The sequence below is a fragment of the Bacillus sp. AFS029533 genome, assembly GCF_002585125.1.
In the GTDB taxonomy this organism is placed as follows: Bacteria; Bacillota; Bacilli; order Bacillales; family Bacillaceae_G; genus Gottfriedia; species Gottfriedia luciferensis_B.
Genome location: NZ_NUQC01000009.1, coordinates 1 through 42062, shown reverse-complemented (window position 1 = coordinate 42062; position 42062 = coordinate 1). Strand labels below are relative to the sequence as shown.

At 32.2% G+C, this 42062-nt stretch carries 40 protein-coding genes, 1 pseudogene and 1 other annotated feature; of the genes and pseudogenes, 12 read left to right on the top strand and 29 right to left on the bottom strand.

Translation table 11 applies throughout. The features are described 5' to 3' along the window. The 5 genes from COE53_RS04930 to hflX all read right to left on the bottom strand — a co-directional run. Window positions 1–227 (bottom strand): helix-turn-helix domain-containing protein (locus tag COE53_RS04930; protein ID WP_180242388.1); only part of this gene is annotated, 227 nt, incomplete at its 3' end. Window positions 228–514: 287 nt separating this feature from the next. Further along, window positions 515–1216: a hypothetical protein gene (locus COE53_RS04925; protein WP_069034401.1), complete on the bottom strand. Its 702-nt coding sequence runs from the start codon at window positions 1214–1216 to the stop codon at window positions 515–517. Window positions 1217–1393: 177 nt separating this feature from the next. Then, window positions 1394–1732 carry a zinc ribbon domain-containing protein YjdM gene (locus COE53_RS04920; RefSeq protein WP_069034402.1) on the bottom strand — a complete coding sequence of 113 codons (339 nt, stop codon included), beginning with the start codon at window positions 1730–1732 and terminating at the stop codon, window positions 1394–1396. 243 nt (window positions 1733–1975) lie between these two features. Then, window positions 1976–3247, bottom strand: a complete 1272-nt coding sequence (locus tag COE53_RS04915) for a methionine gamma-lyase family protein (RefSeq protein WP_069034403.1) — start codon at window positions 3245–3247, stop codon at window positions 1976–1978. 3 nt (window positions 3248–3250) lie between these two features. After that, a complete protein-coding gene (hflX, locus tag COE53_RS04910) occupies window positions 3251–4507 on the bottom strand; it encodes a GTPase HflX (RefSeq protein WP_098947517.1) in 1257 nt (418 codons plus the stop codon). 135 nt (window positions 4508–4642) lie between these two features. On the opposite strand from hflX, the gene COE53_RS04905 reads away from it, so the two are divergent. The 4 genes from COE53_RS04905 (at window position 4643) to COE53_RS04890 (ending at window position 7676) form a co-directional block, all read left to right on the top strand. Beyond that, the gene (locus tag COE53_RS04905) at window positions 4643–5290 is read left to right on the top strand and encodes a trimeric intracellular cation channel family protein (RefSeq protein WP_069034404.1); all 648 of its coding nucleotides are present in this window, start codon (window positions 4643–4645) and stop codon (window positions 5288–5290) included. A gap of 302 nt (window positions 5291–5592) precedes the next feature. After that, window positions 5593–5847, top strand: a complete 255-nt coding sequence (locus COE53_RS04900) for a hypothetical protein (protein ID WP_175403506.1) — start codon at window positions 5593–5595, stop codon at window positions 5845–5847. A 187-nt stretch (window positions 5848–6034) separates the two neighbouring features. After that, window positions 6035–6457 carry an SRPBCC family protein gene (locus tag COE53_RS04895; protein ID WP_069034405.1) on the top strand — a complete coding sequence of 141 codons (423 nt, stop codon included), beginning with the start codon at window positions 6035–6037 and terminating at the stop codon, window positions 6455–6457. A 262-nt stretch (window positions 6458–6719) separates the two neighbouring features. Then, window positions 6720–7676: a magnesium transporter CorA family protein gene (locus tag COE53_RS04890; RefSeq protein WP_069034406.1), complete on the top strand. Its 957-nt coding sequence runs from the start codon at window positions 6720–6722 to the stop codon at window positions 7674–7676. 8 nt (window positions 7677–7684) lie between these two features. Here COE53_RS04890 and spoVK read toward each other — a convergent pair whose 3' ends face one another. Next, on the bottom strand, window positions 7685–8632 hold the full coding sequence (gene spoVK, locus COE53_RS04885; RefSeq protein WP_069034407.1) for a stage V sporulation protein K: 948 nt from the start codon (window positions 8630–8632) through the stop codon (window positions 7685–7687). Window positions 8633–8891: 259 nt separating this feature from the next. On the opposite strand from spoVK, the gene COE53_RS04880 reads away from it, so the two are divergent. Beyond that, window positions 8892–9881 (top strand): tyrosine-type recombinase/integrase, encoded by a 990-nt coding sequence (locus COE53_RS04880; RefSeq protein ID WP_254664605.1) that lies wholly within the window; start codon window positions 8892–8894, stop codon window positions 9879–9881. Window positions 9882–9928: 47 nt separating this feature from the next. On the opposite strand, the gene COE53_RS04875 is transcribed toward COE53_RS04880, so the two are convergent. From COE53_RS04875 to miaA, 3 genes are all read right to left on the bottom strand, one after another. Further along, window positions 9929–10555 carry an FMN-binding negative transcriptional regulator gene (locus tag COE53_RS04875; RefSeq protein ID WP_069034408.1) on the bottom strand — a complete coding sequence of 209 codons (627 nt, stop codon included), beginning with the start codon at window positions 10553–10555 and terminating at the stop codon, window positions 9929–9931. Between the two features lie 108 nt (window positions 10556–10663). Continuing rightward, a complete protein-coding gene (gene hfq / locus COE53_RS04870; RefSeq protein WP_056470298.1) occupies window positions 10664–10885 on the bottom strand; it encodes an RNA chaperone Hfq in 222 nt (73 codons plus the stop codon). A gap of 23 nt (window positions 10886–10908) precedes the next feature. Then, the gene (gene miaA / locus COE53_RS04865) at window positions 10909–11871 is read right to left on the bottom strand and encodes a tRNA (adenosine(37)-N6)-dimethylallyltransferase MiaA (RefSeq protein WP_483295422.1); all 963 of its coding nucleotides are present in this window, start codon (window positions 11869–11871) and stop codon (window positions 10909–10911) included. 199 nt (window positions 11872–12070) lie between these two features. On the opposite strand from miaA, the gene COE53_RS04860 reads away from it, so the two are divergent. The 3 genes from COE53_RS04860 to COE53_RS04850 all read left to right on the top strand — a co-directional run bounded on the left by COE53_RS04860 (window position 12071) and on the right by COE53_RS04850 (window position 19623). After that, the gene (locus COE53_RS04860) at window positions 12071–13918 is read left to right on the top strand and encodes a dihydroorotate dehydrogenase (protein WP_069034410.1); all 1848 of its coding nucleotides are present in this window, start codon (window positions 12071–12073) and stop codon (window positions 13916–13918) included. Window positions 13919–15041: 1123 nt separating this feature from the next. Then, window positions 15042–18083, top strand: a complete 3042-nt coding sequence (locus COE53_RS04855) for a LamG-like jellyroll fold domain-containing protein (protein ID WP_180242387.1) — start codon at window positions 15042–15044, stop codon at window positions 18081–18083. A gap of 457 nt (window positions 18084–18540) precedes the next feature. Further along, window positions 18541–19623, top strand: coding sequence for a HupE/UreJ family protein (locus COE53_RS04850; RefSeq protein ID WP_025568386.1), 1083 nt, complete (start codon window positions 18541–18543; stop codon window positions 19621–19623). Between the two features lie 81 nt (window positions 19624–19704). Here COE53_RS04850 and COE53_RS04845 read toward each other — a convergent pair whose 3' ends face one another. The 8 genes from COE53_RS04845 to ilvA all read right to left on the bottom strand — a co-directional run bounded on the left by COE53_RS04845 (window position 19705) and on the right by ilvA (window position 29649). Next, a complete protein-coding gene (locus tag COE53_RS04845) occupies window positions 19705–21021 on the bottom strand; it encodes an APC family permease (RefSeq protein ID WP_439097790.1) in 1317 nt (438 codons plus the stop codon). 50 nt (window positions 21022–21071) lie between these two features. Next, window positions 21072–22079, bottom strand: a complete 1008-nt coding sequence (tdcB, locus tag COE53_RS04840; protein WP_025568387.1) for a bifunctional threonine ammonia-lyase/L-serine ammonia-lyase TdcB — start codon at window positions 22077–22079, stop codon at window positions 21072–21074. A gap of 151 nt (window positions 22080–22230) precedes the next feature. Further along, a complete protein-coding gene (locus COE53_RS04835; protein ID WP_025568388.1) occupies window positions 22231–23193 on the bottom strand; it encodes an L-threonine 3-dehydrogenase in 963 nt (320 codons plus the stop codon). A 50-nt stretch (window positions 23194–23243) separates the two neighbouring features. After that, complete coding sequence (locus tag COE53_RS04830; RefSeq protein WP_025568389.1) at window positions 23244–24437, bottom strand: glycine C-acetyltransferase; 1194 nt, start codon at window positions 24435–24437, stop codon at window positions 23244–23246. Window positions 24438–25320: 883 nt separating this feature from the next. Then, complete coding sequence (locus COE53_RS04825) at window positions 25321–26511, bottom strand: MFS transporter (RefSeq protein ID WP_025568390.1); 1191 nt, start codon at window positions 26509–26511, stop codon at window positions 25321–25323. 112 nt (window positions 26512–26623) lie between these two features. Further along, window positions 26624–27724 (bottom strand): alkene reductase, encoded by a 1101-nt coding sequence (locus tag COE53_RS04820; protein ID WP_025568391.1) that lies wholly within the window; start codon window positions 27722–27724, stop codon window positions 26624–26626. A gap of 74 nt (window positions 27725–27798) precedes the next feature. Continuing rightward, a complete protein-coding gene (locus COE53_RS04815) occupies window positions 27799–28062 on the bottom strand; it encodes an ArsR/SmtB family transcription factor (RefSeq protein WP_084006945.1) in 264 nt (87 codons plus the stop codon). A 327-nt stretch (window positions 28063–28389) separates the two neighbouring features. After that, a complete protein-coding gene (ilvA, locus tag COE53_RS04810; protein WP_025568392.1) occupies window positions 28390–29649 on the bottom strand; it encodes a threonine ammonia-lyase IlvA in 1260 nt (419 codons plus the stop codon). 238 nt (window positions 29650–29887) lie between these two features. On the opposite strand from ilvA, the gene COE53_RS04805 reads away from it, so the two are divergent. Then, entirely contained in the window at window positions 29888–30769 is an 882-nt protein-coding gene (locus COE53_RS04805; protein ID WP_025568393.1) for a 5'-3' exonuclease, read from the top strand. A 28-nt stretch (window positions 30770–30797) separates the two neighbouring features. Further along, entirely contained in the window at window positions 30798–31562 is a 765-nt protein-coding gene (locus tag COE53_RS04800; protein ID WP_025568394.1) for a DUF695 domain-containing protein, read from the top strand. Between the two features lie 171 nt (window positions 31563–31733). Here COE53_RS04800 and COE53_RS04795 read toward each other — a convergent pair whose 3' ends face one another. From COE53_RS04795 to COE53_RS04750, 12 genes and pseudogenes are all read right to left on the bottom strand, one after another. Beyond that, window positions 31734–32573 carry a hypothetical protein gene (locus COE53_RS04795; RefSeq protein ID WP_025568395.1) on the bottom strand — a complete coding sequence of 280 codons (840 nt, stop codon included), beginning with the start codon at window positions 32571–32573 and terminating at the stop codon, window positions 31734–31736. A 70-nt stretch (window positions 32574–32643) separates the two neighbouring features. Continuing rightward, the gene (locus tag COE53_RS04790; RefSeq protein WP_175403507.1) at window positions 32644–33249 is read right to left on the bottom strand and encodes a DUF4304 domain-containing protein; all 606 of its coding nucleotides are present in this window, start codon (window positions 33247–33249) and stop codon (window positions 32644–32646) included. A gap of 243 nt (window positions 33250–33492) precedes the next feature. Next, window positions 33493–35079 (bottom strand): HEAT repeat domain-containing protein, encoded by a 1587-nt coding sequence (locus tag COE53_RS04785; protein WP_091022199.1) that lies wholly within the window; start codon window positions 35077–35079, stop codon window positions 33493–33495. A 129-nt stretch (window positions 35080–35208) separates the two neighbouring features. Beyond that, window positions 35209–35376: a hypothetical protein gene (locus COE53_RS24255; RefSeq protein WP_254664606.1), complete on the bottom strand. Its 168-nt coding sequence runs from the start codon at window positions 35374–35376 to the stop codon at window positions 35209–35211. Between the two features lie 120 nt (window positions 35377–35496). Next, on the bottom strand, window positions 35497–35655 hold the full coding sequence (locus tag COE53_RS24250; RefSeq protein ID WP_254664607.1) for a hypothetical protein: 159 nt from the start codon (window positions 35653–35655) through the stop codon (window positions 35497–35499). Between the two features lie 87 nt (window positions 35656–35742). Beyond that, window positions 35743–36087: a hypothetical protein gene (locus COE53_RS04775; protein ID WP_025568398.1), complete on the bottom strand. Its 345-nt coding sequence runs from the start codon at window positions 36085–36087 to the stop codon at window positions 35743–35745. Between the two features lie 173 nt (window positions 36088–36260). Further along, entirely contained in the window at window positions 36261–36839 is a 579-nt protein-coding gene (gene plsY, locus COE53_RS04770) for a glycerol-3-phosphate 1-O-acyltransferase PlsY (protein ID WP_025568399.1), read from the bottom strand. Window positions 36840–37244: 405 nt separating this feature from the next. Beyond that, window positions 37245–37385 carry a hypothetical protein gene (locus tag COE53_RS23845; RefSeq protein ID WP_175495585.1) on the bottom strand — a complete coding sequence of 47 codons (141 nt, stop codon included), beginning with the start codon at window positions 37383–37385 and terminating at the stop codon, window positions 37245–37247. 101 nt (window positions 37386–37486) lie between these two features. Beyond that, window positions 37487–38710: an MFS transporter gene (locus COE53_RS04760; protein ID WP_029715260.1), complete on the bottom strand. Its 1224-nt coding sequence runs from the start codon at window positions 38708–38710 to the stop codon at window positions 37487–37489. 81 nt (window positions 38711–38791) lie between these two features. Beyond that, window positions 38792–39042, bottom strand: a binding site (T-box leader). 51 nt (window positions 39043–39093) lie between these two features. Then, the gene (locus COE53_RS23840) at window positions 39094–39264 is read right to left on the bottom strand and encodes a hypothetical protein (RefSeq protein ID WP_175403508.1); all 171 of its coding nucleotides are present in this window, start codon (window positions 39262–39264) and stop codon (window positions 39094–39096) included. Window positions 39265–39357: 93 nt separating this feature from the next. Further along, window positions 39358–39813, bottom strand: coding sequence for a cell wall hydrolase (locus tag COE53_RS04755; RefSeq protein ID WP_025568400.1), 456 nt, complete (start codon window positions 39811–39813; stop codon window positions 39358–39360). A 407-nt stretch (window positions 39814–40220) separates the two neighbouring features. Continuing rightward, window positions 40221–40679: pseudogene (locus COE53_RS04750) on the bottom strand (DUF6882 domain-containing protein). 510 nt (window positions 40680–41189) lie between these two features. Between COE53_RS04750 and COE53_RS04740 the strand changes: the two are divergent. Further along, entirely contained in the window at window positions 41190–41393 is a 204-nt protein-coding gene (locus COE53_RS04740; RefSeq protein WP_025568402.1) for a helix-turn-helix transcriptional regulator, read from the top strand. Between the two features lie 39 nt (window positions 41394–41432). After that, the gene (locus COE53_RS04735) at window positions 41433–41639 is read left to right on the top strand and encodes a hypothetical protein (protein WP_025568403.1); all 207 of its coding nucleotides are present in this window, start codon (window positions 41433–41435) and stop codon (window positions 41637–41639) included. The last annotated feature ends 423 nt before the right edge of the window (window positions 41640–42062 follow it).

Sequence of the window (42062 nt, the reverse complement as noted above, 5' to 3'; positions counted from 1 at the left end):
ATATTATTCGATACTTCATAAAGCCATGAAAATTCATCTGTTTGTTTTAATATTGTTAATTCTTTTCTTAACAGACCATCAAAAATAAACTTCCCACTGTTTTTATAGCTTTCTTTCTGTTTGGACAATGCCCAGTTATAAGCCCATCTGGCAGTTCCCACTGATTTCCATAATTGTGTTTCTTGTTCTTTAGTTGGTCTTAATCTTACTCTTTTTGCAAGTATCAATGTTTTATTCATATGATTAAGAGTTTGTTCAGTTCCACCGATCGAATCAACTTTCAAATCACTCACCTCATGTATTCTATATAAACACATTGAGGGATTTGCATTTAGAACAAATTGTGATATTTTTATAAATTTAAATTAACTGTTGTTAACCTTCTTCTATGTCGTGCGATTTTAAAAAAATAATTGCAATAATATCAATGAATGTAAACGTTTAATTACATCTCTTTTATTTTAACAAATATCAATTTATATCAAACTATTATTTTTTACTTTATTTAGTAAATTTAAATTAATTCTTCACCAGAAAGAATTGCTTTACTAGACAAATCAGCAGCAAACCATGTTGAACTATCATATTCATCTAGTGCATAATTCCAAGCGATAACAAAATGAATTTGAGTTACTTCGTTTCTTTCAAGTGATGTAAGTGGCACAGAAAGTCCAGTATAGTCTTTCCTGTAATGAATTATATTGTCTGGAAATTCTTGATCCAATCGATTAAATTTATTCGCCATCATGTCTTTTTCATGTACTCGGTTTAATAATGTATTTCCGTCTTGTGTTCCAATCGTCATTTTAAATTCTTTATACTCAAATGTTATGGCATCTAGATTTTGTCCACTATCAGAACTACAAACAGTTTCGTTTAAATTGATTGGTATTAATTTTGTATCGAACTTACATTTTAAATTTTTAACTAATGGTTTAATCCTCCATATTCCAGCGATAACTTTTTCAACTTTCATATGATTAGGGATTTTATAATTAGGGTTGCAAATTACTAATTCGGCAATAAAGAGATGCTGTTTATAACTAAGTAAAGTGCCTCCATTATGGAGCTTAAAGCAATCCGAAATTTTAGTTAAGTTAGTGTAACGTTCGTCATCAATATTTAGTTCTAACATAACTTGACCAAGAGGTGTTAGAATCTCTTGGTAACAGCTGTTTGCATGATCATGAGTATTTTTACTTTGAAAAAGTTTCATAATTCATTCTCCTATATTAATTCTAAAGAATTCACAATAGCCGCTGAATCCAAAACATATTAAAACTTATGACCTTTCAAATAATCATCATATTACTCAAGTTTACATATAAAACAAATGCATCGAGCCTTTTGACTTGATGCATTTTTCTTTTAATAGAAATTTTAAATAACGATACTACGCTTTTTTAACAAACTCAGACTTCAACTTCATGGCACCAAAGCCTTCAATTTTACAATCGATATCGTGATCACCTTCAACTAATCGAATACTTTTCACTTTTGTACCAATTTTAACGACAAGTGATGTGCCCTTTACTTTTAAATCTTTTATAACTGTAACTGAATCCCCATCATTTAAAATATTTCCGTTAGCATCTTTTACTACTATTGTTTCGTCATTCGTATGTTCTGTTTCCATTGTCCATTCATAAGCACATTCCGGACAAATTAAAAGATTTCCATCTTCGTATGTATATGCTGAATTACACTTAGGACAATTAGGTAGATTTTCCATTGTTTTTCCTCCATACATTACTGAATCTATACTGTATACCCAACTTCTATATACTCGTATACTCCTAACCTTAATACAAGATTAGATAAACATTACAAAATTTTAATGATAGTGTTAAGGTTAATTTAAGAATTAACCTGTAAGATAGAAATATAGATAGAACCTTTTTCATTATGAAAGTAAGTCCCCAATTATTTTCATATATAAAATAGCTCATGACTAGAGGTCATGAGCTATTTTATTTTAAATTTCTAATAGATTTTTTTCAATTAAAGAATTAACTGCCGAACAAATTGCGATTTTCACATGAGCATATGTTAAACCACCTTGAACATATGCAACATAAGGAGCTCTTATTGGACCGTCTGCTGTTAACTCAATACTTGCACCTTGGATAAATGTCCCCGCTGCCATGATGACATCGTCTTCGTATCCAGGCATATAGTTTGCTGTTGGCGTAAAATGAGCATTGATTGGTGAAGCCGCTTGAATTGCCTGACAAAATGCTATCATTTTTTCTTTATCATCAAATTGAACAGATTGTATTAAATCAGTTCTTACTGCATCCCATGAAGGATTTGTGTTCATTCCAAGCTTTTCTAAAAATGCAGCAGTAAATAAAGCTCCTTTTAAAGCTTGACCAGTAATATGTGGCGCCATAAAAAAGCCATGATACATATCTTGTAACGCATAAAGAGAAGCACCAGCTTCACGTCCAATTCCAGGAGATGTTAAACGATAGCCACATTTTTCGACTAAATCTTTACGTCCTACAATATAACCACCTGTTTTGGCAAGTCCACCACCAGGATTTTTAATTAATGAACCTGCCATTAAATCTGCTCCTACATGGCATGGCTCTAGTTTTTCAACAAACTCACCATAGCAATTATCTACAAAAACAATGACATTTGGATCAATTTCTTTTACAAAATCAATCATCTCTTTAATTTGTTCAATTGTATATGAAGGTCTTGTTCCGTAACCTTTTGAACGCTGAATACCGATTACTTTCGTATTACTTGTCATTTTATTTGCTACTTTTTCATAATTGATTCGTTCATCATTTACTAATTCGATTGATTCGTATCCAATTCCAAAGTCTTTTAATGAGCCATTTCCACTTTCCCCACGAATCCCTACGATTTCCTCTAATGTATCGTATGGCTTCCCAGTAATGTATAAAAGCTCATCCCCTGGTCTTAGTACGCCAAATAAAGCAGTTGAAATTGCATGAGTTCCAGAAATGATTTGCGGTCTCACTAAACCAGCTTCTCCACCTAAAACATCTGCAAAAATTTCTTCTAATGTATCTCTTCCGATATCATCATAACCATAACCAGTTGTTGGGATAAAATGACTATCACTCACTTTATGTTTTCGAAAGCTTTGTAAAACTTTGAATTGGTTATATTCAATCACTTCGTCAATTTCTTTATGGGCTTCTGAAATTAATTTTTCAACATCTGCCACTAATGGTGCAATTTTTTCCCCGTTTGATAAAAATTCTAGCATTGATTATTGCTCCTTATATATTCTATATCTTTTTACAGTATCATAAATTGAATGTTCTTTGAAAACGTACCCGGTAATTTGATAGATTTCTGATTCTTCATTAAAGTTGATTGATTCAATCATCGTTAGTTTTTTGATTTCATGAATTAATTTGCCCTCGTAAGCTGGTACAAATGCCTCAAAATATTCCATATACTGTTTACATTCAAATTCAATTCTTTGACGTAATTTACTTAAATCATCTTCATTTAAAGCACTCATTTCAATAAAACCTTCGGATGGTGACGGTACAAAGTCCTCATGAACTTGATCTATTTTATTATAGACAGTTAAAATTGGAATATTTTCAACATCTAAATCATTCAATAATTTAGAAACTGTTACTTCATGGCTTTTATAATTTTCATGAGATGCATCGACAACATGAAGAATGAAATCTGCTTCCGTTGCTTCTTCAAGTGTTGAACGGAATGCAGCAATAAGTGAAGTTGGTAAATCCTGAATAAAACCAACCGTATCTGTAAGTAAAGTTGTCATACCATTTGATAAAACAAATTTTCTAGTTGTCGGATCTAATGTCGCAAACAGTAAATCTTGCTCATACACATCAGATTTAGTTAGTCGGTTAAATAATGTTGATTTTCCTGCATTTGTATAACCTACTAATGAAATATGAAACATTTCATTTTTCTTACGTCGCTCACGATAACGTTTACGATGTTCAACGACTATGTTTAATTGCTGTTTAATGTCATCAATACGTTTTCGAATGTGACGACGATCAGATTCTAGCTTTGTTTCACCTGGTCCTCTTGTACCAATACCTCCACCAAGCCTTGATAACTCAGTCCCTTGACCAACTAATCTTGGCATCAAATATTGTAATTGAGCCAGTTCAACCTGTAATTTACCTTCTTTTGTTTTCGCTCGCTGTGCAAATATGTCTAATATTAATTGTGTACGATCAATTACCCTTTTTTCTAATCTTGCAGATAAATTACGTATTTGAGATGGAGTTAGTTCATTATTAAAAATAACAACATCAGGTTCTAACTCTGCAATTGCTGCCTCTAACTCTTCTACTTTACCTGTCCCTATGTATAATGCTGGATGATATTTAGTTCTTTTTTGTGAAGTTATTAAAACTACTTCTCCATTTGCTGTTTTCGTAAGTGATGCTAATTCGTCCAATGAATAATTAAACCGATCATAATCTACATTTTGAAGCTGACATCCAACTAAAATGGCTTTTTCTCTCATTTCATTCGACACAAAATTCCACCTTTTCTTTAACCAATTCTAAGCAATAAATATTCTTTACTCTTAACTGTCTCTTTATTATAATGATATCTGGACTATTTTTCATCTTTTTATTAAGGGCGGGGGAATTGCTTTTTGGAAACATGGGAGTTATTTAGCATTATTGGTACTATTTCCTTTGCATTAAGTGGTGCAGTTGTAGCTATGGAAGAAGACTATGATTTATTTGGTGTCTATATTCTAGGCTTTGCTACAGCCTTTGGTGGCGGTGCATTACGTAATTTATTAATAGGTTATCCAATTAACTATTTATGGAATCAAACAACAAATTTTACAATTGCGTTAGTTGCGATGACAATTATCTTTTTCTTTCCGCAATTATCAAATAAACCATTTAAAAAATTAGATATTTTATTCGATTCAATCGGTTTATCCGCTTTTGCGATTCTTGGAGCAAATTATGCTATGGAATTAAAATTACCAGTTAGCGCTGTTATAGTAGCATCTGTCTTAACTGGAATCGGTGGCGGAATCGTACGAGATTTACTAGCAAAAAGAAAACCAATGGTATTACACTCAGAAGTATACGCTTTTTGGGCAATACTTGTAGGCGTTTTAATTGGAAATAAATTTGTTGATACAAATTTTGAACTATTATTATTATTCATTGTTATTGTTCTACTTAGACTATTATCTGTACATTATAATTGGAGTCTTCCTAAAAGATCATTTAAAGGCTCAACAGTTAGTCTAAACGAATCAAGCACTCAAAAACTAAATTAAATAAGTCCAATAAAAACAAACCTTTTCAAATGATGGTTTGTTTTTTTATTTTAAAATTCTATTACTGTACTTATTCAACTACCTGTCAATTTAGTTAAATAAGAAAGGAGTCTCTGAAGAAAAACCGAATATACTAATTAAGAATAGAATTACTGGAGTATTACTTATAAAAGCCTTCGTTAAAATAATTGAGAAATTTTTAAGGAGTGAAAAACTTGTATAATCCTAAAGTGTTCTTCTATTAGTTGCGGTCGGCACTAATGGCAAATGCCATAATCTAAATCCCCGCAGCAGGGAAGGAAATGTTAGATTTAGAAGTTTCATACTGGAATAATGAACAGAAAAAAAGTCACAAGAAAATTTATAAAGATCCTCGAAAGGAAAAACTTTTTGAATATAGAAAAGGATTAAAATCTGTTCATTATGATAAAGAAGTAAAAGAAGTTCGAAAAGACGATTATCGAAAATATCGAAATCGTATGAACCATTTAATCAGAATTGAAAAATACGACCTAATTCACAAATATATGAAAACTAGTGGCTGGTTGACTTGGTAATAATAAAAGAACAGAAGAATTTCTGTGATTATTAACTCTTTCAATAATAATGTGTAATTGATATTTCTTGTACACCTAACTTATGCTTTAGGTGTACAAGGATTATCTCATTTTTTGAAATCGCTCACAAGAAAGTAAGCTACATATGTTATTATCCAATTTAGTATCAAGAGAGGCGTGAATTAAAATGGAAACAACTAAAAAAGTAACCGTAGAAACGACGATTCAAGCACCAGTAGAAAAAGTATGGGAATTTTGGACAGAACCTACTCATATTAAAAAATGGAACAGTGCTTCAGACGACTGGCACACACCAATTGCTGAGAATGATTTAAGAGTTGGTGGTGAATTCAGATCAAGAATGGAAGCAAAAGATGGCAGTTTTGGGTTCGACTTCGGAGGAATTTATGATGAAGTAAAAAACTATGAAGTAATTGCATATACTCTAGGTGATGGAAGAAAAGTTAAGATCACGTTTAAAGGAAAAGAAGACACTACTGAAGTAATTGAAACATTCGATGCTGAAGAAACGAATCCAGTTGAATTTCAACAACAAGGATGGCAAGCAATTCTAGACAATTTCAAAAAGTATGCAGAAACTAATATTTAAAAAAGAAAAAGAGGGTGAATAAATCATCCTCTTTTTTGTTTTTTTCAGGCTTTAAATATAAATAGGAAAAGGCTTATCCTTCCAGCTTTTGCGATCTAGTAGAATATTGTATTATCATAATTTATAAATAAAATGATTGTGACCGCTATAATACACACCTCTTAATTCGAGGCCCCTTCTTAATCTTAAATTAGTTTTCTTCACATAATTTACCTATTCTTGCCAACACTATTTTAGAAATTTATTTAAAGGAGAATTTCATTTGAAGAGATATAATATAACAAATCAATCTGTCGAAACAATTGATAAATTTATGCTTCCAACGAAAGATGAAATTCTTTGGTATCACTTTAATAATAAATCCTTTGATGAATTAACTACTATTATTGAAAGTTTAACGATTCATCCTTTAGCAAAAAAGAAACTTCTCCATAGTGAACATAAGCCAAGAATAAATGTTTTTAAAAACGAGGCAATACTTTCCCTATATGCTTTAACTAAGTTATTTAAACCAACAAAAATAAATATTCTTGTTTGCAGTAATTTAATTATTTCATATATAGAAGATCATGAAATCGATCTTTTCAAATATGTAACGCAGGAATTCAGTCAAAATTATATTAAAGTAGACCATGCTGGCCATGTTTTATATCAAATATTCCATGAAGTTATTGAGAAGTTCCTTATTTCTATTGATCGTTTTGCAAATGAGATTGAAGAAATTGAACGAGACTTATTTAATGACCCATTTCGAAAGGATTTGGATCAGAAAATTTTCAATTGGAAAGTTCAACTTCAAGATTTAAGACAGCTTGTAGAGCCCCAAGTAAATGTCATTAACCAAATCGTCGAAGCAGATTTTCCTTTCTTAAGTCAGGATGCAGGTTTTTATTTTAATGAATTGAAAGAGAACTATGAACGTATTATTAATGCCCTTGATAATTTTAAAGAAAGTATGGGAGGCATTATAGAACTGCAAATGTCCTTAAAATCTGACCGTACAAATGATATTATGAAAACTTTAACACTCATAAGTGCCATTTTCTTGCCAATGTCTTTTATTGCAGGATTTTATGGCATGAATTTTGTAAATATGCCTGAGTTAAAATGGAAATATGGTTATGTTTATTGTATTGTCCTCAATATTTTATTTGGGGTCATTATTTCAATTTATTTTAACATTAAAGGTTGGTGGGGTAGAAAACACCAAATAAAATAGCTAATCGGTCAATTAATCGAATCGATTTTGTCTGAAGTAAATAAGTCTTTTTCTTCGATTCTCATTAATATTTCTCGATTAAATTCGGTCTCTGATACTAATCTAGTGGCTTGTGTCCTAATCGATTTTTCAACAATATTACGGACAAAACGCCCATTACTAAAATGAGCACGATTTTCAAGTTTTGCCTTTTGGATAAAGTCTCTTAATCGGTATTCCGCTTCACGTGAAAGTATATATTCTCGGTCAACAAACATTTTTTTTGAAATATCTAGAAGTTCCTTTACAGAATAATCCTGGAATTCTAAAATGAAAGGAAATCTTGATTTTAGTCCAGGATTTAAACTTAAGAAATAATCCATTTCGGAAGAATAACCGGCTAGAATCAGTACAAAGTCACCATGTTTATCTTCCATATGTTTAACAAGTGTATCAATTGCTTCTTTTCCGAAATCTTTTTCCCCTCCACGGCCAAGTGAGTATGCCTCATCAATAAAAAGTATCCCACCATTTGCTTTTTTTACTAAATCTCTAGTTTTTTGAGCAGTGTGACCAATGTATTCTCCGACTAAATCAGCTCTTTCTGCTTCGATTAAGTGGCCTTTTGACAATACACCCATTTTCAAAAATAATTGACCAATAATCCTTGCAACAGTCGTTTTTCCAGTTCCTGGATTGCCTTTAAACAACATATGCAATACTTGTTTTTCAGCTTTTAAGCTTAATTCTTCTCTTTTTTTATTAATAAATATCCAAGCATAAATTTCATGAATCATTTTTTTTATTTCTTCCATGCCAATTAAATGCCTTAATTGATCCTCTATTTCAATTAATAACTCATGTTTAGGCTGCTTCACTGTTTCGATAATTGGATTTGGAGAAACCTCTCCCCTTTTCACTGTATTCAGTACAACATTTATTTGGCCGTTATCTTTTAAACGAATTGGTTGCTCCAAACATGACACCTCTCTTATTCTGTCGAACATTTTTTGTGTATCTATAAGTAAGCACTCCACGAGAAATCACATTACAATTCGTTTTATGCGCTTTTGAAAGTATTTTACTAAATAAGTTTTTTACTATTATATGTACGAACAATTAATTTCAAAACTTTTATTCTCCAAACTAACTGTTAAATGGATAAGATTGCTAAATTTTACTAAATTCTATTAACTTATTTGATATAATGAGAGAAAAAGAGAAGAGTTGATAAATTTGACGATCCCAAACTTAACGATTGCTACTTTACCTGATGTCATCTTGCAATTTGCCTCTCACTTAAATAGTAAAGGAAGAAAAGAATCTACTATTAAGCGTTATTGCTATGATTTAGAAGAATGTTTCCGTTACTTTAAAAAAGTTAATGAAAGTTTTAGTACATTACAAGTTCAAGATTTTAATAATTATTTCTATTTTTTAACATCTGAACGTGGATATAATGAGAAAACAATGCATCGAATATATGTCGTACTAAATCAATTTTATAAATTTTTACATTCTAATAATGCTTCAATCGAAAATATTATTCCATTCACTAACTATTTAGCAGCGCCTTCACGAGCCCTTTCAACGGACGATTTTATTTCTGAAGAAGAAGAGAAAAAATTACTATCAATCGTTCAATCCACAACAGATTTGTCAGAAAAACAATTAAAAGCTAGATCATTTTTAATGGATCGTAACGAAATTATGATTCGTTTTATGCTGTTTTATGGACTAACTTTAAAGGAATTAATTGATTTACAAATGAGAGACATTAACTTCGCTTTAAATGAACTTGTTGTCCATAGCAAGGAAGGGACTAAAAGAACAATTATTCTCACAAAAGAAGATCGAGTACTATTATATAATTATTTTGTTACGATACCAGAGCCCGTAAGACCTCACTATCATTCAACTCATCCGCTCTTTGTTGCATTTGATTTTAACCGCATGACATTCCATTGGGTTTACGATACAGATTCACCGAAAGCACTAACTGAAATTGCATTTCAAAAAATGCTTAGGCTGGAAGTTAAAAGAGCTGGACTTAGAAAGGGACTTTGCTCACAACATTTAAGAAATACTTTTATTCTACGGAAAATAAAAGAGGGATTATTAGTGGAAGATATTCAGCAATTAGTTGGGTTGAAGACCTCCGTTTCCTTAAAACGATACTTTCAATTTTATCAAGAAAATGAATACCCAAATAAAAAGGAGTTATGATTTCTAACATCATAACTCCCTGCTTTTACAGTATAGTAAACTTCTTTTTATGCTCTTGTATTTAGTTTTGCTTTCATAAGTTCAGCAATTTCTTTCGAAGAATATTTTTCTTCATTTTGCAAAGCTGCAATCACTTTTTCTCTTCTCTCAATCGAATGATTTTGACTTAATTTCTTTTTACCGATTAACTCTGTTACTTCAATTTTTAAGCAAACAATTCCTGAAAGTAATTTTTCAACATAATCTGTGTGATCTTTGTATTTCCAAGGTTTTGATTGTCCTTTTTCAAAATAGTCAGTTGTTTTTAAAACGATTTCTCTCATTTCATCCTTATTTTCAACTGTTGTTACTTTTCCATAAGCATGGATTGCTGTATAGTTCCAAGTTGAAACTGTATTTTTTTCTTCATACCATGAAGCAGAAACATATGCATGTGGCCCTGAAAAGATTATTAAACATTCCTTTCCATTCATCGTTTTCCATTGAGGATTTGGCTTAGCTAAATGTGTAATTATGATTAAATTCTCTTTAGCTTCTTGTATGATAAATGGTAAATGAGTTGCTTCTATTTTTGCTTCGTCATTATTTGATAATAATATTCCGAAGCTATTTTTCTTCATTTCGGCTATTAATTGATTTAGATCTGTTTCTTTAAATTCTTTTGGAACATACATTTGTTTCTCCTCCTCTAGTTTACATAATATAATTATCTTTATTAATTTATCTATCATAATTAAAAAAGAACATTGACCATAAGATCAATGCTCTTTTTTAAATTTATTTTACATTTCAATTTGTACATTTTTAGATGGTACAAACGTTGAAATTGCATGTTTATATATTAATTGTTGTTTACCTTCAACATCTAACAATACCGTAAAGTTATCAAAGCTTTTTACTTTACCTTTGATTTGAAATCCATTTAGTAAAAATACTGTAACCGCTAGATTGTCTTTACGTAATTGGTTTAAGAACTGATCTTGAATGTTGATTGATGTTTTCATGTCCTTTTCCTCCTCTTCTACCTCTACATATATTTATTCGAGATGAAATAGCCCTTTCCTTCAAGTAGAGCTAAAATTTCCAGTTTTTTTATATCAATATTATGTCCATCCATATCAAACCAATGGATGCTCATTTTATTTCTAAACCACGTCATTTGCCTTTTTGCATACCTTCTTGAACTTTGTTTAATTAAATCGATTGCTTCTTCTTTCGTTAAGCTTCCATCAAAATAATCGTAAAGCTCTTTATAGCCAATCGCTTGTACTGATTGACAATTTCGAATACCTTTGTCGTAGAGCATTTTTGCTTCATCTACTAGTCCTTCTTCCAACATTAGATCAACTCGTAAATTAATTCGATTGTATAGTAGCTCTCGATCCATCGATAATCCGATTATTTCTGCATCATATAAATACTCTGGCTCTTTTTTAAATGCGGTCTCTGAAAATTTTTGTCCCGTTAGTTTGAAAACTTCAATTGCACGGATTACTCTTCTAACATTATTCATATGTATTTGCTTTGCACTTTCTGGATCAATTTCTTTTAATTGATCATGTAATGCTTTATTCCCAAAGGCCATCGCAAAGCCCTCTAATTGGTTTCTTAAAAGCTCATCACCTTCTTGCTCAGCAAATTCATATTTAGTTAATACACTTTGGATATATAATCCAGTTCCACCAACAATAATTGGGATTTTACCTCGATTAGCTATTTCTTTAATTTTTTCTCTAGCTAAAGTTTGAAAATCCGCAACTGTAAACGAATCATTTGGATCAAGAAAATCAATTAAATGATGCGGAATTCCTTCCTTTTCTTCTTCTGTAACTTTAGCTGCTCCAATATTTAATTCTTTATAAACTTGTGTTGCATCACCATTAATGATTTCTCCATCAACAGCTTTTGCAAGTTCAATACTTAGCTTTGTTTTCCCTACTGCTGTAGGACCAACTATGACTATCACTTTTTGCATATTTACCATTGTAATCACATATACGCCTTTCTATACAACCTTTTCCTTACTTGTCTTACTAATTTTGAAAGTAGATAACTCTTTTTATTTATACCATATTTATACAAAAATTCCAATGTGATGTGAATCAATTCACAATTTAGAAAGAAAGTGTTTTCATTTTATATTTGAGAAAGTAAACTATAAGTAATCTTAAAAAAAATGAGGTTATACGATGCCTGATTGGTCTTATCATACAATTTTTAAACCAATGCTCTCAAAGCTTCCTTCTAAAGTTTCAAGAGAATTCATTCATAGTAGCATGAATAAAATCTCTTCTTTTCCATTTGGTCCGAATCTAATCGAATTTCTTGGTCATTTAAACACAGACAGCTCCCTTAAAAATGAGATTCATAATTTGAAACTTAAAAATCAAATTGGATTGGCCTCTAAGATTGACCCCTATCTATCTGGCACAAACGCTTTTATGAATTTAGGATTTGGTGTGATTGAAATCGGTCCTATTTCAATAAACGACTCTTATACAAGCCAAAGTCCGCTCATTGATTTCAAACTTAACCAATTAATCGGAACAGAGGAAAATAAAGTACTAACCGTAGAACAAACAGTTCATAAACTTTCTAAAATACATAAGAAGGTTCCCATTTTTGCTAGAATAGTTGGGAGTTTTGAAGAATTTAAACTGATCGAATCAAGGCTTTCAGATTTTGTTGATTTATTCATCCTAGAGTTTGATTTGGCCATGGATTTAGTAAAAAATAATTGGGCTTCTAGTAAACCTATTTGTCTATCATTTTATTCAAATGAAATTGATATTCTTCTTAAACAAGAAAATTATCCATTCGATTCAATATTGATTGAAGAACCTCCAGTTACTACTGATATAGAGCAAAAAAACAGCTTAATAAATACTATTCAAAAGTTAAAATCAATTCAGTTTGAGAAACCAATTTTTACAAAAGGTGGAGTTGTTGAGCCGTTTGATGCAATAGAAATAATTGATTCTGGATCATCATTAGTATTTTTAACTCATGGATATGTGCTCAGTGGTCCTGGTCTACCAAAACGGATTAATGAAGCGATAATGTATAGAAGTAAAAAAGAGATGACTAGTTTAAGTGACGGATGGAAATGGTACTTTTTATTTGGACTTTTCATGTTTATTGGAGGATTACTTGCTTTATTTATTAGTTTAACTTCCATTGTCCTTCCATATGATGAGCACTTTTTAACGATTAAACGTCATGTAATTTTACAGTTTAATGATCGGCTTCTCCCCTTTATGTCACATGATCGGATGACACTTTCTGGGACGATTATGTCAGGGGGAATATTGTTCATGTCATTAGCCAGAAATGGAATTAAACATCATTATCATTGGGCAAAGAAAGCATCTGATACTAGTGCGTTCGTAGGTTTTTTAGCGATATTTTTATTTATAGGATATGGGTATTTTGATTGGTTACACGCTTTATTTTGGGTAGTTTTATTAATACCATTCTTACTTGGTTTTTTTAAAACTAGAGGCTTAAATAGAAGTCCGGAATCTGAAAATCTAACAAATAATAGAGATTGGAAGTTTAGTTTAATAGGTCAATTATTTTTTATTATATTAGGATTTTCGATCATACTCGGAGGATGTATTATTTCATTTGTAGGTGTCACTACTACCTTTGTGAAAACAGATTTAAATTATCTATGTATAACACCTTCTGAGTTGAATGCATTTAATCAACACTTAATACCTGTTATCTCACATGATCGCGCCGGATTTGGAGGTGGGTTAGTAAGTGTTGGCTTACTAGTACTCATGATTTCATTATGGGGATTCAGACATAATCAAAAATGGATCTGGTGGACATTATTGTTCGGGAGTTTACCCGCGTTTATAACTGCGTTTGGAGTCCATTTTATGATTGGGTACACTGATTTTTATCATCTTTTACCGCCAATCATTGCAAGTTTGTTTTTATTGATTGGAGTCATTACATCTTTTAGATTTTTAAATTTTACCACGACTAATTCAAATGAAAACACATTTCATGAAATAAGTAATTCTTAAAATTTGTCTAGAGATGGAATATAAAAAAAGGAGCAATCCCATAACGATTGCTCCTTTTTCGTGTGAAATAACATTTACTATCTAATCATCCTAATGTGATTCACATTCATTTTTTAATCCGAAATCGGTAGGAGTATCTGGTTTTTCATAAGTTTTCTTTTCAGGTTGTGCCTATAATGTAAATCATTATTAAGAATATCTTTATACGATTAATTGGTTAACTTAAAATTCAAGTTTACTTTACATATGGTCAATAATTAAGATGTATAATTATTGGCTAATTTTATCAATTATATCCAGATTATTTTAATCTAGAAGGATCGACGATCGATAGGAACACGAAAAATAATGATAGCAGACATGATTTCAAATTCATCTATTTAAGTTCAAGAATGTAGTTTTTCTTGAACTCTTTTGCATTTATTTAAATGTTAAAGATCAATTCTAGCTTAATGATAGAGGAATGAGGAGTATATAGTTTTAGGTCTTTGGTATTTCTATTTGATTACTTTTTGCAGGAAAACATTTAAGTTTAATCGTTTTTATCATTAAGTATTACTTAACACAAATCGTTTAATTAATAATAGATAATTTAGAATTAATATTTAATTTACATAGTGCTTATATAATTGTCCATGTGATAATTTTTCACCATCTTACTGAAAAAAAATCAGAATTTCTAAATTGAGGCTGTCTTCGCTTTGAGAAGAAGTCTTAAGAAAGGTTCATTTGAAAAAGGAGGAGTAATAATTTATTGATATTTAACTATTTTTCACAGCTTATTAATTGTTGTAAAAAGCTTTACTACGTCGAATTCACCTAATATTTTCGGAATATGTTCAGTGAGTTGAAATGTTAAATTGGGTGGAATCATGTACCGATAGTTGTAAAAGATCAAAGCATACGAATTTTGCTCAATTCTGTCCATCAAGTGAGGGACAACAAAATTCGATATTAACGGGGCCCCCCTCCGTTATTATACGAATTTTTCCATCTAATCAAGACGACAAACGGCTATTTCAGATAAGTGATATTCATTTAAAAGTCAAAAGAAAAGTTTGTCTCTTATTTAGAACAATTCGCGGTAATCGTAGAAAATTAGAATTACTGGAGGTTTTCTGTAATGAAAAAATATTTATCTATTTCTCTCGTATTAACGATGATATTCGTTATATTATCAAACACCACAGACGCACTTGCAAACGATTCGGGTGCCAAACTCGTTAAAATCGACAATATGCAGCCGGTTAGCGGACAAACGATCACCGCCAATGTAACCATGGGTCATGGTTCAATGGGCAAAAATCTAACATTTCAATGGCAAGTACAGGAATCACGTATCAGCGATCAATATATTAATGTAAAATCTGGTGGTACATCAAAAAGCTACACCGTAACGTTAAATGATATTGGTAAAAAATTGCGCGTTGTAGTTAGTTTACCATCAAATGGTGACAGAAAAACTTCATTGCCAACGAACGCAGTATTAAATGCCACCCCACTTATTGCATCGATGAAATTCGATTATAATTTAAAGGACGATGCAAATCAAGAAAATTTGGAAGGGAAAGGAAATTATAGTTATGTAGACGGTGTATTACCCGGGACCAAAGCCCTTCACTTAAAAAGCGGTGACGGGAATTATGTTGGTACGAAGCATAGCTTGAATTTTGGTAATGACAGTTTTACAACATCCTTCTGGTATAAGGGTGACACTAACAATAATCAGGTAATATTATCAAACAAGGATTTTACTAAGAGCTCTAACGAAGGTTGGGCTATATTTACATCAGCCAATTCGGCCAATATGAATTTAGGATTCCCTACATCATCAGTAAAATTTGGGCGTGATACGTTTAATGCTTCTAATTGGCGTTACGTGACATTTGTTGTAGATAGGGATAAAATGCTCGGATCGTTGTATATTGATGGTTACAAAATGACCGAAACTTCACTCGGGGTAGGAAGTTTAGATACATCGAACCCATTAAATATAGGTAGCGACGGAATAGGCAAAAATGGCGGAAATTCATTCGATATAGCTGATTTGAATGTTTGGAAAGGTGCATTTAGCAGTGAAATGGTTCAAGCTAATTATAATAGTTACGCTGTAAATAAAGTAGATTTGAAAGCACTTAACGACACAATTTCAAAAGCTAATAAAATAGTAACGGACGGTCTCGGTAACGACTACAGCCAAACCGATTTTGATTATTTGAAAAAGGTTTTGAATACGGCAACTAAGGTTGCAACCACTCAAAAAGTAAATTTATATACACAGGAAACCATTAATTATTACGAACGGGAACTAAACAATGCCATATTCATCTACCAAAAAAGTAATAAAAAGCTAACCCCTGCAGGTTTAAATATGATTGTGGACAGCGACCCGGAAGTAAGTGCTAATCCCGCAACAATTGCGCGCATTGAAAAAGATTACAGAACAGAACTAAGGTTATTCCCACAGGCCGACGTACTCTTTATTCCTGGCGACGTTACTGGCGGTAACAACGCCAATGAATATGTGTGGATGAAAAATATGACAGACATTTACAATAAACTGAAAGGTGAAGGTCTGTTTGACAATACAAAGCTTTATATGGTACGAGGCAACCATGATATGGGCGGCGCTGAAAAATTTATTCCTGTCGGTTCGGCAGGCGCGTGGAACGCCTCAACGAATTCATACGATAACAACTTCTTTAATAGTGCCTATAGGGTAAAGGTAAAAGGATATAATATTGTTGGATTTGACGGAAATTATAACAACGACAATACCGTTGGGAAAACCAAAGAATTACTCAACCAAATTAAAACAGAAGCAGATTACGATCCAAAAAAACCTATATTTTTATCTTCTCACTACCCTATAAGCGGAACAGTATGGTCAGGTAGATGGAGCAGCGCAGCAAGTAATAATGTAGGTCAGTATATTGCCGACAATGACTTGTCGCAGGTAGTCTATATGTCAGGGCATACGCAATACGACCCGACCGACGAACGTTCTCATTATCAAGGTTCGGCTACGTTTCTCGACAGCGGTGCGAGTTCATATTCAAGTTATATTGATGACGGTCCGTACGGCGGATATTTAGAAGGTGCGTATATCAACTATAAAACTACGCCTCGCATCGTGAATTTCTTAGAGGTTTACGGTTCAAAAATTATCATCAAACAATATAATTTAAGCACAGATGAATATGTAGGCATACCTTCTGTAAAAATCGTCGGTGAAGGCAAAAAGGCCTTTACCTATAGCAGAAGCGATATAAGAGAACTCATAGCTCCACAGTTTGAAGAAGGTATTACGGTAGATTCCTACAAAAACAACGAACTTGCTTTTACAATAAAGCAAGCAAATGACAATGTGCGCGTTTTGGAATATAATATTCAGCTTATCAACAAGCTCAACGGTAAAGTTGAAAAATCGTTTAACAGTCTTTCGCTTCCGCTAGACAAGCCATTCGATGAATACAGGCATTATAAATTTACAGATTTGTCGCCGACTACTCCATATATACTCAGGGTATTTGCCGACGATTCCATGTATAACCGTTCTTCTCAGGACATTGACATTGAGGGTAAAAATGTTAATTTAAACAGCATACCTGCGCCTGCATCGGTATCTGCGAACAACGGAACGGCCAAGACAGCGGAAGCTCTTGGATTGCCCACAAAAGTAATTCTTGCAACCGATGGAGGAAATGTGGACGCAAGTGTGACTTGGGAATTAAGCGGCGTTAGCTACGATCCGGCTATCAAGACGGAGCAGACCTTCTCGGTGCCAGGGACCGTAACCCTGCCTTCCGGAGTTGAAAACCCGAACAGCGTTCCATTGACAACAAGCATTAATGTAACTGTTCAAGCAGTTGGAGTATCTACAGGCCCAATAACACTAGACAAATCCCAGTACATCCAAGGGGAAGCTATTACCTTATCCTATACTGGGGCAGCGTTAAACGGGAAAGATTGGGTCGGCATATACAAAACCGGAGCTGTTCCTCCAGACGCCGGTGCATCTTTGCGATGGAGTTATTTAACGCCTGGATCTGGAAGAGTTAGTTTAAACAATGGACTGGCCCCTGGGACTTATGATGTACTCTTTTTACTCAATGACGGTTATACGGTAGTGGATCGCAAGACATTCCAAGTCGTTCAACCGTGACGTTAAAGAGCATAACAGTAGGGATTGCCAAAGGAACAGTATTACCGATAGTCTGCTGGAAAAATTGGCAGACAACGATTTGATCAGCTTTGTAAATGAATTGAAGGCTCAAAGCGGGAGCAAATCTCAAGCAAAGCAGCTGAATATTGCTGCTAGACTCTCAATATGTATTGACTCAAAAGTAGAGCAATTCAAGTGTTTGAAACCAAAAGTATTCACGCAGGTGTCATCACATTAGCAAAATTTAGGATGGATCAGTAATGAAACTGGGGGAGATCACCTTTCTCCCCCTCATCCATTTGGAATATTAATAGTTTCAAAGACGTACTAAAGCTGCATTTCCTTGCTCTGCAACGGGATATTGGCTCAACATGTTCAGATTGCAGATTGAACGTTCGTAACAGGAATAACTATTTGCAGATTGTAATACTAACATTTCATGAAAAGAGGATCTACTATGAAGCAGCGTTCATTTCTGTCCATATTCGTCATCATGTTCCTATTAATTTTGGGGCCAACCAAAACTTCACATGCTCATTCCATAGATATGAGCTACTCAGATTTAAACATTGAAGGGAACGAGATTCTCTATGATCTTTTTATTGAACAAAAGGACTTGTTTCCACATTTCGGTACTGACTTAGATAATCTGGTGAATGATGAATCGGCCACGCAAAAAATCGAATCCTATCTACAGAAAGGCCTTCGCATAGATGTGGATTCAAAGCCCTTAACAATGGAATTGGTTTCGATGAACATGGCGCAAAAGGGTGTTATAAGAGGCATGGAATATCAAATGAGGTTTATCGCCGATGAAAACATCAAACAATTTAATCTTCATTACGATCTTGTGTTTGACGATGTGCCTGCTCATACAAGTGTACTCATGGTCCATGTAGGGGATTATTTTCAGCAGAATATGATTGATAGCACTAATAGAGATATTATGATCAACCTTCCTAAGGATCCTCCTAATGATCTTCCCCAGCCTAATATTAGCGCTGTTTTGTGGAAATACTTTAAGCTTGGAATCGAACACATTTTGTCAGGTTATGATCATTTGCTATTTTTATTATCCTTAGTATTAATCGCAACTAGACTCAAGGATGCGTTGAAGATTGTTACTGCTTTTACAATCGCCCACAGCGTTACACTATTCCTAGTGGCGACCGGTCGCATTCACGTCATCCCGTACTGGGTCGAATCCTTGATAGCCCTGACAATTTGTTATGTGGCAGTAGAAAACATATTTGTTCAAAAGGCAAAATGGCGATGGCTATTGACGGCCATATTTGGTTTGATTCATGGTATGGGTTTTGCCGGAGCCTTGGCTGAAACTGGACTTCCAAAGAGTAATCAACTTGGCTCTCTCCTGACGTTTAATTTAGGTGTGGAAGTTGGCCAGCTCATGGTCCTCTGCCTTTTACTTCCTTTTTTGCTTTTGCTACGACGTTTCCCATGGTATCGTAAAATGGTGGTCTCAATGTCTTGCCTTATTTTTGTGTTGGCATTTTATTGGTTTATTCAAAGACTCCAATGAGGCAGCCATAATTGTTATCCATAAAAATTAATAACTAGTGTATGGTTACATTCAAAAAGGTAGGAAAAATTCCTACCTTTTTCACTCATCATCTACGACAACATGATTTTTCCCTAACATGTAATAAACAGGAAGTCCAATTAACGTTAAACCAATTCCCCAAAAAGCTAAAATAGTTTGCGTCATTAGTGTATTAACGACTATAAAGATCCCCCCAATTATTGCGATTGAGAGAACTAAAGGTAAAAAAGGTACTTTATATGGTCTTTTTAGATCTGGTTCCCGTTTTCGTAAAATATAAACCGCAATAAATGTTAATGTATAGAAAATCCAAATGACAAATACTAACATATCAGTTAATAAGTCAAATCCACCTATAAACATCATAAATATGGCAACTATTAGGATAAATAGACCAGCATTATATGGAACACCAGTTTTAGATAATTTACCAAACCAACTACTAAAAGGAAGTTTTTGTTCTCTAGCCATTACATATGGAACCCTCATACCTGTCATTGTATAGCCATTAATTGTGCCAAATACAGATATCAAAATTCCGATTGAGACGAGTTTTCCTCCAAAGTTACCGAATAAGACTTTCGAAACTTCAGTGGCAGGTGTAGATGTACTAGCTAATTGTTCTGCGGTTAATACAAATAAAAAGGATATGTTAATTAAAAGGTACACAGCCATTACAGCTGCTAAGCCAAATACGATTGCTTTTGGCAAATCATTTTTAGGGTTTTTCATTTCTCCGGCTATATTTCCTACGAGTATCCAACCATCGTATGCAAACATCGTAGCAAGTAAAGCTGATCCAAGTGCTGGTAAAAAACTTCGATCACTTCCTACTTCAACTGGAAAAAGTTGAAAAGTTACATTTCCTTCATGTAATAATCCAAATATAATCAAAATCGCCAACGGTATTAGTTTACAAAACGTAAAAAGTGATTGAATACTACCAGCAGTTTTTGCTCCCAAAAAATTCATTAAAGTGATAAAAATTGCAGTAACTACAGCAATAATACTTACAGTGAATTGATTAGAATTGGCAGGGACACCAAAGATGGAAACTGCTTGCGTACCAAATATGATCGAGAGAGCGGCAATATTAGCTGGAAAATAGATAATCGTTTGTGCCCATCCGAGTAAATAGGCAGTCAGATCTCCATATGTGTGCTTTAAATAGGCAATCATTCCTCCTGTTTTTGGAATTGCTGCGGCAAGCTCAGCACCTGATAAACCAGCACAAATTGTAATAATGCCTCCAATAATCCATGCTAATAAGCCTAAGCTCGCAGATCCAGTTGCGCCATATACAGCTGTGGCTTTAAAGAAAACCCCACCACCAATTACAGTACCAATTACAGTAGTTAAAGCTGCAATAAATCCCATTTCTCTTCTTAATTTATTTTCCGACAATCGGATCACCCATTCTTAATAAATCACTTTACTTCATTTCCAAAGAAATGTTCACAAACACTGGAAATTCTCTCGAGGTCAACATTACCACCCGATATGATCGCTACTACTTTTTTATCTCTTATATATTTTGAAGCTTTACCAGATAAAATTACTGCTGTCGCTAGTGCACCAGAACCTTCCACAACTGCTTTACCGCGCTGTAGTAAATCCTTCATTGCTACTTCTATTTCATCCTCACTTACAAGAATTATTTCACTTACTAATTCTTTTACAATTTCATATGTTAATTTCCCTGGAACTTTAACAGAACAACCATCGGCTATTGTAGGAGCAATATAGTTACTCACTATTTCTCCGGCGTCTATTGATGCTTTCATGCCATGTACATTCTCAGCTTGAACTCCAATTATGTCTATTGAAGGGTTAAATGATTTCAAAGCGACTGCAATTCCCGAAATAAGGCCACCACCACCAATTGGAACAATGATTGTATCAACATCCCAAAGATCATCTAAAATTTCAATCCCAATAGTCCCTTGACCAGCCATAATGTAAATATCATCATAAGGATGGATGAATGTTTCACCAGTTTCGTCTCGTACTTTAGCACAATAGTCTTTCGCATCATCAAAAGTATCACCGTATAAAATGATATTTGATCCGTAGCCTTCTGTTGCTTCAACCTTTGCTTTTGGTGCAGATGAAGGCATGATGATTTTACTCTTAATATGTAATAGCTTTGAAGATAATGCTACACCTTGTGCATGATTACCAGCTGAACATGCGATAATTCCTTTACTTCTTTCTTCATCAGTTAAATGATAAATTTTGTTAAATGCACCTCGAAATTTAAATGAGCCCGTTAATTGCATATTTTCAAGTTTTAAATAAATTTCTCCATCCGACTTTGAAGTTAAATAAAATGATTTTACTAATGGTGTTTTTCGAACTTTACCCCCTAAAAGTTCATATGCAGTTTTAATCTCTTTAATCGTTAAAGGTAAACCCTTGTGATCTAAATTATTCATCTTCTAACTTCCTTTTTTAACAGCATTTTAATTTTTCATTCTTGATACATGATAAGTTTGTGTCAAAGTACTAAACAAAATACCAAAAACAGGAATTAGTAAACAAAAGGGAAAATAAAAAGAAGGAGACAACTGTCTCCTTCTTTTTTGATTAAGCTTGAGTTACGTTTAACTTTGCAGCTAATTTATTTAACATATCTTCAGACATACGATCTAAATCAAATTTCGGATCGAAGCCCCACTCTTCTTTTGCAGCTGAGCTATCAATTGAATTTGGCCATGAATTGGCAATACCTTGACGAATAGGGTCAATGTCGAAATCTAATGTAAATTCAGGGATGAATTTACGAATAGATGCCGCGATTTGAGTTGGTTCAAATGACATCGCTGAGATATTAAATGCATTACGATGTTTAAGTTTTGATGGATCTGCTTCCATTAACTTAATAATTGCATCAATTGCATCAGGCATATACATCATATCCATGTATGTTCCTTCACCGATAAATGAAGTATATTTCTTATTTTTTAATGCTTCGTAATAAATATCAACAGCATAATCAGTAGTACCTCCACCTGGCACTGTATCATAAGAGATTAAGCCTGGGAAACGTACGCCGCGAGTATCTACGCCAAATTTTTCAAAGTAATAATCACATAATAATTCACCAGCTACTTTTGTAACACCATACATTGTAGTTGGACGTTGGATTGTATCTTGTGGTGTGTTATCCTTTGGTGTTGCTGGTCCAAATGCACCGATTGAGCTTGGGGTAAAGAATTTTAAGCTTAATTCTCTCGCTACTTCAAGAGCATTCACTAATCCACCCATATTTAAGTCCCAAGCTAATGTAGGTTTTGCTTCTGCAACTGCTGATAAAAGAGCAGCTAAATGAATGAAAGTATCAACTTCATACTTTTTAGCAATCTCTAACATTTTTTCTTTATCCATTACATCCAAAATTTCAAAATGACCAGTTTCTAAAATTGGACTACCTTCAAGACGGCGAATATCTGTCGCAACAACATTATCATTACCGTATTCATTTCTAAGACGCATAGTTAATTCTGAACCGATTTGTCCAAAACAACCAGTAATTAATATTTTCTTCATTCCTTAGTCCACCTTATAGTAATAAAATATATCGAAATTAATTTTTAAAATTATTGAATAACGTTTAATTCACGACCAACTTTTTCATAAATAGCTAAAACTTCATCTAGCATTTCTTTAGTATGCGCAGCTGTTGGCATATTACGAATACGACCAGTTCCAAGTGGTACTGTTGGGAATACGATTGACTTCGCATAAACTCCCTCTTCGTATAAACGTTTAGAAAATTCTTGTGTAAGATTTTCGTCACCGATAATACATGGTGTAATTGGTGTCTCAGACTCACCAATATTAAATCCAAGTTTTGATAAACCAGCTTTTAAATAATCTCCATTTTCCCAAAGCTTGTCGATTTTTTCTGGTTCTTCAGACATAATACGAATTGCTTCAATACATGCAGCAGCATTTGCTGGTGTTAAAGAAGTAGAGAATAAGAAAGGACGTGCACGAACTTTTAACCAATCGATTAATTGTTGCGAACCAGCTACATATCCACCTACAACACCAACTGCTTTAGAAAGTGTACCAATTTGGAAATCAATTTTATCTGATAATCCGAAATGCTTAACTGTTCCAGCTCCTTTACCCATAACGCCAGAACCATGAGCATCATCGATATATGTAATTAAGCCAAATTCTTCAGCAATTTTTACGATATCAGGAATATTTGCTACATCTCCATCCATAGAGAAAACACCATCAGCAATGTACATAACTTTCTCATATAAGCCACAAGTTGTAGCTTCTTTTGCTTTTTCACGTAAATCATCCATATCTTGGTGTTTTACACGAATAATTTTTGCCCCAGAAAGTCTGCAACCATCGATAATTGAAGCATGGTTTAATTCATCAGATAGAATTGCATCTTTTTTTGTCATAACTGCTGAAATAGCACCCATATTACAGTTAAAACCAGATTGGAATGCAATAGCAGCCTCTGTATGTTTAAATTCAGCAATCGCTTTTTCAAGTTGATCGTGGATATCCATCGTACCATTAATCGTACGTACCGCTCCTGCACCAACTCCATATTTTTCAGTCGCTTCAATAGCAGCTTGTTTTAAACGAGGATGAGTCGCAAAACCAAGATAGTTATTTGAAGATAAATTTATAAATTGTTTACCACTAATTTGAATAGTAGCTTCGTTAGAACCTTCTAAAGAGTTAATCTCATTATAGAGCCCTTTCTCTTTTAACTCAGCTAACTGTGGAGTTAAAAATGCTTCTAATGTCTTGCTTGACATAAATACCAGCTCCTTAATTAAGTTTATTTATCTAAAAGGAGTAAGCCCCCATTTTATATCTATTACTTATTATTAAATAAATATAAAAAATTATCGTTTTATTATTTTCCATTTTTGTAAGAGAAAATTTTTTATGTACTGATTACAATATGCTTATTTGAGGCTTTCCGAATTCAATTATAAATCGGTTACATTGCATTAGGAATACTTTTATTTAAAATTTATTCGAAAAAGGTTGAATTTAATTTATTATAAAGATTCATATAATTCGAATATTATTCAATTTGTTTTTTCAGTAAAATATCTAGGGGTGAATAAGAGGTGAAAGAAGAATCATGTCGATTTAAGTCTTAGCTGTAAAAATATGTTTGAAATGTGTAAAGATGAGGCGTTGCAAATAAACATTTGAGAAGTGCAAATAAAATTTTAAAATGGCAATTAAAATTATCAAATTTGCAATTAATATCCGTATACCGCAATTAAAATCCAAAACCGCAATTAAAAATCCAAAACCGCAATTAAAATCCGAAAACCGCAATTAAAATCCATAAACCGCAATTAAAATTACCAAATCTGCAATTAAATCCTAAAGAATCGCAAATAAAATAAATAATTACCTATACTGGTAATGGTATTTTGACTTAAAATCTGTGTAGTTAAGATCCTTTCATATCGAAATAAGCAAAACTTCTCTGATTCTTATTAAATCCATTAAAAAATTTCTTAATTTCTCTAAAAAAGATCGATCAAAGCACACGTACATTCTATTTTCGACATTAAAAAGGGGCGCCTATTTGTCAATTTATCCGACACATAAGACAGCCCCAATAAAGTATAAATTATTTTTTCACAAAACTAAGTTTCCAATTATAAATTAGTCCATTTAAGCTCTTATTTGTGTGCCAACGGCTTGACTGATTTTCTTTTCATTCATTAAATAACGTGATAATCCAACCGTAACGATTAAAGAAACCACTACAGGAATTGAGCCCATCCATGTAATTGAACGGATGGACAATTGACTGACTGCAAGCCCTCCGATTGCTGCACCAAATGCAAAGCCTAATTGCATCATTGACTGATTTAAACCTAATAAAACATCAGATGATTTAGGAGAAATTGTTGCTAAGTTAAATTGTTGTGTTGCTCCAGATGACCATCCAGAAAATGACCATAATGTAAGGATAATGATCACTGTATTGATTGAACTAGAGATGAATGATAATAATAAAATCGATAATATATTAAGTACTAATCCTCGTTTTAATGTAAGCGTAATCCCCCACTTGTCTGCACTGAATCCCCCGAATTTAGATCCAAATAAACTAGCTATACCAAGTATTAGAAGAGCAAAACTTAAAACATGATCGCTCATCTTAGTAGTTTGAATAAGATACGGTGATAAATAAGTAAATACGATGCCATATCCGCTCATTAAGAAAAATGTAATAGATAAGGCTAATGCAATTTTTGGTTGTTTAACCAATGAAATTTGCTGCAATAATGGAATCGGTTGATTACCATGTGTTTGTGGAATTGTTTTAACGATAATTGCTAAAGAGATTAAAACAAATATGGCAACCCCAAGAAAGACCAGTCTCCAATCATAGGCAGCTGCTATAAATCTACCAATTGGGACACCTATAATGAGTGAAGCAGTAAATCCCATGACAACAGTTGCAATTGAACTTGCCTTTTTATCTGCTGGTGCGATCTTTGCAGCCAAGCTTAGTACAGTTACAACTGTAACTCCTGCACTTAATGCCATTATAATACGCGCAACCATAAACAAACCGTAACCAGGTGCAATTACTGCTAATAAATTACCTAAAATAAATACACTTAAAGAAAATAGTAATAATTTTCGTCGTTCCATTTTAGCTAATACGGCCATTAATATCGGTGTACCGATCGCATAGATTAATGAATACACCGTAATTAGTTGCCCTGCAGCTTCAATCGAAATACCTAATTCTTCGGCCATTTTATCTAAGATACCTGAAATAACATATTGTGAAGTTCCTACTAAAAAACTGATCATTGCTAAAATATAAATTTTCCCTTTATTTGTCATAAACTAATTCCTTTCATCATAATTATATATTTCTATAAATACCGAAATAGTAAACTTTAGAGAAGGAAGCCACTTGATTAGCTTCCTTCTTACTATCTATTCAAATTAAAGCTTAGATTAGAACATTTAGATGCTTTTTAACATCATATTCTTCAATTGCTTCACCTTTTTTCAAACGGTGTATAAGATCTGGATTCGAAATTAGAGGACGTCCAAACGCAGCAACATCAATTGTTCCTTCAACGATTGCTTTTTCTGCCATTTCAGGATTTAACGTTCCTACTCCAACAATAATTCCATCCCAGTACTTTCTAACAAGCTGATGCATCGTTTTACCATCTGCAAGTATACGATCAAATTGCATAATCGAAGGATGTAATAAAGTTGCACCAACTTCTTTGAATGCTTCAATGAATGTACGAATTGCATATTCTGGGTCTTCCCACATATAACCCGGAATATCAGCTTTATGAGCAGAAAATCGAATCATTGTTCTTTCAGTACCAATTGCTTCGATAACTGCTTTTATTACTTCTTTCATGAAAGTTAATCTTTCTGGAAGATCACCACCGTATTGATCTGTACGATGGTTTGTAACATCTGAATTAAATTGGTCGATTAAGTATCCGTGTGCAGCATGAATTTCGACTCCATCAAAACCTGCTTCAATGGCATTTTTAGCTGCTTGAGCATATTGATTGATTACCTCTTTAATATCCTCAGTAGTCATTTCTTCAGGTATATCATACGGCTTACGAAAACGAGAAACTAATCCTTCTGCAGGAATCGCTGATGGTGCTTGAGGTGGCTTATTTCCAGCAAGCTCGTGATGAGATAATCGTCCTACATGCCAGATTTGAGAAATCATTGTCCCTCCCTCTTTATGAACAGCATCCGTTACTTTTTTCCAAGCTTTTATTTGATCCTCAGAATAAATTCCTGGAATACCTGGGTAACCTTTTCCTCGTGGACTAATGACTGTTCCTTCAGAAATAATCAAACCTACGCCATCTGCAGCTCGTTTGCGATAATATTCAACTATATCCTCGCCAACTACACCCGTTTGATCATCTGCAAAACTTCTTGTTAATGGAGCCATTGCAGTACGACTACGTAAATTCCAAGCACCTATTTTTACTGGTTCAAAAAGTTTACTTTCTAGACCATTTTCTAATTTTCCCCAACTAGTATTATCTTTGCTTACTAAACTCATATTCATTTCCCCCTTAGATTATTCGGTATTTCTATAAATACTGAAATATAAAGTAAAATTATACCGCTTTATTTTTAAAGTAAAGCGGGTGCATATTTTTCCAAAACTTCTCGTTGTAAACTATAGTATCTGAAGGTTCCTTCTTTGCGGACTGTTAGCAAGCCACAATCAAGTAATGGTTTTAAATGATGTGTCAATGTAGAATTGGCCGATACTTTTATTTGATTTTTCATTTCTGAACAAGCTAATTCAGATTGCTTAGCAAGTACTTTAACAATTTGTAAACGAGTAGATTCTCCTAATGCTTTATAAACCTTTACTGCAATATCATCGTTCACCACTTTAACCTCCTCTCAAAAACCAACGCTTATTTCAGTATTTCTAGAAATATTGTATTTTATGTAGTTTATGATGTCAAGTGCCACGATTTCAAAAATATTTAAAACAGAATTAGCCTAATTTGAAGCAGAGAATAGTTGAACTTTAAGTGATAGCTTTTCTTAATTTTAGGGTGTTGTATTTTTCTGAGAATATACTTTAAGAAGAAATGCGGACAAATTATATACTTCGAAGTGATACGTTCATAAGCATTTTTGATGATAAAACCAAAAACCCACAAAGAAAATATTACCTTGTGGGTTATTTCACTATAGTAATTAAATAGTCTAAATAAGTAAATTAAACAATGTTGGATTATTATTTATTTCCATGAATTGAATTTCATGACAATTCATTCGCTCAATCAATGCTTTGTAATCGGATTTATTGGCCAATTCTATTCCAACTAGTGCTGGCCCATTGTCCTTATTGTTTTTCTTTGTGTATTCAAACCTCGTAATGTCATCGTTTGGTCCTAATACTTTATCAAGAAATTCACGTAATGCGCCAGATCGTTGTGGGAAGTTGATGATGAAATAATGTTTTAGTCCTTCATGAATTAAAGACCTTTCTTTTATTTCTTGAAGTCGATCAATATCATTATTTCCACCAGATACGATACAAACGACATTCTTCCCTTTTATTTCATCTTTAAATAATTCTAAGGCTGATACAGACATAGCTCCAGCGGGCTCTGCAATGATTGCATTTTTATTGTAAAGCTCTAAAATTGTTGTACAAATTTCACCTTCTGGAATAGCGACAACTTGGTCAAGTACATCTCTACAGATTTCATATGTTAAATAGCCAACTTGGCCAACCGCTGCTCCATCAACAAACTTCTCAATAAAAGGTAAGGTTACAACTCGTCCATTTGCAATCGATTCAGCCATCGAAGCAGCACCCATCGGCTCTACTCCAATTACCTTTGTTGAAGGACTAATTCCTTTTATGTATGTTCCAACCCCAGAGCTTAACCCACCTCCGCCGATTGCTACGAAAAGATAATCTACTGGACGGTCAATTTCATTTAATATTTCAACTGCTACTGTACCTTGCCCTGCAATTACATCTTGATCATCAAATGGATGAATAAATGTCATTTGATTTTCATTGCAATAAATTTGTGCATTTTGATGAGCAATATCAAAGGTGTCACCGATTAAGATAACTTCAACATATGGTCCACCAAAGAATTTCACTTGAGATACTTTTTGATTCGGCGTTGTTGATGGCATAAATATTTTCGCATACACCTGCAATTGATTACATGTATATGCTACGCCTTGAGCATGATTGCCTGCACTCGCACATACAACCCCTTTGTGTCTTTCTTCATAAGACAAGTTGCTAATTTTGTAATATGCCCCTCTAAGCTTAAATGAGCGGATTATTTGTAAATCCTCTCGCTTTAAAAATACGTTACAATCATATTTTTCACTAAGCATTGTACTAATCTGCAAAGGTGTTTTATTCGTAACTTCTTTTAACGTATTATAGGCAACTAAAATATCCTCAATCTTAACAGTACTTTTTACTTTCTCCATATAACTACCTACCCTTTGCATTTTTTTATATAAACTCCATTATAGTAAAAGTTAATTAATAAATAAACAGAAAATTCTATATTCTAATGAAAGTTTTATGTCATTACACATGAATGCAATAAAATATGCTTAATATCGGTACTTTCATTCTAATTGGCAGTAATACACTAGTTATCATTTTCGGTAGGATATGCTATCATTTTGATATTAAATATATAGATATTAGGTGATTTATAAAATGGAAAATCAATCTTTATTATTAATTGATGGCTTTAACTTATTAAGTAGAGGTTATTTTGCAACTTCTTATGGCAGAAGTGATGAACAACTTTCTAAAACGAAAGATGGCGTTTATATAAATGCATTAAGAGTTTTTATTCCTAAGCTTTTTAACTTAATTAAAGAACATGACATTACTCATCTAGCAATTACTTGGGATGTTAAACGTGAAGAAACAGATCGTCGAAATAAATATGATTTTTATAAAGCAACTCGTGGAGAACTACCATCGCCACTTATCGAACAATATTTCACTTTAAAAACAGCATTAGAAGAAATCGGTATTGCTCAACTTGAAATGGCACCTTATGAAGCAGATGATTTAATGGGAACCTTATCAAATAATTGGTCTAATTCTGTAAAAAATAAATGCTATATTTATAGTAATGATCGAGACTTATTACAATTAATAAACGAGCATACCTCTCAAATCATTGCTCAAAAAACTGGTGAAATTGTATACTCCTTAGAGCACTTTAGTAATGATTATGGAATCCATCCAAAACAATGGGTTGATGTAAAAGCATTATTAGGTGATTCAAGTGATAATATACCTGGTTGCCCTGGAGTAGGAGAAAAATCGGCTATTCCATTAATTCAACTTTATAACTCAGTTGAAGAATTGTACGAAAATATGGAAAATCTTGATACTAAATTTAATCGCTACAAAAAGAAATTAGAAGCAGGTAAGGACTCTACTTTTATTAGTAAAGAGCTTTCTGCGATTACAATTGATATACCTCATTTTGCTGAATATACATTTGAAGATTTAAAAATTAATATTAATGAAGAAAAATTGTCACTAAAACTTGAGGAATTAGAAATTCGTGTTAAGCGATAAAAGTCAAATTTATTTAGGAGAAATATAAATGTCTGAGTATTGGAATGCGTATTTTAGTTTTATAGATGATAAACCTGCTACTGTAGTATTAGATATGGAAGTAACTGAAGAAGTAAATATTGAAGATTATCCAACTATTGTTTGTATAAAACTACAATTAAAAAATCCAGACGAACGAGGTTTTCCTAGTAAACATGAATTAAAAGTTTTAGAAAAAGTTAATAAGGAAATCGAAAAACGAATTAATCCAAAACTCTACCTTAATGTTGGAAGAGTTACGACTGATGGTTTTAGAGAACTTGTCTATTATACTTCGGAACAAGATCCTAAAATGCTAATTGAAGTTGCTGAACAAATCATTGTAGCCAATAATTACGCATTTGGAGTGTATGGTATGGATGAAGAGGAACTTTGGGAATATTATTTCGAATTTCTTTATCCAAATCAATACCACTTGCAGCATATAAGTAATGCTGAATTAATTGAGCAATTAAAAAGATCAGGTGACAAATTAAAATTACCTCGTAAAGTCGAACATTTCATTTTATTTAATGATGAAATAAAGATAAATGAGTTTATTAACGAAATAGCAAAAGAAGGATTTAATTTTGAAGGAAAGTATTCAAATATTGATGAAGATTTAGATGAAGAGTATGAATTTACTGTCCGTATTTCTAGAGAAGATCATGTTGATGTAGATAGTATTGATGAATTAACTGATTTCTTAATTGAAGCTTCAGAACATTTCGGTGGTCATTATGATGGATGGGAAACTCTTGTTATCAAAAAATAAACTTTAACTTCAAATCTAAAATATGCTTAAAATATAGAAAAGAACACTACGGTTTTTGAGTAACTAAAAAAGTAGTGTTCTTTTTATTTAGTCATTAAGAAATTAACTTCTAAGGATGGAGGATGGATTCCATTTACCTTCACAATCTTTTCAATAACTATAAATCAATATTTAAGAAAAAGTAAATTCATCATCTTTTATTATCTTATGTAATCTTATCAATTTATCTGACATAGAAATGAAATGGTTACTTTCACCATTACCTAATCCTCTTGTTCTCCCATCGATTCTCCCTATCATTTCATGTTTTTTCTTCCCAATTTCCCAACAATAAAGTTCACCTTTTGAATTATAGCCACCATAAAAATATGCATACTTACATCTTATGCTTATAGCATGTGAACCACGAAATTTTACAGGGACTTTATAAGTGTTTATTTCTCTTGATTCAGGGTATAGTTGTATCAATGGAAATTGAGAATATGGATATAGCCATATGGACGATCCCTTCCCTTTAGAAATTGCATAACAATCATCTATAATCGGACCTTTAAATAAATCAGAGTGATATCTAAAAAGCACTTTACCTTCTAAGCTGAATAACACTAAACCCTCTGTAGAAATTCCACTTCCAAAAACACCTTCATCAAAATAACTAATCCAAATCCCTTCCTTACCTACTTCGACATCTTCTACACCATCTCCACAGTTAAAGGAATCTACTATAATACCATTCATATTTAAAATAAAAACATTATCCTTTTTTAATTCTTCCCTAGAATCTACAATAACAATTGTCTCCCTATCTACCCATCTTACAATTGGGAAATCTACCTCAAGATTGAGTGAAAGAAAATTTTCATCATTAAAGAAGAGGGTATACTTCTTTTTTTCCTTAAGAAGTACTATTAATCCATATTCATCTTTCCAATCTGCATCTATTATTTCGTATGTATCAAAGTTAGATTCTTCTTTTGAAAATGCAACAGTATCTATAATTAAATCATTCAAAAAATTTCCTCCAAACACATTTAAACTATGATTTTAATCTCTTAAAAATTGAACTATCTAAGGTATGCTATTAATTCACGTTTATTCCAATTTTTGTGGAAAGTTCCTTTATATACTCTTTTTGTGTATCAAACTTGGATGTTAAATATACTTCTTTCATTCTTTTTTGTGCTTTTTCAGGATAACCGTAATAATGATAAAGAAGTGTTAAATGATGTGGGCATTCCCACTCCCCCTGTTCTTCCATTATTTCTATAAAATTAATAATATCTTCGACTGTTTTATACTGTTCAAAATAAGGAATTATAACATTTACAATGTCACTTTCCACCTGCTTTTTTATTTCTTCAATATCCGTATTATCTGATATCTTATACCAATTTTCACGTATATTTTTTATATCACTTATTCGTAGTCTTAACATCGAGTATAATTCCAATGGAAATATTGGAGATTTCATTTCAGATAAAGTGGTATATACTTTATCGCAATAAATTCCAGTATTAAATAAAAACTCTACTTCATTTTTTGTATTCCATTTAGAAGATTGGATGTTAACAGTCCAGGCAAAGTCAGGAAATATTTTAGCAAAGTTTTTTCCTTTCTTCTTAAATCCATTTTCTTTAAATAAAGGTGCAATTGTTTCTTTGACTATTTGATTTAATTCATTCTGCATACTCATATTTATCTCCTTGAATGAAATCGTCTGTTACGATTCATACATAATAATTTAGCTTAATAAAACCTAAATGTCTTATTGCACTAAACTAACATTTACTTCAATAAAAAAAACGACTAAACAGCGCCGATCATGTTGTTAAATTATACCATTCGAGTCTAAGTGAAACATTCGAAACTCTAACTATTATTAATTTCTGATTCCATAATAAATGGAACAAATTTTGTATCATAGTCAAAATTATTGAAACCCTTTTATATAGAATTCAATATCTTTTACTTCTTGTTTTTCTAATTTTCTACCATATTTAGCTAATGTGTATTTAATAGCTTCAATTTGATTCATAGTCGGTGAATCAAAAATACGGTTAAAATTTCCTATCCATTTAACAAAATTTTTTCTCCCTATATCTGAGATTACAGTATCTTCCGTATTTACATAAAACTCAATAATATAGTTAATCGCATCCCATTTAGATAGTGAACAAAGTAAAAGAGCTAAATTATATTTTGTATGTTCATATTTAGTTTCTTTAAACAAATTAGATAATTGTTCTTTCATATCATTATAGTAAACTTTAGTTAATGATTTCCTAGCAGCATTAGCTACTCCTTCTTGTTTATGATCAAGCAGTCTCATAAAATATTCCTTTTGATTTTCTCCATCTAACATAGATATTGCATAGATAGCGGCTTTAACTATTGAAACATTAAGATTACCTAAAAACGGAATTATCAACTGGACGTGCTCTTTCTTACCTACTTCGCCTAACCCTAATATTGCTCCACGAAGAAATTGTTCCGAATTGATCATACGAATGTAAAAAGGAGCGAAGTCAGTTATGTTTTGCTTTTTTAATAAGAATCTTGCAATAGATCGAATTGTACCACTTTTATCTAATAGTGCACTTTCAAGTTCTAAAACGCTCTCACCTGGAAAGAAAGAATAATATTTCTCTAATACCTTTGCACGAATCATTGGAAATTTATCCTTTTTCAAAATAGGGTAATAGTTTTTAAATTCATTAACACTAATATCACCTATTATTTCATTAAAGAGTAAAAGACGTGGGTGAGGTTCTTTTTCTAGTTTAAGATAATTTATAAGTATTTCTTTATTAACTAATTTGGAATATATAATCGTTTGATAACAGAAATATCTAATCTTAGTAAAGTCTGATTTTGTACCCTCGTCTAAAAAAGGTAACGATTCCTTTTGGGATAACAACTGGACTACATCTTCAAAGACACTATTATCATTTCGCTTCGTGTTCTTTAACTTAAAGAATAGTGGAAGATTACTTACGATGTGATTTACATTCTTAATTGTTAATCGAATCTTGACATATTTCTTAGCAGTCTCTCTTATCTCTGTAACCCAGTCGTTACATCTAATAAGTAAATAAGGCAATTCTTTACCTGAATCATCCAAATTTAATAAATGTATCGCTTTTTCTCTAAAATATCCATTTGGATGAAAACTACATAATCCTAGTATTATTAACTTCTCATCATCAGACATATCCGGTAATAATAAATTCTCTGGGGATTCATTTCTCCAATCATATGACCAATCTAATGAAGTTCTTTCTCTAAACAAGTTATCAAGCTTTGATAATTCAAGAATGTTTAACGAAATGACATATTCATAAAGAACTTTTGCTGTTCTAATTTTTAGATCATCAGAGCTAGTTAATAAAAATGAAAAAATAGTGGGTATTCTTGTTAATTCATACTCACTCGCTTTTAGCATATTTTCTATATACTCCTTAGAGTAACTATCTGCAGGGTACAATGTTTGTTTCTTTTTAAAAAATCTGCGTATCATACTATTGTTCCTCCTCTCTGCAACTTAACAAATGAATCCTTCAATATAATTGTAAAAATAAGAACCGATCAAACTGATGCTATGTGTTTTTCAACTATTGCAATGCTTTAGTTGCATAAGAAAAATGAATTAATCTTCACTAATTACACCATATCTCATTTTTTCTCCAATCCATGAACTAACATCTCTCCATCTAAGTCTTTTAGATGAGATCCAACTTACACCATAATCTATATTCTTCTTTGGACTCCAACTACTGTCATCACCCCAATAAATTAATTCATCTTCAATTAACAAAGAAGCTCCATAAATTACTGAATCAGAGTGTTCTGGAGGAGGTGATATGTGGAATTGTTTTACACCTTCAAACAATAATTCTATTGCTGATGTATTTTCAAACTGTCTTTGAAAAAGTATTCATACATTAGTTCCCGATGTCATAGCCATTGTTAAATCTTCATCTACAAAACTATCTGTCCACAAATATAATTCTTTTAAACAACTATCATGGAATCCTCCAAATAAAATTTGAAGTTTTTTTATATCCTCAGTTGTTTTAATCTCATTCCATTTCATTATTACTCACCATCCCACAACAATTCACATTTGTAACTAAAGCACTTTATTAGCTGCATATCATTAAATAAACTAAGGTTTCTATACTTAATCACCAAGTGCGATGATGAATAAATTTTGTTCGATTGCTTCTAAACAAAGCTCTTTTAACTCACTTGCAAATTTCCTTATTTCTTTTTCCATTCTGTCATATTCTGCTTGGTAATTACTTAACAAATAATCAGAAATACTGAGTAATTCTTTTATTTCTTTCTCTGAAAAAAGCTTATCACTGTATTGATCTAAATCAAGTAATAAACGTAAGCTTACATTATTCCTTTCCTTACCACGAAGATGAAAGTGAATATTTTCAGAAAACTTCACATTTCTATTTATATCTAACCAGTCTCTTCTTCTTTTGCCTTTAGCTAAGGTAAAATCAATACCTACCATTTTGTACACCATCCCAAAAATTAAAAACTATTTGAATTAACATAGAAATTCATATTAATAAGCTTATCATTTCTTATTCCACGAAACTGCCATTTCGTTGAAAAAAAAAAGAAGCCGATCACAGCTCCAAAATGTTATCGAACTAAAGCATGCTTTAGTTCAATAAGTAAACATTAATTTTTAACTATTTTGTTCTCTGTTCCATTTACAATTCTCTTTATATTTTGTCGATGTAGAATGATTATTGTTAAGCTTATTAGTAGAGAAAGGGCAATGATAACTTTATCTTCAAATATAAGACTGTAAATGAATAATGCTATACTAGCCAACATTGAACTTAGTGATACATACTTAGTAAATAGCAAAGTTAACACAAAGACAACAAAGCCAACAAAAACACCTAAAGGAGTCAAAAATAAGAAAACTCCAGTTGCTGTAGCAACAGCTTTTCCACCTTTAAAACTAGCAAAAACAGAAAATATGTGCCCTAATATGGCTAATAAACCACATACAATAGGGTTAACTGTGGAACCAAGTATTAAGGGAAGTAGACAAGCAAATGTACCTTTTAATATATCAGCAATTGCAACAATTACACCTGCTTTTAGGCCTAAAACTCTATAAGCATTCGTTGCACCAAGATTACCACTACCGTAATTACGAATATCTTTCTTATAAAACAGTTTACCGATTACTAAAGCAAAAGAGATTGAGCCAATTAAATAACTTACAATCAAAGTTATAATGTTCAAAGTACTATCTCCTTACATAGTTTGTTAAGTAAGTATTTCTATTTATTGTATATGATTTTTCTGCAATCCTACTTACATTAACCTTGTTACTTGAATACTTTTTTAAATTAACTACTTCGATGTCTTTCCTGAGTAACCCTCTTATGTAACTAAACTGCCATTATATTAAATAAAAAAAGCCACCTATATTGGCAGCTGGTATTCAACTCAAACATGCTTTTAGTTTAATAAGAATTCATACACTCTTCAATTTTATCTATAATTTCATTTTTTTCCTTTGATATAAATTCTACTAAAGGCTTTTCCCAGTTAAAATTCTGTATTAGGTTTATTTTAAAAAATCCAGAATTCAAATTGCGCTCCCCATACCAACCTAAATCTAAAATTAGATTCTTATCACTGTTTTCAAGTTTGCAATAAATCCTCATTAAATTCCCACCAGTTTTCATCATTTTCATCAATTAATTCTTGTGGATCCAATTCAATGAAAGAGTTAAAGGTAACTTTCCACCCAGTTTGAATCCGAAGAGGTTGTAGTTTTTTCATTAAATCCCTCCTAATTAACAAGATTCTCTGCACAAGCTTATACAATAAAGCATCAGTTAGTTGCATAAGAACGAAAATTTTTTTTACTAAATTCTAAAAACTTATTTATATCCAATGCTTCTGAAATAGTTTTCGTTTGAAGGTCGGATAATAAATACACTTAAAAATACCGCTAAAAATAGCATAATAAGACTTCCAGCAATTACTGACATTTTAATCGATACATAGTGAGTAGAATATCCGATTAGCATAGTTGAAACTATCACTAATATTGCCTCAACAAAACCATAGATACTTCCAACTCTTCCCATTATCTTAACATCTACGTTGGATTGGTAAAATGTATCAAATCCCGTATTTGCAAAAGACAACGCAAATGATAATATGAAAAATCCGAATCCAGCCATTGAAAAAGAATTAGAAAATGAATATACGATATATCCTAATGATAAAAAAATTGTCCCAATCCCCATAAGCCAAGAAGGATGTAGTCTTTTTGCAAAAATTGTATTATTAATTGCACCTATACCAATTCCTGCTCCAGCAATACTTACTAGAACACCATATTCTGAATTACTCAAATGAAGTACGCTCTTTGAAAACACTGCTTCTAATGAATCAATAGCAGCCGTTAAAACTAATATACTATTAAACAAAAAATAAATTATCATAACGTAACTTGATTTACGGCTGAACTTTAAAACCTCAGTTAAATCTTTCCTAATTAGTTTGAAGGAGAGCTTCTCATATTTTACCTGTCGCATTGTTACCTTATCCAAATTAGGCAAACAAGCTGTTACAATTCCTGAAATGATAAATGAGATCGCATTAATATTAATAGCAAACATAGGTGTGCCAATCAGAAAAAGTAGTCCTGCGATAGCTGGTCCAGTTAGGAATCCTCCAGATTGTACTAAACTACTCAAAGCATTGAATCGAATCCTCTGATTTTGTGGAATTAATTTAGTTATATAAGTTGTTGATGTTGGATAAAACATTGAGCTTCCCATATTGACGATAAATACGACGATAAAGATCAGGTAAACAGATGATATACTTGGTAATAAGAATATTAATAATCCCCTCAAAAAATCCAAAAATACCATTAAATTTTTTTTGTTAAATCTGTCAATTAAACTACCAGCCCATAGGTTAGTAAGTAATGTTGCTAATGGTTTCAAGACATAAAGAGTGGATACAGCCAAAACAGATTTCGTCATATCATAGATAATTAGATTTAGTGCGATTAAATAAATCCAATCTCCAATATTTGAAACGCCTATTCCAAATAATAAAAGCAAAGGATTTTTCCAAGTAATATACATCTTATTTTTTTTTCATTTTACACCTCTAAATAAATTTTTTAATTTGTACAAATAAAAAAACTCGCCCTCCAAGACCGTAGTCTTGGGGACGAGTTTACCTATCGTGTCGCGGTGCCACCCCAGTTTGTTAATATGTCATCACATTAACCTCATTAAGTACATTTTAAACATACTCATACTCTATAACAGGAGCGCCTGTCATACCATCGCCATTATTGGTTCCGATATGAAACTCAGAGTCTTGCTTCAATGGACCATTCATACTCCTTTTCAGCAACTGGAGCTCTCTAAGATGAATGAATTCTATTTACTCTTCTCTTCAAAGTTTTTATAATTTATTTTTATACTATTATAACTTTTCTGTCTTATTTGTCTACTGTTTTTTATTTATTCATTATTGCATTATTCTGCCATTTAGTCGAAAAAAAAGCCACCTGGATTGGTAGCTGCTTGTCAGCAATTTGCTTATAAGAATAACCTTCTTCTTTTAAACGGATTGCTTCTGCCTTAATTTCCATACTATATTTTTGAAACTTTTGTCCTTTTTTCGCCATAAGAAACACCCCTTAAAATCACTGTTGCCCAAATGTGGGTTTTTCAACATCTACTTTAAGGGGTGCAGTCTAAATTTCGGCTCTTTTTTTATATTATATTTCGTAAATTTCCGCACATTCCGCACCAGTCGGCTCATAAAAGCAATGATTCTTCCAAACCCCCGCATAAGGCTGACCATACCATTTAGGAGGACACTGGGTATTATGAACTCCCGCTCCCGATGGATTGAAATACCACAAAGAATACACAGCAGGATATAGTCGCCAATTCTGTAAACATTGTCTGGCAAGCTTTAAATAAGTCTCGGTCGCTCTTTGATAAAATGATGGCGATTGAATCGCGTCGAAGGAAGCGTCGCTCCCATGATATTGATAAATGACCTCTCGGATTGTATCAACATTTTTGAAATCTGAACACTTGACCAAGGCTCGATTTATCACTACAGCACCAACAGACAACATCCCCCTTTGTCCTTCCGCTTCCGCTTCGGTTCGGATTAATCTTGCCAATAATTCAACATCACTTTGATTGTATTTTATTCGAGCCATAGAAAAACCCCCTTTATTCAAGATATGATTTTTCACAACTTTTTACGTTAAAAAAACCTCGCTATTAGAAATGATAATTACATTCTTTAGGAAAGAAGGTTATTAATCAATGTCCAAAAAGCATATAACTAAAGCGAAAATTAGTGATATTAAATACATGTAAGGCTACGATGTTGCAGAAGGGACTGGTCTCTTTGATATGGAGTTACAAGGTATTGTCACCCTGTTTTTCGTAAATATAAAGAGAACAATAATACTAATAGCCTGCAAAGGATAGTAAATACTAAGTATATTCAAAAACAACCGATTTAATCAGTTGTTTCATTTTTTTAAGAACTAGCCTTTGGAAATAGAATTGGTTGCCCTGGATCATCAACTAATGCATTGCGTTAGTTACATAAGGAATTCTAATTTAGTGACATAATTGCCATAAACAATTGACTCCTTCCATCAGGGGATATATACATTCCCTTAGCGTTGAGGTGTTCTACGGCAAATGAGGTTAATTCGTGAGCCATTTCCTCATCACATTCGAAAAATGGATTGGTAAAAATACCAAAGCCTGTTTTCTCCTTCAGTTCTTTTAACACTATTGAATTATTTTTTACATCCTCAGTCATACTTTCATTACCCCAAGACCACATCCAAGTATTACTATTACTTGACCAGGAACCAATAAAAATCACATTAAATTCTAACTTTACATTACCACCTGTTTTAAATTGTAAAATTCCAGTTTCTTGATCATACTAGTACTCTTCAAAACTACCTATATTGTAATTCTTGAATAATTCCTCTTGTTTTTTTTCTAACTTATCGTAGCAGTAATCAAGATATTGATCAAATTGCTCATCCGTCATAGTCATAATATTCTCCATTCTAGGTTAATCATAAAAACAAATTTGATATATAACTAAATCATGCGTTAGTTATATAAGAATTAAAAAGAGAGAAACTCAAAGTAAAAAAGAGTTTCTCTAAAAAATCGCTTTTTATTGTCAAGTTTGCTCATTGTATTTGGGAGTATAAAATTAATTTTCAATAAATCGGTAGGATTTAATTTCGGATTTATCTTGTTATTATTAGGCGGAATACTTTTGTTATATTCAATAGCCTCTTACATTAAATCTAGAAATAACACTGAAGTAGAAAAGGAATTATCAAAGGAGTATGACGAAAGAGATATGATAATTGATGGGAAAGTTGCCTATTTTTCCTTGAATTTGCTTGTATGTGAACTTTTAATTTTTATGTTTTTATCCAATTTTGTTGTAATTTCAATAAATGCTGCATTATTTATACTTTTAGTTTCATTGATAATAAGTGATATGGTATCTAGAAAATTTTATAATCATGTCCTTTAATTAGGAGGAGTTATGATAAATAGAGTGAAAGAATTGAGAATGGAACATGATATAACACAACAAGAATTAGCTGATAAAGTAGGTGTATCTTCAAGAACGATCATCTCATTAGAAAAACAAAAATATAATCCATCTGTTCAACTTGCATATAAAATAGCTTCAGTTTTCAATTTATCAATTGAAGAAACTTTTATTTTTGATGAAGATGACAAATAGTTTCATTACATTACTTAAACAAACAACGGAGGAACGAAAATGCTTATAATCTTATTTATTTTTGGAATAATTTTAATTACTTGGGGTCTTTATCGTATGAGAACAGACAAAGGCTTATTTGGAAAAAGTCAAAGAAGTAAAAACATATTCAATTTAATATTAATGGGAGAAGCATCTGGATTAGGACAATTTTTGGGTGGAGTTTTATGTATTATCATAGGTATTATCGCGTTTTTTATTAAGTAGTAACAAATTAGAATATAAGTTTTAATAGTATAAATCTCATTTTTTACTGAACTTAAATCTAAAGAAATTAGTCATTAGTCGATTAATAAAAAATAAAAGCATGTTTTGTTCAAGCTATTCAAAACATGCTTTTCATTTTTTTATAATCCTTAAAAATGTTACTTTGGTATTTAAATAATGCTAAAATCCTTCTATAAAATCAACTAGATATAAACAACTAGTAGCCAAACTAAAGTTAGTATCCAAAATTGCTAAGTGATCATATTTATATATGCTATTTTACTATACAACTATCGCATGAATTAGTTCAATAAGAAAAAATACTCTTGATTATTATTCTATTTTAAACTTTAAAGGTTCTCCCAGTTCAGCAGCATATTAGCAGCTCTTGATCTTCAACTATTGCATGCGTTCGTATTATAA

Bases quoted from the DNA above. Each gene is read 5' to 3' on its own strand.
- COE53_RS04925 (WP_069034401.1), bottom strand. From the start codon at position 1,216: ATGAAACTTTTTCAAAGTAAAAATACTCATGATCATGCAAACAGCTGT.
- COE53_RS04920 (WP_069034402.1), bottom strand. From the start codon at position 1,732: ATGGAAAATCTACCTAATTGTCCTAAGTGTAATTCAGCATATACATAC.
- COE53_RS04915 (WP_069034403.1), bottom strand. From the start codon at position 3,247: ATGCTAGAATTTTTATCAAACGGGGAAAAAATTGCACCATTAGTGGCA.
- hflX (WP_098947517.1), bottom strand. From the start codon at position 4,507: ATGAGAGAAAAAGCCATTTTAGTTGGATGTCAGCTTCAAAATGTAGAT.
- COE53_RS04900 (WP_175403506.1), top strand. From the start codon at position 5,593: ATGTTAGATTTAGAAGTTTCATACTGGAATAATGAACAGAAAAAAAGT.
- COE53_RS04895 (WP_069034405.1), top strand. From the start codon at position 6,035: ATGGAAACAACTAAAAAAGTAACCGTAGAAACGACGATTCAAGCACCA.
- COE53_RS04875 (WP_069034408.1), bottom strand. From the start codon at position 10,555: ATGTATGTTCCAAAAGAATTTAAAGAAACAGATCTAAATCAATTAATA.
- hfq (WP_056470298.1), bottom strand. From the start codon at position 10,885: ATGAAAACATCAATCAACATTCAAGATCAGTTCTTAAACCAATTACGT.
- COE53_RS04860 (WP_069034410.1), top strand. From the start codon at position 12,071: ATGCCTGATTGGTCTTATCATACAATTTTTAAACCAATGCTCTCAAAG.
- COE53_RS04855 (WP_180242387.1), top strand. From the start codon at position 15,042: ATGAAAAAATATTTATCTATTTCTCTCGTATTAACGATGATATTCGTT.
- COE53_RS04850 (WP_025568386.1), top strand. From the start codon at position 18,541: ATGAAGCAGCGTTCATTTCTGTCCATATTCGTCATCATGTTCCTATTA.
- COE53_RS04845 (WP_439097790.1), bottom strand. From the start codon at position 21,021: ATGGGATTTATTGCAGCTTTAACTACTGTAATTGGTACTGTAATTGGT.
- tdcB (WP_025568387.1), bottom strand. From the start codon at position 22,079: ATGAATAATTTAGATCACAAGGGTTTACCTTTAACGATTAAAGAGATT.
- COE53_RS04835 (WP_025568388.1), bottom strand. From the start codon at position 23,193: ATGAAGAAAATATTAATTACTGGTTGTTTTGGACAAATCGGTTCAGAA.
- COE53_RS04830 (WP_025568389.1), bottom strand. From the start codon at position 24,437: ATGTCAAGCAAGACATTAGAAGCATTTTTAACTCCACAGTTAGCTGAG.
- COE53_RS04825 (WP_025568390.1), bottom strand. From the start codon at position 26,511: ATGACAAATAAAGGGAAAATTTATATTTTAGCAATGATCAGTTTTTTA.
- COE53_RS04820 (WP_025568391.1), bottom strand. From the start codon at position 27,724: ATGAGTTTAGTAAGCAAAGATAATACTAGTTGGGGAAAATTAGAAAAT.
- ilvA (WP_025568392.1), bottom strand. From the start codon at position 29,649: ATGGAGAAAGTAAAAAGTACTGTTAAGATTGAGGATATTTTAGTTGCC.
- COE53_RS04805 (WP_025568393.1), top strand. From the start codon at position 29,888: ATGGAAAATCAATCTTTATTATTAATTGATGGCTTTAACTTATTAAGT.
- COE53_RS04800 (WP_025568394.1), top strand. From the start codon at position 30,798: ATGTCTGAGTATTGGAATGCGTATTTTAGTTTTATAGATGATAAACCT.
- COE53_RS04790 (WP_175403507.1), bottom strand. From the start codon at position 33,249: ATGCAGAATGAATTAAATCAAATAGTCAAAGAAACAATTGCACCTTTA.
- COE53_RS04785 (WP_091022199.1), bottom strand. From the start codon at position 35,079: ATGATACGCAGATTTTTTAAAAAGAAACAAACATTGTACCCTGCAGAT.
- COE53_RS24250 (WP_254664607.1), bottom strand. From the start codon at position 35,655: ATGAAATGGAATGAGATTAAAACAACTGAGGATATAAAAAAACTTCAA.
- COE53_RS04775 (WP_025568398.1), bottom strand. From the start codon at position 36,087: ATGGTAGGTATTGATTTTACCTTAGCTAAAGGCAAAAGAAGAAGAGAC.
- COE53_RS23845 (WP_175495585.1), bottom strand. From the start codon at position 37,385: ATGAAAAAACTACAACCTCTTCGGATTCAAACTGGGTGGAAAGTTACC.
- COE53_RS04760 (WP_029715260.1), bottom strand. From the start codon at position 38,710: ATGTATATTACTTGGAAAAATCCTTTGCTTTTATTATTTGGAATAGGC.
- COE53_RS23840 (WP_175403508.1), bottom strand. From the start codon at position 39,264: ATGGCGAAAAAAGGACAAAAGTTTCAAAAATATAGTATGGAAATTAAG.
- COE53_RS04755 (WP_025568400.1), bottom strand. From the start codon at position 39,813: ATGGCTCGAATAAAATACAATCAAAGTGATGTTGAATTATTGGCAAGA.
- COE53_RS04740 (WP_025568402.1), top strand. From the start codon at position 41,190: ATGATAAATAGAGTGAAAGAATTGAGAATGGAACATGATATAACACAA.
- COE53_RS04735 (WP_025568403.1), top strand. From the start codon at position 41,433: ATGCTTATAATCTTATTTATTTTTGGAATAATTTTAATTACTTGGGGT.